This window comes from Streptomyces sp. NPDC025638, from assembly GCF_055558775.1.
This window is the reverse complement of the sequence record NZ_JBVHLX010000021.1, coordinates 1-57,671: the sequence shown is the minus strand read 5'-3', so window position 1 is coordinate 57,671 and position 57,671 is coordinate 1. Positions and strand designations below refer to the sequence as shown.

Sequence of the window (57,671 nt, the reverse complement as noted above, 5' to 3'; positions counted from 1 at the left end):
GGGTCCAGCGGTCCTCGGCGGGCTGGGTCAGCAGGACCGGGCAGGCGTCGAAGTCCTCGGGTTCGACCGCCGGGGCGTAGCTCAGGTAACTGCCCAGGAAGCGGAAGCTGACCCGGTTGCCGGCGGAGGTGCGGTCCTTCATGAAGACCTTCATGGCGGCCGGGTCGTTGGCCAGGGCCGACATCTTGCAGGCCAGGCTCATCGGGTACTTCAGGGAGGCGGCCGGGGTCCTGGCCAGCAGGCCCATGAGCGCCCCGCCCGTGCGGGCGGTGAGCCTGTCGTGGGCGGTCTCGTCGCGCACCTGCTGGCTGCGCTGGTCGATGAAGGTCATGCCGACGACGCGGCCAGGGTGGAGCGGGGGGCTTTCGCGGCGACGTGGTAGGCGAGCATGCCGCCCGCGCTGAGGCCGTAGAGCACGATCGGGCGGTCGTCGCGGGAGCGCTCGTGGGCGAGGAAGTCGACGACCAGATCGACCCAGTCGTCGTAGGACGGGGCGGTGCCGGCCTTGACCTGGGTGAGGCCGTAGCCGAGGTTGTCCAGGGCGACGGTCTCGAAGCCGCGCCGGGCCAGCGGGGCGCCCAGGATCAGGGACATCTGGCGGCCGTTGGTGCCCACGCCGTGGTGCAGGACGACCTTCGCCCTCGCCCCGGGATCGCGGTAGCGGTCGAGGTGGACGCGGTGTCCGCGCCAGTCCCAGAACTCCTCCTCCGGCGCGGTGGCGTCGGTCAGGCGCAGCCGGGAGGGCAGAAACTCCTGCAGGTCGCGCCAGGCCTGTTGGCCACGGTAGTACGCGGGGGCGGTGCTGCTCATCGTGGTCCTTTCGCCGGTGGCCTGCCGGTGGGTCGGGCCGGGGACGATGCGGGACGGGCGAGTGCCCCGCGAGTGATCATCTGCACGCCGGCCCGGAGTTCGCGGCGGACGGCGTCGGCGTCGCGCAGCTCGTCCTCCAGGCCCCGGGTGAAGGTGAGCAGGACGGCGGCGGCCTGTCGCGCGGCGTCCGGGACGACGTCCGCCAGGGCCGATGTCAGGAGCTCGGCCAGGCCGTCGGTGTAGTCGGTGACCAGGTCGGGCGCCTGGGCGGTGGCGGCCGACAGCAGTTCCTGGGCGTGTGCGGGGCTGTCGTGCCACAGCCGGATGGCGACCTCCAGCTTCACCGTGAGCACGGCGAGGACCTGCTCCTCGGGCGTGCCCGGGGCGGAGGCCGCCGCCCGCGCCGCAGCCAGGGCCTGCTCCAGCAGGGACTGGACGACCTTGGTGACTGCGTCTTCCTTGGTCCCGACGTACTTGTAGACGGTCGGGCGCGACAGCTGTGCCTCTTCGACGATGTCGGTGATCGTGGTGCGGCGGTACCCGTTGCGACAGAAGCAGCGGTAGGCGGCGTCGAGCACGAGCTGCGCGGTGGGAACCTTCGGCATGGCTACGAATTTAACACTTGCCAGAAAGTTTGTAAAAGCCTCGCAGTCGGGGCCGGCAGGCGACCGGCCGACTCTCCTCTTTTGATGTTCCTCCCGGGGCTACCGGGCAGTAATCGCGTTCCCCTACGCTGCCGCCAACTCGGCGACGACGAAGGGGAGTTGACACGTGCGCTCGGTTGGTGTGGTGAGACGGGTGGCGGCGCTGCTGGGTGCCGCCGCCCTGCTGCTGGCAGTTCCGGCGAACGCCCGCGCGGCGGCGCCGAAGTTCTCCGAGACGACGGCCATCGGCACGCACAACGCGTACGACAAGGCCAAGTACACCTACTTCGCACAGGCGTTGGACTCCGGCGCCTCACTGCTCGAACTCGACGTCTATGTCGACAGCCTCACGCACCGCTGGCGGGTCAGCCACAGCAACCCGCTGGGCAACGACAACAACTGCGAGGCCGCGAAGACCCCGGGCGAGCTGTACAGCAAGGCCCGCAACCAGGACTTCGGCTCCTGCCTGGACAACATCGCGGCCTGGAACCAGCTCCACCCGGACCACCCGCCCATCGTGTTCAAGGTCGAGATGAAGGTGGGCTTCAACGGCAGGGCGGGCATGGGCCCGGCCGCCTTCGACGCACTGGTGTCGCAGAAGCTGGGCAGCAGCGTCTACAAGCCGTCCGACCTGCTGGGCTCGGACTACTCCACGCTCGACGCGGCGTCGAGGGCCAACGCCTGGCCCGCTCGTGACGCGCTCAAGGGCAAATTCCTCTTCGAGCTGATCCCGGGCACGGTCGAGCAGGCCAACCCCTTCGACAGCTACTGGACGGACGAGGAGTACGGCGACCATCTCCGCGACCTGTACGCGGCCGGGAACATCTCGGCGGCCCAGGCCTTCCCGGCGGCGCTCGGCGCGGCGAACGGCGACCCGCGCACCAGCCGCTACGACGCCTCGATCCGCCCCTGGTTCGTGTTCTTCGACGGTGACGCGGCGACCTATGTGAACAACGCCTACGACACGTCCTTCTACGCCACGAACCACTACTTCCTGATCATGACGGGAGCGGACGGCGTACCCCCGGCGATCTCGTCGACCGCCCCCACGGACGCGGAGGTCGCCGCCCGGCTGTCGCTGCTGGCGGGGGACCACGCGAGCGTGATCACCTCCGACTGGTCGGCCAAGTCGGCCGCGGTACTGGGGTCGGTGACGACCCGAAGCTGACAATCCAGGCGCGCGAACGGATCACGCGTGCAAAGGTGGAACTGACAACACCTCAGCTCCTGTCACCCCACTGGCACTTCAGGGAGTTCCGCATGCTGCACGGCATCGACGTGAGCGCGTTCCAGTCCGCCTCGTACGACACGGACGGCCTCTCCTTCGCCTTCATCAAGGCGACGGAGGGGCGTTCGTACATCAACCCGAGACTCACCGCCCAGACCGAGACCGCCCGTGACGGCGGACTGGTCGTCGGCTTCTACCACTTCCTGTGGCCCGGCCATCTCACCGCGCAGGCCGAGTACTTCGTCAGGCACGCCCCCGAGCGGGCGGGCGACATCCTCGCCGTCGACTGGGAGACGACGAGCGACGGAACGCACGCGAGCAACGCGGAGAAGGACCTGTTCATCCGGAAGGTCAAGGAACTCCGGCCGCACAACAAGGTCGTGCTGTACGCCAACCGCAACTACTGGCTGGACGTCGACGTCACCTCGTACGCCGGTGACGGCCTCTGGATCGCCGACTACGTCACCGCGGGAAAGCCCCGCATCAAGGCCAAGTGGCTCTTCCACCAGTACACCAGCGATCCGCACGACAAGAACGTCGCCGCCTTCGAGAGCAGGGCCGCGCTCCGGGAGTGGGCGGGCGACGTCTGATCGGGTCACACTGGTGCGGTCCCGGTACGGTGGCCCGAGGACGGGAGGACGGGGCGTGACGAAGACGGGTTCGATACGGGTCGGGAGACGGCGGGTGCGGCGGTCGTCCGCACTCGGGTCCCTGGCCGTGCGGCCGCCTGGCTGACCGCCGTGGCTCTTCGCCCCGCCCCCTTCTGGGAGGCGCTCCACGCCGATGACCGGGCCGCGTTGCTCCGGGCGGCGACCCGGGTCGTGGTGGAGGCCGAGCGGCAGTTCCTGACCCAGGGCGAGGACTCGGACCATCTGGTCGTGCTGATGCGCGGCTGGGTCAAGGTGATCGCCCAGTCGCACGCCGGCTATCGGGCCCTGCTCGCGCTGCGCGGTCCCGGTGAACTCCTCGGCGAACAAGCCTCGATGGAGAGCGGGCGGCGCTCTGCCTCGCTCGTCACGGCGACCCCGGCCGAACTGCTGCAGCTGCCCGCCACCCGCTTCCACGTCCTCGCCCGCGCCCGGCCGGGCATTGCCGCCGCCCTGGAACAGACCCTGTCGCGGCGGCTGCGCGAGGCCGATCTCCAGCGCATCGGCATCACCGAGCCGGTGCCCGCCCGGCTCGCCGCGCTCCTGCTCGACCTCGTGGAGCGGTGCGGCATGCCGGAGCCGGACGGCACCGGCCGCCGTCTCGCCCTCGCCCTGTCCCAGGACGACCTGGCCGGCCTGCTGCTGACCTCCCGGCGCACGGTGAGCCGCGTGCTGGAGCAATGGCGGGCCCGGGGCTGGATCGTGACGGGGCGTCAGTATCTGTCGGTCCGGTCGGTGGATCAGCTGAAGGCGCAGGCCTTCGGCGGGTGAGGGTCAGCAGGAGGTGTAACTGACCCCGTCCCTCGGCGCCTTGTAGATCCGGTAGCCGTTCGAGTCGGTCAGCTGATAGGTGACCGTCCACTGGTCACAGGTGTCGGACGGGCTGGAGGCGGGGCCGTATCCGGCGTCCTGGTGGCTGGTGAAGTTCAGGGTGGCCAGCGTGTAGGTGCCGTCCGAGGACAGGTCGCTCAGGACGAAGTCGCTGTCCCGGGTGGTGGACATGACGTCCTTCCACTGGTTCCGGGCCGACTTGGAGCCGAGGTTCACCACCGAGGTGCCGGGGTCGTAGTGGTCCAGGGCCGTGTCGTAGTCGTGCTTGTTGATCGCGCCGAAGAAGCGGGCGAACATGGCGGCCACGTCCTCGGCCTCGGGGTCGTCCGCGACCTGGGAGTAGTCGACGGTGGCTCCGGGGGCCACGGCCCGGTCGGACGGGGTGTCCTCGCCGGAGTCCGGGGTGCTGACGCCGGCGCCCGAGTCACCACTGGTGTGGACGTCATCGGTGGCCGTCGCCGAGGGCCCGCCCGAGGACGGCGACGCCGAGGCGCCCGTGGAGTCCATATGGGTCGCCGCATAGCCGACGAGGCCGCCCACCAGGACCGCGCCCAGCAGCCAGCCGGCCACCCTGTTGCCCATCGAGCCGCTCTGGGCCGGGCGGCGCGGCTGAGGCTGGGCGGGGAAGGTGAACCCCTGGGGAGGGGACGCCGGCTGCGGCTGGGGCCGGTAGGGGCCCGCGGGCGTCGGGGTCGGGGCCGGCGGCTGAGTGGTGTGCGCCGTGGCGCGCCGGGTCCGCTTGACCCGGTTGTGCACCAGCTCCAGCCTGGTCAGCCAGTCGGACATCGGCGGCCGCCGCTGCGGGTCCCGGTTCTGGGCGAGGCTGGCGAGCTGGGCGAGCTCGGTGGACACGGCCCGCAGCGGGCCGAGGTCGGGACTGTCCTGGTCCCGGTTGAACACCCGCGCGGCGAGCAGACCGAACTTCCAGGAGTCCGAGGCGACCGTGGCCTTCTCCGGCTCCGGCACCTCCCAGCCGGTGGTCTCCACCTGCTTGAGCACGTCCTTGCCGGTGTAGCGCATCGAGTCGCAGTCGATGAACCGGCACCGGGCCTGCCCCCGCAGGGTGAACAGGACGTTCTTCGGCGAGAGGTCGCCCACCGTCACCCCGCGCCGGTGCAGCCAGTCGAGGGTGCGGGCCTGGTCGAGCAGCAGCTCCACGCGGTGCGCGTCGTCGACGTACAGGCCGACCCGGGTCATATAGCCGTCCGGGTTGAGCAGGAACTCCAGCGCCTGCAGCTTCACCTCGCCGCCCGGCATGCGCAGCTCGTAGTCCTGGGTCACACGCCGCATCAGAAAGCCGACCACCCTGGTGCGCGGGTTGCGCGACGGGCGGGGGTCCGTCGGGGTGTCGCCCAGGTAGACCAGGGCGAGCGGCCAGGTCAGCCGCTCATCCAGATAAGCGCGGTCGGCCGGGGACAGCATCTGGCGGAAGCAGACCATGTCGTACAGGACGTCGCTGTCGTACGCCTCCGTCGGCCGGTACTCCTTGTACGCCAGATATTCGCCCGCGAACTTGCCCGGCGGGTCGGGCACCCCGTACACGATGCCCTGCCCGCCGTCGCCCAGCTTGTGCGCGGTGTAGGTGCCCAGCTTGTCCGGCAGTACCCAGGGCACCGTGACCTCGCTCATCGCGGACCCCCCGCCGCGGCCACGCGCGGCCACAGGGCCACCAGCGTGCGGTCGTCGTCGAAGGTCTCCCGGTAGAAGTCGAGCAGATGGGCGAAGCCCAACGGCGGTACCGGGCGCTCCAGTTCACGGCAGAACAGCTGGGCCACCACGCCCCGTCCGTCGCCGACCGGGTCGCCGAATCCGTCCGTGCCGATCAGCAGCACACCGGTCGGCTCCAGGACGTACTCGAAGGGGACGACCTCGGCGGGCACGTACGGCATGGGCCGTACGGCGGAGGAGACCAGGCCGTCCGCGCCGACCGCCTTGCCGCCCTGGAGCGGATACAGAGCCCCGTTCTTGATCAGCCACACCCCGGAGTCACCGACCGACACCAGCGCCACCCGTACCCCCGCCGGGGTGGGCGTGGCCGCCCCGGCGACCAGGGTGGTGGCCAGCAGGTCGGCCGTCTCGTCGACCGTGGCGTCCTCCTGGTGCAGCAGCCGGCGGGCCTGCACCCGGAGCTGCCAGTGGACGGTGCTCAGCAGCTTGGGCCAGTCGGTGACCAACCCGCCGCTCGCGCGCACCTGGGCGAGCATCTCGTCGACCGCGCTGCGGCAGGCGAGCTGGGAGCCGATGTGCGGCTGGCGGGCGTCGGAGACACCGTCGGCGACGGCGAACACCACGGTGCGGGTGTGCTCGTCCCAGGCCGCGGCCGCGTCGTCCTCCCGCGGCCGGCCCTCGGCCCGGTGGGCGTAGCCGCGCACCGAGGCGAGCCGCAGGTCGAGCGCCTCGGTGGACCAGCCGTCGCAGACGGTGTCGGGGCGGTACGACAGGGCACCGATCGGCGGTCTCGGGTCGAACTCGGGAACGGCGCCGTCCACGCTGATCGTCTGCCATCCCTCGGCGAAGGCGTCGGACCGGGGAGGAGAAGCCGGCGCCGGGGCGGGGTGCGCGGGCGGCTGGGCGGGCCGGCCGACGGGCGGCCACGGTCGGCCCGGCTGCCAGTCGTGGGCGTAGGAGCCCGCCGGTTCCGGCCGGTCGTAGGACTCTGCCGGTTGCTGCGGGTACAGCTCGGGCGCGGGGCGGGGAGGCGGCGGCACCGGCCGCTGCCCCTCCCGGTCGTCGTCGGGGTGCCGGTTGGGGAACCAGGTCACGTCAGATCACATCGATCGCGACGGTGAAGCCTTCCGGCTTGTCGACCACCAGCTGCGGGGACGCCGAGCCCAGCGAACGGCCCGAGGAGATAACGCTCTTGGTGAGGGCGGTGCAGAACTTCGCGATGGCACCGCCCACATCGACGCCCTTGTTGGCGACGAACCCGAACTGAGGTTCCGTGGCCACCTGGTTGATGGTCTGCGCGTCGGCGTCCACGATGCCGCACGCGATGATGTTCGGCGCGCCGAGCGTGACCGAGCGGTCGGTGAGCCTGCGGTGCGCGTCCTGCCAGTCCTCGCCGTGGTTGGGCAGCCCGTCGCTGAGGAAGAACACCGCGGGCCGGTGCACCTGGTAGCCCTCGCTCTTGAGGGCGTTGACATCGCCCGGGATGCGGTTGATCAGGTCCTCGAAGGCGGCGAGGTAGCTGGTCATGCCGCGGGTGCGCAGCAGCGGGAACTCATTGGCGCTGCGCAGGTCGACCAGGTGGACCCGTTCGACCACGTCGTCCGAGAAGCCCAGGACCGAGAAGCGCACCTTGGCCGCGGCCATCGGCTCGCCGAGCAGCGCCTGGTGCAGTGAGCGCAGGCCGTCGTTGAGGTCGTCTATGTGCTCGGTCATCGAGCCCGACTCGTCGGCCAGGACGTAGATGGGGAGCAAGTGCCCCCGATTGCTTTCCATCATCGTCTTTCCGTTCTTGCGTGGTGGGACTGACTGCGTGGGAGGTGGTGCGGATCAGTAGGCGTCCTCGGCCCGCCGGAAGCCGTCGGGCGGGTTGACCGAGAACTGCGGGTCGCCGGAGGCGAGGCGCCGGGCGTAGCCGACGACGCTGTCGCGCAGGAACCCGGCACAGCTGTGGGCAGCCGACACGGCGTCCTGGTTCGGCGGTGCCATGAAGCCGAACTCGGGCCGGGTGGCGACGGCACGGACCGCGAAGGCGTCGGCCCGGCCCAGGCCGAGGGCGATCACGTTCGGCGCGGCCGGGTTGCCGCCGATGTCGGTCAGCCGCTGATGGGCCTCGCGCCAGCCGTTGCCCTCGTCGGGGACGCCGCCGGTGAGGAAGTACACGATCGGCCGCAGCACCTGGACGCCCTCGGCCTTGACGACGGCGACGTCCTGCCCGACGACGGTCTTCAGCAACTGGAAGGCGCTGCTGTACGACAGCCCCGGGCGGCCGGTGAGGATCGGCGTCCGGGTGCCGTGGGTGACGGCCTCCAGCTGGAGGCGCGGTTCCGCGGTGGCGGCCATGCCGAGGACGGACAGCCGCAGGGACCTGGCGACCTCCGGTGCGCCGGAGAGCGCGGAGTGCAGGTCGTTCAGGCCGCGGTTGAGCTCCTGCAGGCTGTCGCGGTCGAGGGACTCGTCGAGCACCAGGTAGATCAGGGCGGCGTAGGTGGGGACGGCGGGCCGTCCGGCGTACGGGGGGAGGGCATCGCCCACGACGGTGGACCCGGGGCCCTGGGCGGTGAACCCGGGGCCCTGGTCCGCGGGCCGGGGCGGCGGGGCCTGGGCCTGGGTCCGGGTCTGGGCGGATCCGGCGGTGGACGCCGAGGGGAGCTGGGCGGCCGGGGCGTCCCAGGGCCGGGCGCCGGGAAGCTGCGGGGTGGTGGCGGAGGGGAGCTGGGTGGCGCCGCCGGTGGCGCGGCCGACCACGTCCGTCAGCAGCTGCCGCATCACCTCCAGGTCGCCGGCCTGCACCAGGTTCTTGTCGGCCATCGCCTGGAACAGGGCCAGCGCGCGCTGGTTCTGCAGCTCGGCGGTGGCGAAGCGGGCCTCCTCCAGCTTGCGCAGCATGTCGAACGCGCCCGCGGCGTCCTCCGGGTGCGTGTTCATGTACTGCCGGATCAGGCCCTCGCTGTCCATGGCGACATGCCTGAGGGCCTCGGCCTGGCGGGCGGCGGCCTCCATCTCCTGTTCCTGCTTCTTGGCCGCGATCTGGCCCTCGCGCAGCACATCACCCATGTTGGGCACGTGTTCGGCCTGCCCCAGCGTCTCCCGGCGGCCCGCCTCGATCAGGGACTCCAGGTAGGCCTTGGACTTGGCGTCGGGCTGCACCGACACCTGGCAGCCGTAGACGACCAGCCCTTCGGCGAGGGTCACCTGCTGCCCGCACCGCTGGTTGAGGTAGTGCTGGAGGCCGAAGGAGTCCTCGATGGCGAAGCGCTGTCCGGCGGCGTGGAACAGGCTGGTGAGGTAGGTGTGCACCAGGGGCAGCGGGTTGTCGATGCCGGAGCGGACCAGGGCTTTGGCGCCGTCCCAGCCGTCCACGCGGAAGGCGAAGTCGACCTTCACCTCGAAGGCGTGCACGCCGTCCCGGGAGACCAGCGGGTTGCGGCCGAGGACGGCGCTGCGCCGGTAGCCGCGCAGATCGACCTCGTAGCGGGTGCGGTACTTGGAGAAGACCTGCTGCGAGGGGGTCATGGGGCGGCCCTCGAAGCACTCCACCTCGCCGGCGGCGGTGGCGTACACGACCGCCAGGTGCGGCTGGGTCGCCTTGGTGGGCCCCACCGCCATGCGGGGCACCGGACTCCGGTTGACGATCAATGAGACCGGCTCGGTCACCGGCCACCTCCTGGCTGAGTGGGTCGGACGGGTGGGGCGCTGTGCAGACGGGCGCCGAGGACCCGGGCGGAGCGGGGCAGCGGGCGGAAGCGGTCGCGGTCGGTCCAGTGCCGGGCGTAGCGCTCCAGGAGCATTCCGGCCCGGGGACTGCGCGCCGCCACGTCCTCCACGAGGACGCGGACCAGGTCGTCGAGGAGCTGGGGGTCGGCCTCGGCCTGGGCGGCCCAGGCCTCCAGCACGGTCCCGGCCTGGTCGGCGAAGAGTTCGCCGCTGATCGCCTCGGACCACAGATAGCCGAGCAGCCGGCGCAGTTCGTCGCCGGGCGGGGCATCCGCGGCCAGCCGGAGCAGGGTGGGCCGGCTGCGCGGAGGGGCGCCGCCCGCCGCCGGCTCGTCGGTGGCCAGGGCGTCGGCGAGGATGAGGAACGCGAGGTGGCCGGAGGGGCGGCTGGCGGGTTCGTGCGACATCTCGGCGATGGCGCGCAGCACCACGGGGGCGTGGGTGTCGACGTCCTCCTCCATCAGGTCGGCGAAGGCGTCGCCGATCTCGATGGCGACCTGGATGTGGTCGACGGTGCCGAGCCGGGTGAGGGTCTGCAGGGCCGTCGGGAGGTCGGCGCCGCCCAGGCACAGGCCGTATGCGCGGGCGGCCGCGGCCTGGAACTGCCAGGTGCCGCTCATGTACCAGCCGTCGACGAGGTTGCGTACGCCGGTGCGCAGCGCGGGGTCGCGGGCGCACACGCGCAGGGCGTAGGCGATGGCCTCGCGGCGCAGCGAGCCGGTGCCCTCGTCCATGACCCAGCCGGGGAAGATCTGGGTGGCGATGTGGTCGAAGGACTCGGTGGCGATCAGGCCGAGGGCGGTTCCGGCGAAGCTGCGCACCTGTTGGGAGGGCCGGTCGACCAACTCGCCGAGCCAGGCGACGAGTTCCTGCTGGATGCGGTACTCCGACCAGACGTGCCGGATGATCCGTGCCGGGTAGTCGAGGTTGCGGTACTCGGCGACGGTGCAGGGCAGCCAGCCGAAGTCGCCCCGGGTGACGGCGGAGTAGGTGCGCGCCCGCAGTTTCTCGGCGAACTGCCTGCGGGACTGGCTGAAGGGGTCCTGGCGCAGGGGTACGGGTCCTTGCTCGACGCTGGCGGTGAGGACACCGCGGTCGCTGCGGAACCGGTCGAGGAGGGAGCTCGCGGCGAGGGACACGTACTCCTGGGGGAGTCCGCCGAGGACGGCGAGGGCGATGGCCTGGGTGCGCAGTCCCATGTCGCCGAGTCCCTCGAACCACTCCTCGGGGCCCTCTCCGCCGGTCTGTTCCATGCGGGAGCGGATCCGCCGCGGGTCGACGGCGCCGTCGCGGTGTTCCTGTTCGAGGATCCAGGCCAGCTGGGCGGCGATCCGGCAGGCGGCACCCTGGTCCAGCAGTTCGGCGGTGAGTTCGGCAACGCCGTCCGTGGCGAGGACGAGTTCGGCCTCCGATTCGCCGATCCGGTGGGAGAGATGGGCGGCGAGCACGGTGTCCAGGGCCTCGGGGTGGGCGATGCGCTGCACGTACTCGCCGAGGTCGCGGTCGAGTTCGGCCTCCGGTCCCGCGGTCACGACGACATGGGCGTCGGCGTCCCGCAGCAGGCTCTCCAGGCCGGCCAGCTGGGGGCCGCGCAGCAGGCCGAGGTCGACGGGCCGGTCGAGCAGCAGGCCGGCGCCTGCGATCTGTCTGAGGTCGGTCAGCCGGGTCAGTTCGGCCACCGAGTCGATCAGGTAGAAGGCCGTGGCCCGGGCGGATATCAGCAGGCGCACGGCGGCCGCGGTCTTGCCCGCGCCGCCGGGGCCGCGCAGTACGACCGAGCGGCGCTGCCAGGCGTCGACGACGACGTCGTCCCAGCGGGGCGGGGCCCGGAAGGTGTGCTGGACGGCTGCCACGTCCGCGGCGGCCAGGGTGCGCAGCACGACTCGGTGTTCGCCCCCGGCATGGATGACGATCTTGTCGCCCTCGACCCGGTCGCCGCCGATGTGGGTCCAGGCGGTGCGCAGCAGCCCGGCGCGCAGACTGCCCTGTCCGGTACGGGCGGTGGCCTGGCTGGCGCTGTCGCTGCCGCCGACGGTGTTGTCGGGGGCCGCCGGTTGTGGTGTGCCGCCCTGCTGGGGCGTACCGCCATCCGCGCCGCCTGCGGTGCCGGGCTGGGGCGAGCCGCTGTTGCCGCCGCTGCCCCCGGCGCCGCCCTGCGCGGGTGTGCCGCCGCCGGGCGGCGGTGCGCCCTGCGGGGACGGCGCCCCTCCCCCGGTGGGCGCCGTCGTCGTGGGGGTGGGGGCAGGGGCGGGCGCGCCGCCGGCGGGCGGTGTGGTCATGATCCGTCCGCCGAGGTGCCGCGGCGGGGCACGTCGCGGGAGCCGTGGTGATGCTCGATCTTGTTGCCGTGCACATAGTCACCGCCCACGGCCATCGCCCCGTCCCCCACCGCGATCTGACCGTTCGTCACATCACCGACGTGGAGCGAGGGCGGCAGGACCGGGCTCCCCGGTTCGGTCCCACCGCCCGCTCCTCCCGCGGTACCGCCCGTGCCGGGGTCCTCCCCCGGTCTCGTTCTGCCACGTGGCGGCTCCCCCGAGTCCGCGGGAAGTCCGGGTGGCGCCGGGTAGCCGGGTACGGTGACCCAGCCCCGGCGCGGTTCGCCGTGCTTGGTGACGAAGTCGGCGGGCAGATACGCCGCCGGGTCGATGCCCGGGTAGCGGCCGAGCACCACCTTGCGGTGGATGTCCTCGGAGACGACCACCACCAGATGGGCCCGGCCGGCCCGGGCCAGCACCTGCTTGACGGGGCCGGCGTCGACCAGCCGGGAGAGGTCGTTGACGGCGTTGCTCGTCCACCGCTCGCCGCGCCTGCTGACCAGCCCCTGCTCGAACCCGACCCGCAGCCGCATCCGGTGGTCGTGGTTGTAGGTGTCCCGGTGGTGGACCAGCGCGTCCTCCAGGCCCCGCACCAACTCCCTCAGCAGCAGGGTGGGTTTGGTGTCCGGCGGGGCCAGCAGCAGCATGCCGTCCCCGCGGTCCTGCACCTCGCATCCGTCCAGGCCGAGCCCGGCCCGCCGTAACCCGAACTCGACCACGTGGTACAGGTCGTCGTGCAGCGTCGCCTGGGTGGTCTCCGCGCGCAGACTGAAGTCCTCGATGTCGAGGAGCACGATCCAGTGGCTGTGCGGATCTTCCGGAACCACCACCATGTGCGACCTCCCCCGTGCCTGTAGCAGGGGCCGCGTCCGCCCCACGCATCTCTGGATAGAACCTGCTGTCGGCAGTGTCTACGCCAACTGGCGCACAGTGCCCTCTTGTCGACGCCTTCGCCGCCGTTTCCGACGGAACGTCACACGGCTGCGCGACATGCCTCGACGACGTTCACGTATCCCCCCGAACGGAAACTGCCGTTCCGTCATAATCAATGCGACAGATGGTAGTTGACTGCCTACCGCCCGCGCAGACGGATGGTGGAGGGGGCTCAGGGTGCGCCAGTTCCGTGTCCCGCCGCAGCTGTTGGTCGGCTTCGTCCTCGGCCTGGTGGTCGTGGTGTTCGCCCGCTCCTGCGGGGACGGACCCGCCGGCCCGGACGGCGCCGCGGCGGCGGCCCCCTCGGCGGCCGACGGCAAGGCGCGGACCACCCGCGCCGGAAGCGCTCCGGCGCAGGTGCCCGCCCTGTGGCCCGCACCGCGCAGCGTGCGCCGGGACGCGGGTTCGGTGCGGATCGGGCGCAGCGTGGCCGTGCGCGCGGACGCGGGGACGGACGCGGCCACCCTGGACGCCGTCACCCGGGCGCTGCGCGCGGGCGGCGCGGACGAGATACGCCTGGGGGACGCGCCGAAGTCCGGCGAGCTGCTGGTCACGGTGGCGTCGGGCGGCACGTCGGCCGCCCTGGCTCCACTGCGTGCCGCCCCGCCCACCGGTCTCGCCGCGGGCGGGTACGTCCTCGCCGTCGGCATCGACCACGGACAGCCCCGGGCGGTCCTCGCCGGGGTCGATCCGGACGGTGCCTTCCACGCCGCGCAGACCCTCGCCCAGCTGGTGCGCCCCGTCGGTTCCCGGGCCGCGCGCACCGCGCTGCCCGCCGTCCGCATCCGGGACTGGCCGGCCACCGCCGCCCGCGGGATCGTCGAGGGCTTCTACGGCACACCCTGGTCCCAGCGGGAGCGCCTGGAGCAACTGGACTTCGCGGCGCGCTGGAAGCTCGACACATACATGTACAGCCCGAAGGACGACCCCTATCTGCGCGGCCGCTGGCGCGAGCCGTACCCCGAGCCCCGGCTCGCCGAACTGCGCACCCTGGCCGCGCGGGCCGCGACCGACCACATCTCCTTCGTGTACGCGCTCTCCCCCGGCCCTTCCATCTGCTACTCGTCGGCCTCGGACACCGCGGCGCTGGTGCGCAAGTTCCGGCAGCTGTGGGACGGCGCCGGGGTGCGGGCCTTCGCCGTGCCGCTCGACGACATCGAGATCGACCACTGGAACTGCGCACGCGACGCCGCCGTGTACGGCAGCGGGCGGGGCGCGGTCGGGCGGGCGCAGGCGGATCTGCTGAACAAGGTGCAGCACGAGTTCCTCGACGCCCGCGGCGGCGCCGCTCCGCTGATCACCGTGCCCACGGAGTACGACGGGGCGCGGGCGAGCGCGTACAAGACCGCGCTGGCCGGGCGGCTGGACCGGGACGTCCGCGTCATGTGGACCGGGCCGCTGGTCGTCTCCCCGGCGCTGCGCACCGAGCAGGCCCGTGCGGCCGGTCGGCTGTACGGGCACCCGCTGCTGGTGTGGGACAACTACCCGGTCAACGACTACACGGCGGACCATCTGCTGCTCGGCCCCTACATGGGCCGCGAGGACAGCCTGCCCGGCGCGGTCGCGGGTCTTCTGGCCAACCCGATGAACCAGGCGGCCGCCTCCGACCCGGCGCTGTTCTCGATGGCCGCGTACGCCTGGAACCCCACCGCGTACCGGCCGGCCGCGGCACTCGACGCGGGCCTGTCCGCACTGGCCGACGGCGACCGGCGCGCGCTCACCGCCCTGCGCGCCTTCGCCGACGTCAACCGCGCCTCCCGGCTGAACACCGCACAGGCACCGCAACTCGCGACCCTGACAGCGGCCTACTGGCGCAGCGGCGGGAAAGCCGAACCGGCCCTGCGGGAGCGGCTCACCGTCCTGGCCGGGGTGCCGGACACGGTCCCCGCGCCGCTGCGCGCCTCGGCCGCCCCCTGGCTGGCGTCCACCCGGGACTGGGCCCGCGCCGCCCTCGCCGCCCTCGACCTGCGGGACGGCAAGGGCACCCGGGCCCGGGTCCGGTCCCTGCGCACGGCGGCCCGCTCCCACACGATCACCGACTGGCAGGGGCGCACCCGCGCGGTCGAGGTGGGGGCGGGGGTCCTGGACACGTTCGTGGCGAGGGTGCTCGGCTGAGGACCGGACCGGTCCCCGCGCCTACCCCCTGAAGTCCGCCGGCCTGTCCTTCGGCGCCTTGGCCAGTGCCTCGGTCACGCCGTCGACGCCCGCGCGCAGGCCGTACACCGGGGTGCCGGGCTGCTGGTGCCAGGAGTCGTCGATACCGCCCGAGTCGACCGTGTCGAAGCCCAGCTCGTCGATCAGGTCGCGTACGACCCGCTTGGCGGCCTCGTCGTCGCCGGCCACCGGGAGGGCCAGCCGGTCGGGGTCGCCGGCCGGACGGGGGCCGTCCAGGATGTCCTGGGCGTAGGTGCCGTTGAAGGCCTTGATCACGGGGTGCCCGATGTGCCGCTCGGTCCAGCGGCTCTCGGTGAGGCCCTCGTCCTCGATCCCCGCGATCCTGCCGTCGCGCTGCTGGGGGTAGTAGTTGCCGGTGTCGATCACGGCGACTCCCTCGGCCGCGCCGTCCAGCAGCCCGGACGGAAGATTCGGGACCGCCTTCAGCGGGACCGTGACCACGACGACCTGCGCGCCGCGCGCCGCCTCCTCGACCGGTACGGGGGTCGCGCCCGTCTCCTGGGCGAGTTCGGTGAGCGTGTGCGGGCCACGGGAGTTGGCGACCGAGACGTCGTGACCGAGGGCGGTGAGCCGCCGGGTGAGATTGCCGCCGATGTTGCCGGCGCCGATGATGCCGATCTTCATGACAGGCCCTTCCGGGATCGATGCATGTGCATGCGTCTGCTGTGCGGCGTCAACCCCGGGGGCCGGCGGACTATTCCGAGGACCGACCACCCTTACGACGATCTCGTCGGGCATACGGAAGGGGACATGCGGAAGGGGGGCACCCGGGCCGGGTGCCCCCCTTCTCCGCGGGCGTCACTTCTTCAGGTAGGCCCAGAACTCGTCGAACGACAGGACCTTGTCGCCGTTCAGGTCGCGCGTCTTGATGATGGCCTCGGCCACCGCCTCGGTGACGTTCCAGTCACCCTCCTGGGCCATGGCGGACTTGAGCTCGGCGGCGGTGATGAAACCGTCACCGTCCGCATCGATCCGCTGGAACTGCTTGCGTGCTTCCTCGATGTCCGCCACCGATCCGCCCCTTTTTGTCGCGTTTTCTAGGTCATACAGGCGTACTGCCGCAGGTCAGACTAACGGCCCGCGCGAAACTCCAGTGCGGCGACCACCCAGGCGAAGTCCTCCTCGTGGACGGGCTGGGCCGTCCCCTTGAGGATGCCGAGCAGTTCCCGGTAGCGGGCGGCCCTGACGTTGTGGGTCGCCTTCATACGGGCGAGCACGTCGCCGCGGTCGGCCGTGCCGAGCAGGTCCCGCAGTACGGGCTCGGCCTGAGGCGACTCCGGGGCGATGCCACGCTCGCGGGCCCGCCCCACCAGCTCGACGAGCCGCTTGAAGAACCACATCGACGCCCCGGCACGCGCGTCGTGCCCCCGGTCGGCGGCGTTGAACTCGGCCGCGCCGCGCATCAGCGCCCGGAACTCGGGGTCCTGGATCAGCTCGGCCAGCTCCACCCAGGCGTCGACCTGCTCGGGCGTCGGATCGTCCGGCAGCGAGAGCGCGATGTTCCGCATCCGCTCGCGGATGTCCGGGTCCGCCGTGTCCAGTCCGCGGAACATCTCGTCCACGAACTCCTCCAGGATCCGCCTCCGCTCGGCCGCCGACAGCCGCGCCAGCTTGTTCATCAGGGTCATCTCCTCTGCGGTCGAACCGCGTCGCGCCACGGTCGACAGCACCGCACGGGTCAGCCTCAGCGAACCGATCTGCGCGTCCAGCGCGGCCACATGCGCGGCCGCCACCCGCGCCACCGTCGTCTCGCCCGCCAGCACCGCGCGCACGTCGTCCAGACCGAGGCCCAGCTCGCGCAGGGTGCGGATCAGCTCCAGGCGGGCGACGGACTCGGCGTCGTACAGGCGGTAGCCGCCCGCGGAGCGGGTCACGGGGGACAGCACGCCCTCGTCGGACCAGTACCGGATGGTACGGACCGTGAGTCCGGTGCTCCGGGCCAGCTCGCCGATGGTGAAAAGTCCGGTGCCGTCGTCGATCATGTCTGCGAGTCTGGGGCTTCCAGTCGGTGGAGACTCAAGGGGTGCGGTCGTGGCGGAGACCCTGCGGGACATTCTCGACGCCGCCGCGCGCGGTGTCTTCCCGCCGGACGACGGCGGTACGACGGTCGTGCCCCAGCACACGCACCGGGACGCCGGGGTCATCGCCTTCACGGCCCGCTCGGTCGTCTTCACGGACGAGGATCCGCGGTGGGTGCGCGAGACACTGCGGGCGGTGACGGTCGACTGCGACGCGCTCTCCGCGACCATGAACGCGCGGTTCCTCGCGGCCTTCATGGAGCGCACGGGCCGTACGACCGACACCATCGACGCCCTCGTGGTGGGTTCGCCCCTGCCGGGCCGGCCGCCGCTCGCGCTCACGGAGACCGCCGACCCCGGCCATCCGCGCGCCGTACGGGCCCGTGCGCGCCGGGACGACGTGCGGCTGTGGGAGGCGGACGGCGGTGTGGTCGTCCTGGGACGCGGGGTCGCGGGCCGGCTGGAGGTCGCGGTCGAGGTGGACGAGGGGGTACGACACCGGGGGCTGGGACGCCAACTGGTGACGGCCGCCCGGCACCTCGCCGGGGAGCCGGTGTGGGCCCAGGTCTCCCCGGGGAACGCCCGCAGCCTGCGGGCGTTCCAGGCGGCCGGATACCTGCCGGTGGGGGCGGAGGCGCTGCTCCTCGCACCCTGAGGGCAGGGTGCCGACACGGCCTAGCGGAAGATGCCGGTGTGGCCCAGCGAGTAGCGGCCCGGCTGCGGGTAGACGGCGAGACCGTGCGGGCCGCTGCCGACCTTGATGCGGGCCAGTTCGGCCCCGGTGCCGGTGTCGATGGCGTACACCTCGGAGTTGTAGCGGCCGGACAGCCACAGCACCTTGCCGTCGGCCGAGACCCCGCCCATGTCGGGGCTGCCGCCGCCCGGCAGGTGCCACTTCCTGGTGAGCCCGTTCTGGGCGAAGTCGAAGATGGAGATGGTGCCCTCGCCCCGGTTGGAGATGTACATCTCGCGGGAGTCGCGGCTGACGTACAGACCGTGGGCCCCCTTGCCGGTGGGCAGGAGGGAGGGTCTGGTGAACCGGTCGCCGTCCAGGATCCACACGCCGTCGGCCATCATGTCGGCGATGTAGAACCGCTTGCCGTCGGGCGACACCTTGACGTCCTGCGGCATCGCGCCCTGGAACGGCAGCTTCTCCTGGCCGACGACCTTCATCCGCGCGGTGTCGACCTTGAGCAGCTCGCCGCTGAACTCGCAGGAGACGATGAAGTAGCGCCCGTCGAGGGAGAAGTCGGCGTGGTTGACGCCGTAGCAGCTGACGGGCACGGTCTTCACGCGCTTCATGGTGTGCGCGTCGCGGAAGACGAGCTCGCGGTCGAGGGAGGCCATGACGACGGCGTACTTGCCGTCGGGCGTGAAGTAGAGGTTGTACGGGTCGTGGACGGAGACCGTCTTACCCGCCTTACCGGTCCTCGGGTCGATGGGGGTGAGGGTGTTGCCCTTGTCGTTGTTGACCCACAGTGTCTGCAGGTCCCAGGAGGGCACGACGTGCTGGGGCTGCCAGCCGACCGGGATCGTCTCGACGACCCGGTACGTCTTCGGGTCGATCACGGAGACCGTGTTGGAGTTGGTGTTGGGCACGTAGACCCGGGACGGGAAGTCCTTCACCGCCGGGGAGAACAGGTTGGGGCGGTCGGCGGCGTAGACGTCGTGGGGGTCGAGCACGGGCGGCATCCCGGGTAGTCCGTCGACCAGTTGCTTCTTCTGGGGCGGTGCGGGCGCCTTGCTGCCGAGGGCCTCGTTCTCGCGGTGCTCGGACCCGCTGCTGCACGCGGGCAGCAGCGTCAGGGCGGCGAGGGCGGCGCCGGCGGCCAGGACGCGGACGGCTTTGGTGGGACGCATCAGCTCAGCAGCTCCGTGGTGGTGACCGCGTGCAGTCCGCGGCTGTCGAGTTCTTGGAGTACGGCGGGAAGGGCGGCGACCGTGTCCGGGTATCCGAAGTGCATGCTCACCACGGACCCGCCCCGGACCTCGGCCAGGACCTTCCGGGTGACGGCGGGGGCGCCCGGCCGGGTGTAGTCGAGCGAGTCGACGTCGTACGACAGCACATGGGGGTAGCCCGCGGCGCGGGCCAGCCGGACAACGAGCGGGGAGGCCGTCGGGGCACGGGAGGGCCGGAACCAGGTGCCGATCGAACCGGTGAGCCGTCTCAGCCGGTCCGCGCACTCGGTGATCTCGGCGCGGGCACCGGCCTCTGACATGGTGTTGACGGCCACGTGCCGCTGGGTGTGGTTGCCCAGGTCGTGGCCGCCGTCGAGGATCCGGCGGGCGATGTCCGGCTGTTCGTCCAGCCAGCTGCCCACGGCGAGCACGGTGATCCGGGCACCGTGCCGCTCGGCCTCGGTGAGCAGGGCGTGGGCCAGCGCGGGGTCGCCCTGGCCGTGGAAGGTGAGTGCGACGCGGGGGTGGTCACGGGGTCCGTGGGTGATCTGCGCGGGCTGCCGGGGGAAGGCGCGCGGGGCGGGGGCGGCGAGGGGGGCGGGCTTCGCGGGGGTGCGCGAGGGCGTGGCTCGCGCGGGGGTGGGCTGCGCGTCGGAGCCGGTGGCGGACGAGCATCCGCCGGCGAGGGCGCCCCCGGCGACGAGCCCGGCCCCCGCCCGCAACGCCCCGCGGCGGTCGGTCGTGGTCACCCGCACCATTTAAGGGTGATTGGGTAAGAAAACGGCCGATTGACCCGATGGGTGGATCCGTACGGGTCGTCACCTCCGCGAACGTTCGCTCAGCGGTCGGCGACCCTCATCTCGAACCATGTCGTCTTGCCTCGGGGCAGCAGATCGACGCCCCATCGGTCGGCCAGCTTGTCCACCAGGAACAGCCCCCGGCCGCTGATGTCCAGTTCCTGAACCGGCATCAGACAGGGCAGCCCGCGGGAGGGGTCACGGATCTCGACACGGATCCAGCCACGGCGGCGGCGCATGCGGAGTCCGAAGACGCGGGCGCCGGTGTGCCGTACGGCGTTGCCGACGAGTTCGGAGACGAGCAGGACCGCGTCCTCCGTCATCTTCGGGGTGAGTCCCCACTGGCGCAGAACGACGACCTGGGCGAGCCGGCGCGCGGTGGCCGCGGACTCGGGGCGGGACGACAGCGGGACTTCGGCCTCCGTCGGATTGCCGAACAGTTCCAGTGCCTTGAGTGCCCGTTCGTCCTCGACCGCGGGCGACCAGCGTGCCGCGGCCGCACGGCTGTGTCCCCGCGGCTGTTCGATGCCCTCCAGCCCCGCCATGCACCCCATCATGGCCGCCCGGAGCGCCCTCCGTGGGCGTTCCTGAGGAATACGCCCCCCGGAAGCCCCTATTCCGGGCCATCCGTTCGGCATATGCCGACGGCATTTCGGTGCCCGCGGCGGCCCACCCCACCTGCACGGACGGCCCGAATCCGGGCATGGGACGGGTCGCCTCGACAAGGCAGACTTAAGGTTGCCTTAAGGTTTCTATAAACCGCCCCATCGAGGGACCCGGGTGAGACACCGTGTCAATTGCAAGGGGTTCCGCGGAAAACCTGGCGAAGTACGGGAACCCGGGGGAACTCAGAGGAACTTGGCCTTGCCGGGCCCTTCCTCCACAAAGCTCTTCATGCCCCGCTCGCGGTCCTCGGTGGCGAACAGGCCCGCGAACCAGTTCCGTTCGACGGCGAGGCCGGTGTCGAGGTCCGTCTCCACTCCGGTGTCGATCGACTCCTTCGCCGCGCGCAGCGCGATCGCCGGGCCCTGCGCCAGCCGGGCCGCCCAGGCATGGGCCTCGGTGTACACGTCGGCGGCCGGGACGACCCGGTCCACCAGGCCGATCGCCAGGGCCTCGCCGGCCTTCACCATCCGGCCCGTGAAGATCAGGTCCTTGGCCTTGGAGGGGCCGACGAGCCGGGGCAGCCGCTGGGTGCCGCCCGCGCCCGGGATGAGGCCCAGCAGGATCTCCGGCTGGCCCAGCTTGGCGTTGTCGCCGGCGATGCGGTAGTCGGCGCACAGGGCCAGTTCGCAGCCCCCGCCCAGCGCGTAGCCGGTGACGGCGGCGACGACCGGCTTGGGGATGCGGGCCACGGCGGTGAAGGAGTCCTGGAGGGCGCGGGCGCGCAGGACCATCGCGGTGTGGTCCATGGCCTGCATCTCCTTGATGTCCGCGCCTGCCGCGAACACCTTCTCGCCGCCGTAGATCACCACGGCGCGCACGTCGTCGCGCCGCGTGGCCTCCTCGGCGAGTTCCTTGAGCCGGTCCTGGGTGGCGACGTCCAACGCGTTCATGGGCGGCCGGTCCAGCCGCAGCGTACCGACGCCTTCGGCGACTTCGAGAGAGACGGTCATGCAGAGCAGGTTAACGGGGACTAACGGCAATGGGCCCAATGCCGTCGATCACACCCGGCCGGGGGTCCGGGGGTTGTCCCCCAGGCAGACACAGCACGGGGACCGACGGCAAACGGCCCGGTGCCGTCCGTCACAGCACCGGGCACTACGTCCGTCGGACAGTCCTACGACTTCCACTTCTCCCAGGACATGTTCCAGCCGTTGAGGCCGTTGTCCGGGGCCACGGTGGCGTCGTGGGCGTTCTTGACGACCAGTACGTCGCCGATCATCGAGTGGTTGAAGAACCAGGCCGCCGGGACGCTCTTGCTCCAGCCGCCGCGCACGTCCCGCAGGCCCACGCAGCCGTGGCTGGCGTTGTAGTTGCCGAAGGCGCCGCCGCCCCAGTAGTTGCCGTGCACGAAGGTGCCGGAATCGGTCAGCCGGATGGCGTGCGGGACGTCCTTGATGTCGTACTCGCCGCCGTAGCCCACGGTGTCGCCGTTCATCCGGGTCACCGTGAGCTTCTCGCTCATGACCATCTGGCCGTTCCAGGTCTCGTAGCCGGGCTTGCCGGTGGTGACCGGGATGGTCTTGATGACCTTGCCGTCCTGGGTGACCTTCATCGTGTGCTTCTTGGCGTCCACGACGGAGACCTGGTTGCGGCCGATGGTGAACTTCACCGTCTTGGCCTGCTTGCCGTAGACCCCGGGGCGGCCCTCGACGCCGTCGAGGTTGAGGTCGACGGTGACCTTCGTGGCCGCCGCCCAGTACTTCTCGGGGCGGAAGTCCAGGCGGTCGTTGCCGAACCAGTGGCCCTCGACGTCGACGGCCGGCTCGGTCTTGACGGTGATGGCCTTCTCGACGTCCTCGGGGTGCGTGATGCCCCGGGTGAAGCGGATGGAGAACGGCATACCGACGCCGACGGTGGAGCCGTCCTCGGGAGTGAAGTAACCGGCGAAGGTGTTCTGCGGCGTCAGGGTGGTGAAGCTGGAGTCCTCGGCCGCCTCGCGGCCCGCGGAGTCCTTGGCGACCGCGTGCACCGTGTACTTGGTGGAGGCGGCCAGGTGGGACGAGGGCGTCCAGGTGGCGCCCCCGTCGGTTATCTTCCCGTCTATCTTGCCGCCCTTGGCGTCCTTGACCTCGACCGCGGTCAACTTGCCCTTGCCGGCGGTCACCTTGAGCGCCCCGCTGGTCCGCACCGACTTCGCGCCGTCCTTGGGCGCGATGCTGACGACGGCTTCGGACTGCTTGCCCTGCTGCGTCGAGTCCTTGCCCTTCCCGGCACCGGAGCCGGAACCCGAGTCCGCCCCTCCCCCGCCGCACGCGGTCACGGCCATGAGCAGGACGCCGGCTATCAGCACCGGCATCCCCTTCCGGCCCCGCCCTCGCGCGTCAACCGACGCCCCCGATATCGGCCGCACGTTCACGTTCTCTCCCCTCGCGGGGCCTGGTCAGGCCCGCTCCCCGGCGCGTCCCGCGCCCCCACTGGCGCATATTAACCGCAGGGTTTTGAGCTTCGTGTCAGGCAAAGGTCACCGTTCCGTCGCAACTTCGGCCGTCCGTCGGCGCCCCGAATCCAGTCCTCCTCCTGGTTACTTGACCGCGCTGCCCGCCTTCCACTCGTTCCACCCCATGTTCCACCCTCCGAACCCATTGTCGGGAGAGACCTTTTTGTCATTGCTGTTGACGACTTCGACGACGTCCCCGATCAGGGTCCGGTCGAAGAACCAGCCCGCGGGCGTGTCCGAACTGCCCCCCTTGATGTCCATCAGGCCCACGCAGCCGTGGCTGACGTTGCTGTTCCCGAAGGCGTCCCCCGCCCAGTAGTTGCCGTGCAGGAAGGTCCCGGAGTCGGTGAGCTTGATGGCGTGCGGGACGTCGGGGATGTCGTACTCGCCGCCGAAGCCGACGGTCTGGCTGTTCATCCGGGTGACCTCCAGCATCTCCATCACCACCATCTTGCCGTTGTAGGTGGTGGTCTTCGGGGCGCCCGCGGTGATGGGCACGGTGGTGAGCAGCCGGCCGTCGCGCTTGACCTCCATGGTGTGCGCGGCAGCGTCCACCACGGAGACCTGACTGCGGCCGACGGTGAAGGTCACCGTCTTGTACTGGAGTCCGTAGACGCCGCGCGCCCCCTCGACGTCGCGCAGCCGCAGCTCGACGGTGACCCGGGTGCCGGGCTTCCAGTACTGCTGGGGGCGGAAGTCGAGGCGGTCCTCGCCGAACCAGTGCGGGCTGATCTCGACGGGGGGTTTCGCCGTGACGCGGACGGCGCGTTCGACGGCGGCCCGGTTCTGGATCGGCCGGTTGAAGGCCAGCGAGACGATCATTCCGGTGCCGACGGTGGAGCGGTTCTCGGGGGTGACGTACCCGATGAACCGCTCGTCGGGGACGTACGTCGTGAAGGTGGCGTGCCGGGCCGAGCGGCGCCCGTGCCCGTCCAGCGCCACCGCGTCGACGGTGTACTTGGCGGCGAGCGCCAGCTTCCGCTCGTCCGGTTGCCAGGTCCTCCCGTCGTCGGTGATGTGCCCGGCCACCGGGGTGTCCTGGGCGTCCTGGACCCGGACCACGCTCACCGATTCGAGTCGCCCGTCGGACACCCGTACCCGCAGCGGTTCGCCGGAGCGGACTGCCTTGCTGCCGTCGTCCGGGGAGATGCGGATGATGTCCCCGGCTGCCGGGGGTTTGCCGAAGATCCGGTCGAGGGCGTCGCCGCCCGAGCCGTCCCCGGTACAGCCGGCGGCTCCCGCCAGCAGTCCTGCCCATGTCAGTACGGCGGCCAGCGCGGCCCCCGTGCGCCGTGCGCGCCCTTGTGCATACCTCACGAGCGGCTCAACGACCGGGCCCGCCCTGGGGAAACGTGAGTGCGACGCAAGCGCTGGGCAGAACAGTGGGAGGACGACGCGATGGGGAGCCGCGCCCGTGAGCCGCGGGGACGCCGGTGCCGGGAGGTCGTGCGCGCAGCGGGCCCCGCCGGGGGCCGGGCGCGGCGGCCGCCCCGGCGCTGGCTGAGAGCGCTCCGAAGGCGAACGAGCCGACACAAAGGGGCCGCAAGGTGACGAGCGCAGCCGAGCAGCAGACAGTGGCCCAGGAGCGGGCCCTCGACGGCGGCCGCCCGGCCTCCGCGGTGAACGGCGCGGAGCGCGCCACCGCGCCGACTCCACCCGTTTGGCCGGGCGCACCCATGCCGCTGGGCGCCCGTTTCCGGTCGGGTCCGGAGGGGGTGGCGGGCACCAACTTCGCGTTGTGGGCGGCCGGGGCGGAGGCGGTCCAGCTGTGTCTGTTCGACGAGCGGGACCGGGAGACGCGGGTGCGGCTGACCGAGCTGACGCACGAGATCTGGCACGGCTTCGTGCCGGGCGTGATGCCCGGCCAGCGCTACGGCTATCGGGTGGACGGCCGCTGGGACCCGTGGATCGGCGCCCGCTGGAACCCGGCGAAGCTGCTCCTCGACCCGTACGCGCGGGCGGTGGACGGCGAGTTCAGCCTGCCGCCGGAGGTGTACGGGCATGTCCGCGACTGGCCGGAGCAGCATGTCGCGGACACGGTGCGCGACGACCGGGACTCGGCGCCGCACGTCCCGAAGGGCGTGGTGGTCCACGATGACGACGACTGGGCGGACGACCGCCGGCCCAAGACGCCGTGGGCCGACTCGGTCATCTACGAGCTGCATGTGCGCGGCTTCACGCAGCTGCACCCGGACATCCCGCCCGAGCTGCGCGGCACGTACGCCGGCCTGGCGCACCCGGCGGCGATCGAGCACCTGGTGAAGCTGGGCGTGACCGCGGTCGAGCTGCTCCCGGTGCACCAGTTCGCCCACGAGGACCATCTGCTGCGCCGCGGCCTGAAGAACTACTGGGGCTACAACTCGATCGGGTACTTCGCCCCGCACGCGGCCTACGCGGCCTCCGGTACGACGGGACAGCAGGTCGGCGAGTTCAAGCGGATGGTCCGCGCCCTGCACGCGGCGGGCATCGAGGTCATCCTGGACGTGGTCTACAACCACACCGCGGAGGCGGGCGAACTGGGCCCGACGCTCTCCCTCAAGGGCATCGACAACCGCGGCTACTACCGCCTCCAGGACGACGCCCGCCGCTACGCCGACTACACCGGCTGCGGCAACACGCTGCACGTGGTCCAGCCGCAGGTCCTACGCCTCATCACCGACTCGCTGCGCTACTGGGTGACGGAGATGGGCGTGGACGGCTTCCGCTTCGACCTGGCGGCGGCGCTGGCGCGCTCCATGCACGACGTCGACATGCTCTCCCCCTTCCTCGCGGTGATCGCCCAGGACCCGGTGCTGCGCCGGGTGAAGCTGATCGCCGAGCCCTGGGACATCGGCTCCGGCGGCTATCAGGTGGGGGCCTTCCCCCCGCTGTGGACGGAGTGGAACGACCGCTACCGCAACGCGGTCCGCGACTTCTGGCGCGGCGCGCTCCCCGATGTGCGCGACCTCGGCTACCGCATCTCCGGTTCCAGCGACCTGTACGCCTGGGGCGGCCGCCGCCCCTACGCCTCGGTCAACTTCATCACCGCGCACGACGGTTTCACCCTGCGCGACCTGGTCTCCTACGAGGGCAAGCACAACGAGGCGAACGGCGAGAACAACCGGGACGGCTCCCACGACAACCGCTCCTGGAACTGCGGCGCGGAGGGCGAGACGAGCGAGGAGCCAGTACGCGCGCTGCGCCGCCGCCAGCTGCGCAACCTGCTGACGACGCTCCTGCTCTCGACCGGTGTGCCGATGCTGGTGGCGGGCGACGAGCTGGGCCGCACGCAGCGCGGCAACAACAACGCGTACTGCCAGGACAACGAGATCAGCTGGCTGGACTGGACCCTGCTGGACGACCCCGCCTGGCGCCCCCTGTTCGACCTGACCTCCCGTCTCATCGCCCTGCGCCACCGCCACCCGGTCCTGCGCCGCCGCGCCTTCTTCTCCGGCCGCGCCCACTCGGCGGACGGCCTGCGGGACCTGGCCTGGTTCACGGCACACGGCGAGGAGATGACCGAGGGCGACTGGTACGCCCCCGCGGCCACGCTCGGCATGTACCTCTCCGGCCGGGACATACCGGGCCGCGACGACAAGGGCGCCCCGATCACCGACGACAGCTTCCTCGCGATCCTCCACGCCGGCGACGCCCCGACGGCCTTCACCCTGCCGGGCCCGCCGTGGGCGGAGCGCTACGAGGTCGTGGTCGACACCTCGCGGGAGGCGCAGGGGAAGGCACCGGGCGTGGTGCATCGGGCGGGGGCGGGGATGATGGTGGAGGGGCGGTCGGTGGTGTTGTTGCGGGTGACGGGGTGAGGGGGTCACGACCTGGAGTCTTCACCCGCTCTTGAAGATTGCAATAGCTTTCGCATACGTCTGGCATACCTGCGTCATAAGCACACCGACTAAGATCATCTGCTTGACATGCACGCGAAATGGCCATGGTATTCGGGGGCAACACCACATGTCGGTGCGGGACGTCGATGAGTGATCTGAGCGCGGACACCAAGCGCATACGCGAGTGCTCGCGTGCACTGCAAAGGATTTACGACTCCTTCACCGAGCGGGCGAATCCGGCCGAGGACCTGTCGGCGGCCGAGTTGGGTGACAGCCTGATCGTCGACGCCTTCGACGACTTCGCCGACAACTGGAAGATCCACCGCAAGGATCTCGCGGCGCAGATCAGGAAGCTCGGGGTCATCACCCTGGAAGCCGCGAAGAGTTACGACGCCGTCGACGCGAAGCTCGCGCAGGCCCTGCGTGAGCAGGACAAGCGGGCGAAGCGAGACGGAGGGGCGAAGTGAGGCGTCCCCCCGTCCACGAGTGGGCCGTTCTCGACGAGGACGGCGACCCCGTGCCCGGCGATCCCGACATCATCGCCCTGCTCGGCCAGTCGCTGCGCGAGGTCGCGAACGACATCAAGCGTGAAGCGGGCGACGTGGAGGCGCTCTGCGGAGTCGAGTCGTGGAAGTCGAAAGCGGCCGACGCGTTCCGCGAGACAGCGCACGACACTCTCGATCCCCTCCGCAAGGCGTATCACCGGTACGACAAGGCCGCGAGCGCCATGGGCACACGTGTCCGGCAGGACAGCGTCGCGGACTGGGCCAGCGCTCTCGAACACGCGCAGCAAATGGCCGCCAAGGCCCTGAAGGCGGGACAGGCCGCGCAGGACGACCACAGGGCGGCGACGAAGGGCATCAAGGGGCTGCCCGAGCACACCCCGGAAGACGACCCCGACCGCGTACGGCTGAAGAAGCAGCAGGACGCGGCCTCGACCGACCTCGACAGCGCGAAGTCGATCCTCCGGCAGGCGAAGGAGATCCGGGACACGGCCGCCAAGAAGGCCGCCGGGATCATCCACCGCGCCATCACGCACGACGGCATGCACGACTCCGGATGGGACAAGTTCGAGGACACGGTCGGCTCGGTGGTGTCCGGAGCCGGAGACTTCCTGAAGGACGTCGGCCTGACCGTGGTGTCGGACCTCGCCTCCATCGGCAACGCCATGGTGGACGATCTCGGATCGACGCTGACCGTGCTGGGAGGTCTCGCCCTGATAGCGGGCGGCGCGGGTGAGGAGGTCCTCGGCGGTCTGCTGGACTGCACCGTCATCGGTGCCGCGCTCGGCATCCCGATCAACGTCGCCGCGGCCGCCCAGATAGCGGTGGGGGTCGGCATGGTGGGCGCCGGAGCGGCCAACATCGCCCGTGATGCCGCGGGGCCCGACCGGGTCGACATGACATCCGACGGATCGGGTGGCGGGGGTGGCGGCGGGGACTGGGACGCTTCCGCCGAGGCCGGACGGACCGGACCGTCAGGGGATCCCGACCCCACCGCGAAACCCCGGGGAAATCCGGAATCCCTCAGCAAGAACGACGACGCGACAACCATTCGGGCGAAAGGGCGCGAGGTCCACTCCGCGGAGACTCTGGCCAGAAATGGGTACGACGTCGAACAGTCGCCGGGCGTGCAGCCGAACGGGACGAAACCGGACTTTCGAATCGAAGGTAAGATCTTCGACAACTACGCACCTACGGCCAAGAACCCACGCTCCGTCTGGGACGCGATCGGCAAAAAGGTGGAGAAAGGCCAGACGGAACGAGCCGTATTGAACCTCGGAGACAGCGACGCCGATCTCGGTGCGCTGCGTTCACAGTTCCACGACTGGCCGATAGACGGACTGAAAGAGGTCATAGTGATCGACCGCGAGGGTAATGTGGTTCACCTCTATCCTTAGCGTCCGCGACACACAGTCACTCCCATTGAAGCGAGTTAGCACATGGCAATCGAATACGACCTCGAATTTGCGACGCGGTACTCCGCCGACGAGGTCGCGACCCAATTGGCAGACATCGGCTGGAGGACCGGAATCCTCGACCCATCGGTCACGGGCGCCCGACTCGTGACGGAGGGAGCCGTGACCCGGCTGGGCACGTGGATTCGTGTGATCAAGCCAAAGCCCCCGCAGCCATGGAACGCCATCGTCAACGACTTCGGAATCGTCCCGACGGTCGACGTGGGATTCCGGCTCGGAAAAGAGAACGAGTCCTCGGACCAGCAGGACGACATGATCCGGATCGTCGCTCCGCTGCTGGACCGTGTCGACGGCGATGTCGTACTGCACTTCCAGTTCGAGGAAGTCTGGCTCCTGCGCCGCGGCGGAGAGCTGACGCTCCACGAGGACGACGACCTGTGGCGGCCCGCGCGGCTGGCCATCGTGTCGCAGCCCTACAGCCGGGAGACCCACACCATGGATCTGGACTGAGATGGCAGCAAGGATCAGGTTCCAGGACAAGGACATGCCCGGCCGTGGCATCTGGTGCCCACCAGCCGATGTCGCCCGCGCGTTCACGGGCAGTGCACGCATGTGCGCCGACGTCCACGGCGTCGACTCCGGCGTCGGGGAGGTCGTCGAAGGCGCATGCTTCATCGATTTCGCGGAGTTCACGCAGTTGTCCGCCTTGGCGGTGCACCGGTTCAGCACGTCGGGCCAGGGCGTCCTGCGGTCCCTCACCCTGGGGTTCATAGCGACTTCCCTCGTGCTGATCGACCGATCGGGCCACCCCGCCCCCGCGATGCCCGGTCCGGATCAGGAACGGGCCTGGACGGCGCTCCGGGATCAGCACGCGCGGGTGATGCCCGTTTGACAGACCGGAAGCGCGACCAAGGCGTGGAGAACGTCGTGGCTTTTTCTTACACCCTGGACATTGCGACATCAGACTCCCCTCTGTGCGTGGCGGAGAAACTCGTCCACGTGACGAGCGCTGCGCAACTTCTGCAATCACCTCCACCGCCCGCAGCGGATCTCCTGACCGAGGGGATTTCCACGGCACACGGAATCCGGCTTCGCGTTTTGGCGGAGGATGATGAGCCGGATCCCGAAGATCCGCTCGTCGAAAATTTGGGATTCACGCCCACGACGACGGTGATCTTCAGATACAAGAAGGGCGCTTACGAAGAGCAGGATGAAGACGTCGTACTTCTTTCGTCGAGACTGCTTGAAGAGGTTCCGGGGGATGCCGTATTGCATGTTGACTACGAGAGCGCAAAACTCGTGCGTCGGGCTGGGAAGACGAGTTTGAGCGACGATGCAGAGTTGTGGACGCCATACCGTCTTTCCTTGATCTCACAGGAATATGATCGCGCCACTCTCAAGATCGACTGAGCTGATGCCTGCCTGACGGAGAGCGACCCGTGGCGGCCCGCGCGGCCGGCCGCCATGCCGGGTCCGGGTCAGGCGAAAACTCTGTGGGCGTTGTCAGTGGCGGTCCGTAGGCTCGCGGGTGATGCCCACGACACGTGCAACCACCAGCGATCGTTCAACTGTACGCATCCTGTTGCGGCTGTGGCCGTACGTCCGGCCGGTGCGGGTGCGGCTGTTCACCGCCGCGTTCGTCGCGGTCGTCGCCTCCTGTCTGGGGCTGGTGATCCCGCTCGTCCTGAAGTGGATGGTGGACGGGCCGGTGGCCGACCGGGATCCGGGCGGGGTGTGGCTCGGCGCGCTGTATCTGCTGCTGCTCGGGGTCGCGGAGGCGGGGCTGTTCGGGCTGCGGCGGTGGCTGGTCGCGCGGCCGCTGTCGAACGTCGAGGCGGAGATGCGGGCGGGCCTGTACCGGCATCTGCAACGGCTGCCGGTGGCCTTCCACGACCGGTGGGCCTCCGGCCAGTTGCTCTCGCGGGCCACGACCGATCTGATGCTGCTGCGCATGTTCCTCGCCTTTCCGCTGACGTTCCTGCTGGTCAACGGGGTGACTATTCTCGTCGGCCTGGTCATCATGCTGCAGCAGGACTGGACCCTGGGACTGGTCGTCCTGGGTCCCGCCGTGCCCGTGATGTGGACCTGCGTCGTCTTCGAGCGGCGGTACGCCGAGGTGGCCCGGCTCGCCCAGGACCAGGTCGGCGACCTGACGACGCTCGTCGAGGAGAGCGTGCTCGGGATCCGCATCATCAAGGGGTTCGGCCGGCACCGCAGCCAGGCGCGGGTGTTCCGCACGCTGTCGTGGACGCTGCGCGGCACCGAGCTGCGCAAGGCCCGGCTGCTGGCGACCATCTGGGGCGTCATCGTGACGCTGCCGGAGCTGGCGATCGGCGCGGCGCTGGTGCTGGGGGCGGTGCAGGTGGCGGACGGGGACCTGTCGACGGGGACCCTGGTCGCCTTTCTGAGTACGGCACTTGCGCTGCGCTGGCCCGTGGACTCCATCGGGTTCCTGCTGGCGATGACCCAGGAGGCGGCGACCGCGACGGAGCGGTACTTCGAGGTGATGGACGCCCGGCCGGAGGACCCGCACGTCACCGAGCGGACCGGGAGACCGGCGGCCGCACGGACCGGTCTGCGGTTCGACGGCGTCACGTTCCGCTACCCCGACGCCCCGCCCGGCTCCCCGCCCGTCCTCGACCGCATCGACCTCCACATCCGCCCCGGCGAGTCCATGGCCCTGGTCGGGGCCACGGGCAGCGGCAAGACCACGCTCACCGCGCTCGTCCCCCGGCTGCACGAGGTGACCTCCGGGCGGATCACGCTGGACGGCGAGGACATCACCGCGATGTCCCGTGAGGAACTGCGCTCCAAGGTGGCGGTCGCCTTCGAGGAGCCCACCCTGTTCTCGGCGAGCGTCGGGGAGAACGTGCTCATGGGGGCGGGCGACGGCGCCGGTGCGCCGGAGCTGGAGCGGGCGCTCGCCGTCGCGCAGGCCGAGTTCGCGCACGGGCTGCCGCAGGGCACGGGGACACAGGTCGGCGAGCAGGGGCTGAGTCTGTCCGGCGGGCAGCGGCAGCGGCTGGCCCTCGCCCGGGCCGTGGTCGGCCGGCCCGGGTTCCTGGTCCTCGACGACCCGCTGTCCGCGCTGGACGTGCACACCGAGGCCGCCGTGGAGGCGGCGCTGCGGCAGGTCCTCGCGGACACCACCGCGCTCATCGTGGCCCACCGGCCCTCCACGGTGCTGCTCGCCGACCGCGTCGCCCTGCTCTGTGAGGGCCGCATCACCGCGGTCGGCACCCACCACGAACTGCTGCGCACGAACGCCGAGTACGCCCACCTGATGTCTGGCGAACCGACGAGGGAGCCGACCGGGGATCCGGCCGGGGAACGGGCCGGGGAACCGGGCGGACAGCCGACCGAGGAAGCGGGCGGACAGCCGACCGAGGAAGCTGAGGACGACCGATGACTGCCCCCACCACCTCCACCTCCGCCTCCACCACCCCCGCGACCGGCGACGAGGGCGAACTCCCCCGCCCGCCCGACGGCACCGACCCCTTCGACCGCGACGTCCTGCCCACCCGGCCCGGTGCCACGGCCGCCCTGCTGCGCTCGCTGCTCGCCCCGATGAAGGCCCGCGTCGCCGTCACCACCCTTCTGCTGCTGCTCCAGCAGGCGGCCGTCCAGGCGGGCCCGCTGCTGGTGGCGTACGCCATCGACCGCGCCGTACCGGCGTTCCGGGACCACGACCACGGTCCGCTGATCGTGGTGGCCGTCGCCTACGGGCTGTGCGCGCTGATCTCCGGCGTGCTCCAGTTCGCGTTCATCGAGGCCTCCGCGCGCGTCAACCAGGACGTGCTGCTCGATCTGCGCGGCCGGATCTTCCGACACGCCCAGGCGCTGAGCGTCGACTTCCACGAGCGGTACACGAGCGGCCGCCTGATCTCCCGCTCCACCACGGACGTTGAGTCGCTGCGGGAGCTGCTCAGCGAGGGGCTCCAGGAACTGGTCACGGTCGTCCTGTCGTTCGTCTACATCTCGGCGATGCTGCTCTGGCTCGACCTCGGCCTGGGCGCGGTCGCGGTGGTCTCGTTCGTGCCGCTCTACCTCCTCGTCCGGCTGTACCAGCGGCGCGCGGGACGGGTGTTCACGGCGCGGTCCACGGCGATCGCGGCCGTGATCGTGAAGTTCGTGGAGACGATGAACGGCATCCGGCCGGTGCGCACCTTCCGCCGGGAGGCCGCGAACGACGCCGACTTCCGCGTTCTGAACCGGCGCCACGAACGCACCAACGGCGACGCCCTGTTGGAGATGGCCCGCTATGTGGTCGGCTCCCGGCTGGTCGCCAACACGGCGGTCGCGGTGATCGTGCTGTGGGGCGCCCACCGGGTGGCGTCCGGCTCGCTGGAACTCGGTGTGCTCGCGGCCGCGGTGCTGTATCTGCGGCGGCTGTACGACCCGATCGACCGGCTGGGCATGTTCCTCAACTCGTACCAGTCGGCGGCCGCCTCCCTGGAGAAGATCGCCGGGCTGCTGGCCCAGACCCCGTCCGTGCCGGAACCCTCGGCGCCCAAAGAGCTCCCGGCGCTCGAATCGCCGGACCACCCCGGCCGCGAGGTCGTCTTCGACGGCGTGCGGTTCGCCTACCGCACCGGCGGCGAGGTGCTCCCCCGCTTCGACCTCACCCTCCCGGCCGGGCAGACGGTCGCGGTCGTCGGCTCGACCGGCGCGGGCAAGTCGACGCTGGCCAAGCTGCTCGCCCGCTTCTACGACCCGTCCGACGGCCGGGTCCTGCTGGACGGAGTCGACCTGCGCGAGCTGGCCGTGCGCGAACTGCGGCGCGGGGTGGTCATGGTGACCCAGGAGGCGTTCCTGTTCTCCGGCACGGTCGCCGAGAACATCGCGATCGGGCGGCCGGACGCGAGCCGTGCGGAGATCGAGCGGGCGGCGAAGGCGATCGGCGCGCACGAGTTCATCGGCGCGCTGCCCGACGGGTACGACACGGACGTACGCAAGCGCGGCGGCCGCATCTCCGCGGGGCAGCGCCAACTGGTCGCCTTCGCAAGGGCCTTGCTCGCCGACCCGGCGGTGCTGATCCTCGACGAGGCGACCAGCTCGCTGGACGTCCCCGGCGAGCGGGCGGTACAGCGCGCGATGTCGACGGTGCTGCGGGGCCGTACGGCCGTGGTGATCGCACACCGGCTGTCGACCGTGGAGATCGCCGACCGGGTACTGGTGATGGAGCACGGGCGGATCGTCGAGGACGGCCGGCCGGACGAACTGATCGCCGGCACGGGCCGGTTCGCCGATCTGCACCGGGCCTGGCGGGACAGTCTGGCGTAGCGGGCGGAAACGGGGGCTGAGAATGATCGACGCGTACGAGGATCCGGGGACGCCCGACTGCCGTGGCGGCTGGCGCTTCCTGTGGTGGCTGGTGCTGCGGCAGCCGGGCCGGTCGCTGTGCGGGGCGCTGCTGGCCAGCGTCTGGATGGTGCTGATGGCGACGGCGCCCTATCTGATGTCCCGGGCGGTCGACGACGGGCTGGTGCCGGGGCACTTGGGCCGGCTGGCCGGGTGGACTCTGGTGCTGTTCCTGGTCGGGGCCGTCAACTCATGGGTGAGCATCATGCGCCACCGCACCATGACGAGGGTGCGGATGGACGCCAACTTCCGCACGGTCAAGGTGGTCGTCGGGCAAGCCGTGCGGCTGGGTGCCGCGCTGCCTCGCCGGGCCGGGGCCGGGGAGGTCGTCACGATCGGCGTCGGCGACGTGCAGACGATCGCCCAGTCCCTGACCGTCGTCGGGCCCGGGGTGGGCGCCGTGGTCGTCTACGCGGTGGTGGCCGGGGTGCTGCTGTCGATCTCGGCGCCGCTGGCCGCGGTGGTCCTGCTCGGGGTGCCGGTGATCGTGCTCGTCGCCGGGCCGCTGACGGTGCGGTTGCAGGGTGAGGAGACCGAGTACCGGGAGCGGCAGGGCGTGCTGACCGCGCGCATCGGCGACCTCGCGGGCGGCCTTCGCGTCCTCAACGGCCTGGGCGGGAAGGGGCTGTTCGCGGACGCCTTCCGGCGGGACTCGCAGCGGCTGCGGGCGCAGGGCTACCGGGTCGGCGCGGTGGCCAGCTGGGTGCAGGCACTCGGGGTCGGGCTGCCGACGCTGTTCCTTGCGGTGGTGACCTGGCTGGCGGCCCGGCTGGCCGCCCAGGGACAGCTCACCATCGGTGAGTTGGTGTCGGTGTACGGCTATGTGGCCGTGCTGGTGGGGCCGGTCGCGTTCTTCCTGGAGATGGGCTACCAGCTCAGCCGTGGCGTGGTGGCCGCGCGCCGGGTCGTACGGCTGCTGCGGCTGGAGCCGGAGCCGGACGACGGCTCGCTGCCCGCGCCCGCGGAACCGGCCGCGCTGCACGACCCCGAGTCGGGGGTGCGGGTCCTGCCGGGACGGCTCACCGCCCTGGTCGGCGCCCGCCCCGCCGACACCGCCGCGGTGGTCGACCGCCTCGGCCGGTACACGCCGTCGGCCGCCACCTGGGGCGAGGTACGGCTCGACGCGATCCCGCTGGTGGAGGTGCGGTCGCGGATCCTGGTCGCCGACAACGAGGCCGATCTGTTCGCGGGCCCGTTGCGGGAGGTGGTGAGCGGGCACCGGGACCGCGACGACGCCGCCGTCGGACGGGCGGTGCACGCGGCGGCCGCCGACGACATCGTGCAGGGCCTGCCGGACGGCCTGGACTCGGCGGTGGCCGCCCAGGGCCGCAGCCTCTCCGGGGGCCAGCAACAGCGGGTGCGGCTGGTGCGGGCGCTGCTGGCCGACCCGGAGGTGCTGCTCGCCGTGGAACCCACCTCGGCCCTGGACGCCCACACGGAATCCACGGTCGCCCATCGGCTGCGCGCCGCCCGCATGGGCCGTACGACGGTGGTGACCACCACCTCCCCGCTGGTCCTGGATCGCGCGGACACCGTCCACTACCTGGTCGACGGCAAGGTCGCGGCGAGCGGCACGCACCGCGGGCTGCTGGAGTACGAGCCCGGCTACCGGGCGCTGGTCGCACGGGACACGGAGGAGGTCGTACGGTGACGCAGCCTGCCGCGGGTCAACTGCCCGTCGCCGAACGGGCCGACGTACGCCGGGCGGCCGTCCGTCTGGTGAAGGCCGACCGAGGGTCCTTCGCCGCCGTACTGGCCCTGAACGCGCTGGCCGCCGGGTCCGGTCTGGCCGGGCCGTGGCTGCTCGGGCGGATCGTGGACGAGGTGCGGGCCGGGCACGGGACCGGCGTCGTGGACCGGCTGGCGCTGTGGATCCTGGCGTGTGCGCTGGCCCAGTTGCTGCTGGCCCGCTGGGCCCGGTACGTGGGTCACCGCTTCGGGGAGCGGACCCTGGCCCGGGTCCGTGAGGAGTTCGTCGACCGGGCGCTGGCGCTGCCGGCGTCGGTGGTGGAGCGGGCCGGCGCCGGTGATCTGACCGCGCGCGGCACCGCCGACGTGGGCGCGGTGGGCACCACGCTGCGGGACATCGGGCCCGAGCTGCTGGTCTGCTCGGTGCAGGCGCTGCTCGTGCTGGGCGCGGTGTTCGCGCTCGACCCGCTGCTCGGGCTCTTCGGGGTGCTCGGGCTGACGCCGATCTGGTTCGCCCTGCGCTGGTATCTGCGCCGGGCCCGGGACGGGTATCTGGCCGAGGGCGCGGCCACCTCGCAGGTCGCGGAGATCCTCGCGGCGACCGCGTCCGGGGCCCGTACGGTGGAGGCGTTCCGGCTCGGGGAGCGGCGGACCGCGGCGAGCCGGGACGCGCTGGAGACGTCCCGCAGGACCCGGCTGTACACGCTGTATCTGCGGAGCGTGTTCTTCCCCGCGGTCGAGGTGTCGTACACGGTGCCGGTGGCCGGGGTGCTGCTGATCGGCGGGGTGCTGCACGCGCACGGGCGGGTGGGCCTGGGTGCGGTGGTGGCGGCCGCGCTGTATCTGCGGCAGTTCACCGAGCCGCTGGACCAGATCCTGATGCGGGTGGAGCAACTCCAGAGCAGCGGGGCCTCGTTCGCCCGGGTGGAGGGGCTGGTGCGGGCCCCGCGGGCGCGGGAGGACGGCGGCTCCCCGGCTCCCTCGGACGACCGGATCGACGTGTGCGGGGTGCGGTACGCCTACGAGCGCGGCGGCGAGGTGCTGCGCGGGGTCGATCTGACGGTGCGGCCCGGGGAACGGCTGGCCGTGGTGGGCCCCTCCGGCGCGGGCAAGACGACCCTGAGCCGGCTGCTCGCGGGCGTCGACGCGCCGGGCACGGGCACGGTGACGGTGGGCGGGGTGCCGATCGCCTCGCTGGAGCCGGAACGGCTGCGCCGCCAGGTGGTGCTGGTCACCCAGGAGCACCATGTCTTCCTCGGCACGGTCCGCGACAACCTGCTGATCGCCGAACCATCGGCCACGGACGAGGAGTTGTGGACGGCGCTGGCGGCGGTGGGCGCCGAGGACTGGGTACGTGACCTGCCTGAGGACCTCAACACCCCGCTCGGTACGGGTGGTTGCCCCACGAACGGTTCACAGGCCCAGCAACTGGCCCTCGCCCGGGTGGTGCTGGCCGACCCGCACACCCTGATCCTGGACGAGGCCACGGCCCTGCTGGACCCGACGACCGCCCGGCACACCGAGCGCGCCCTGGCCGCCGTACTGGAGGGCCGCACGGTCATCGCCATCGCCCACCGCCTGCACACCGCCCACGACGCCGACCGGGTGGCGGTGATGGAGAACGGCCGCCTCACCGAACTGGGCACCCACGAAGCCCTGGTGGCAGCGGAGGGCGCCTACGCGGCCCTGTGGCGAACGTGGCACGGGGACGCGCCTGGTCCCAGGGCGCACAGTTGATGTGTGCGTACACCGTGTCGGGCACCTGGAGCGTGGGCTCCGCCCGGACGAGGCCGGGGGCGTACAGCTCGAAGGGCGGGTCCCGGAGAAGGGTCTCGTACGGTCGGCGGCCGTCGGTAACGACTGCGCCTGCGGGTGGGCGACGGCGGCAGATGTACACGAAGGCGTTTCGCGACAGCCGATCCTCGAACTCCCGCCGGTCCAGCGGGTACAGCGCCCACGGCAGCTGTTCGGCGATTCCGTCGATCGACGGAATCGGACCGGTGGACAGACGGGCCGTGAGGGCCTCCGCCGCCCCTTCCGCACCGGCTCGCGCCCCGACCGGTCGTATCCCGGGCCAACGGTCCGCATAGCGAACATGAACATCCGGTCAACGGACCATTTCCGGCCAAATTTCTGACGCGGTCCTGACAGATGGCTTGATCCCCTGTCACTCTTCCCACGGCCGACTCACAGCAACCCCACAGCTACATCTGCTCTGCACGAGCCGGCCCCGCACAGGCACATGGTTCCGCGTTACGCCCTGTTCTGCCCGGACGCCCCAACCCACCGTCCGGATCTCCCCTGGCCGCGCGACCCGCGGCCATGCAGAAGGAGTCAGTGTTGAGAAGCAGTTCCTCTCGCGGACGCACCTCCCACACCATGCACCGCCGCACCGCAGCCGTCGCCCTCGCGGGCGTCACCGCGCTGATCGCCGCCGCCGTCCAGTCCGGCGCGGCCAGCGCCGCCCCGGCGTCCCAGGCCCCGTCGGCCAAGGGCAACCCGGCCCACTCGGCGATCCGGCTCACCCCCTCGCAGCGCGCCGAACTGATCCGCGACGCCGGTGCCGCCAAGGCGGACACCGCCAAGGCGATAGGCCTCGGGTCGCAGGAGCGGCTCGTCGCCCGTGACGTCGTCAAGGACACCGACGGCACCCTCCACACCCGCTACGAGCGCACCTACGCCGGCCTCCCGGTCCTCGGCGGCGACCTGATCGTCGACACCGCGAAGTCGGGTGCGACCCAGCGCGTCATCAAGGCCACGAACGCCACCATCAAGGTCGCCGGCCTCACCCCGGGCGTCACGAAGGCGGCCGCCGAGCGGCAGGCCGTCAAGCGCGCCCAGGCCCTCGGCGGTACCCGGTCCGCCGCCGACAGCTCCCGCAAGGTGATCTGGGCGGCCACCGGCAAGCCCGTCCTCGCCTACGAGACCGTCGTCGGCGGCCTCCAGGACGACGGCACCCCGAACCAGCTGCACGTCATCACCGACGCCGCCACCGGCAAGAAGCTCTACGAGTACCAGGGCATCGAGACCGGCGTCGGCAACACGCAGTACAGCGGCCAGGTCACGCTCACCACCACCCAGTCCGGGTCGAACTACACCCTCACCGACGGGGCGCGCGGCGGCCACAAGACGTACAACCTGAACCACGGCACGTCCGGCACCGGCACGTTGTTCTCGCAGACCAACGACACATGGGGCAACGGCACCACGTCGAACGCCGCCACCGCGGGCGCGGACGCGCACTACGGCGCCGCCCTCACCTGGGACTACTACAAGTCCGTCTTCGGCCGCACCGGCATCAAGAACGACGGCGTGGGCGCGTACTCCCGGGTGCACTACGGCAACTCGTACGTCAACGCGTTCTGGGACGACAGCTGCTTCTGCATGACCTACGGCGACGGGTCCGGCAACAACGACCCGCTGACCTCCATCGACGTGGCCGGACACGAGATGAGCCACGGTGTCACCTCCAACACCGCCCGCCTCAACTACAGCGGCGAGTCCGGCGGTCTCAACGAGGCGACCTCCGACATCATGGCCGCCGGCGTGGAGTTCTACGCCAACAACTCCTCCGACGTCGGCGACTACCTCGTCGGCGAGAAGATCGACATCAACGGCGACGGCACCCCGCTGCGCTACATGGACAAGCCCAGCAAGGACGGCGCGTCCAAGGACAGCTGGTACTCCGGGCTCGGCGGCATCGACGTGCACTACTCGTCGGGCCCCGCGAACCACTTCTTCTACCTGCTGAGCGAGGGCAGCGGCGCCAAGGTCATCAACGGCGTCAGCTACAACTCGCCCACGGCGGACGGGCTTCCGGTCACCGGCATCGGCCGGGACAAGGCGCTGCAGATCTGGTACCGGGCGCTGACCACCAAGTGGACGTCCACCACCAACTACGCGGGCGCCCGCACCGGCACCCTCGCGGCGGCGGGTGAGCTGTACGGCACCACGAGCACCGAGTACAAGGCGGTGCAGGACGCCTGGGCGGGCGTGGCGGTCGGCTCGCGGTCCGGCGGCGGGGGCGGCGGTGGTACGTCGTACGAGAACACCACGCCCGTGTCGATCCCGGACAACGGGCCCGCGGTCACCTCGAACATCACCGTCTCCGGCCGGAGCGGCAACGCCCCGAACAACCTCCAGGTGACGGTCGACATCTCGCACACCTGGCGCGGTGACCTGGTGATCGACCTGGTCGGCCCGTCGGGCGCCGCGTACCGCCTGAAGAACTTCAGCTCGTCCGACTCCGCGGACAACGTGAACGCGACCTACACGGTCAACGCCTCCTCCGAATCGGCCAATGGCACCTGGAAGTTGAAGGTCCAGGACCAGGCGGCGCAGGACGTCGGAACAATCAACAGCTGGAAGCTGACGTTCCCGTAAACCGCATGTCACGGGCTCGTCGGCAGGGCGCCGTCCGGGAGGTTCGACTCCCCCGGGCGGCGCCCGTTTTACATGGCCGCAACATTTACCGGACAGCTGGTTTTCGGCCAACATCACTTGAGGGTCCTGACATGTACGCGCCCCTGATGTCACTCTTCCCTCACCCGCCGCACAGCAGCACTTCCCACTCCGGTCAGTAACCCCACGCTGCCCGGACTCCCCCACGAGAAGGAGCTTGAGTGAGCCCCCTCTACGCGCGTCACAAGCGCACCACTCTGGCCATCGCCACCGCTGTCGCAGCCGGAGCCCTGCTCTCCACCGGGCTGACCACCAGCGCCTCCGCGCAGACCCCGATCGGGTCCGCCTCCGCAAAGCCCCTGGCCGCCGCCCCGACCACGCTGTCGGCCGCGGCCCGCACCTCCCTGGTCCAGCAGGCGCAGGCCGGCGCCACCGAGACCGCCCGGAGCATAGGCCTCGGCGCCAAGGAGAAGCTGGTCGTCAAGGACGTCGTCAAGGACGTCGACGGCACCGTCCACACCCGCTACGAGCGCACCTACGCGGGCCTTCCGGTGCTCGGTGGCGACCTGGTCGTGCACACGTCCAAGGCGGGCAAGGCCGAGGGCGTCACCAGAGCCACGAAGAGCGCCATCAAGGTGGCGTCGCTCAAGCCGCAGATCGCCGCCGCCAAGGCCGAGAAGCAGGCGCTGACCGCCGCCAAGTCCCTGGGCTCCGCCAAGACCTCGGCCGACGGCGCGCGCAAGGTCATCTGGGCCGGCTCCGGCAAGCCCGTCCTCGCCTACGAGACGATCGTCGGCGGCCTCCAGGACGACGGCACCCCGAACCGGCTGCACGTCATCACCGACGCGGCCACGGGCCAGAAGCTCTTCGAGTACCAGGGCATCGAGAACGCCACCGGCACCGGCAAGACGCTGTACTCGGGCACCGTCAGCCTCAGCACCAACCTGTCGGGCTCGACGTACCAGCTGTACGACACCACGCGCGGCGGGCACAAGACGTACAACCTGAAGCACACCACCAGCACCGGCACCGGCACGCTGTTCACCGACTCGGACAACGTCTGGGGCACCGGCAGCGCCTCCAGCTCCACCACCGACCAGACCGCGGCCGCCGACGCCGCCTACGGCGCGCAGGAGACCTGGGACTTCTACAAGAGCACCTTCGGCCGCAGCGGCATCAAGAACGACGGTGTCGGCGCCTACTCGCGCGTCCACTACGGCAGCTCGTACGTCAACGCCTTCTGGGACGACGACTGCTTCTGCATGACCTACGGCGACGGCGAGACCAACACGCACCCGCTGACCTCGCTGGACGTGGCCGGCCACGAGATGAGCCACGGCGTCACCGCGAACACCGCGGGCCTGAACTACTCGGGCGAGTCCGGCGGCCTGAACGAGGCCACCTCGGACATCTTCGGCACCGGTGTGGAGTTCTACGCCAACAACTCCTCCGACGTGGGCGACTACCTCATCGGCGAGAAGATCGACATCAACGGCGACGGCTCGCCGCTGCGCTACATGGACAAGCCCAGCAAGGACGGCGGCTCGGCGGACTACTGGTCCTCCTCGGTCGGCAACAAGGACGTGCACTACTCGTCCGGCGTCGCGAACCACTTCTTCTACCTCCTCTCGGAGGGCAGCGGTTCGAAGACGATCAACGGCGTCACCTACAACTCGCCGACCTACAACGGCTCCACCGTCACCGGCATCGGCCGCGCCAAGGCGCTGCAGATCTGGTACAAGGCACTGACGACGTACTTCACGTCGACGACCAACTACAAGTCGGCCCGCACCGGCACCCTGTCGGCGGCGTCCGCCCTGTACGGCTCCAGCAGCACCGAGTACAAGGCGGTGGCCGCGGCCTGGTCGGCGGTCAACGTCAGCTGACAGCCGACAGCTGTCGGACAATCGGCTCAAGGGCGGTACCCGGAACGAAAGCGTTCCGGGTACCGCCCTACGCTTGTGACCCATGCCCTCGGCGCCCTTCACCTACGAGCCGGTCGGCGCGACCCGCGACGACCTGAACTTCTGCCCGCCCGGATTCCGTCCGATGCACGTCCGAACCCGGATCGGTGAGGGTCCGGAGGTCTTCCGCCGGGCCGCGGAGGCGGTCCTCACCTGGGAGATGCACCGTGCGATGGGCGTCGGCATCGACGCCACCGCCGACCGCGCCGCACCGGACGTGGACGTCACGGTCACCCTCGCCGGCCTGATCAAGGCCCCCTGCCGCATCGTCTGGACGGTCGAGGAACCCCGCCGCGCCGGCTGGGCCTACGGCACCCTGACCGGCCATCCCGAATGCGGCGAGGAGGCCTTCGTGGTGGACCGCACGGGAGACGGCACGGTGTGGCTGACGGTCGCCGCGTTCAGCCGCGCCGAAAAGTGGTACGCCCGCGCGGGCGGGGCGGCGACGCGGGGGTTGCAGCACGCGTACGCGCGGCGGTGCGGGGTGGTACTCAGGCGGCTGTGCGCCGAATTCAGCACGGACTGACCGAATTCCTCGGCCGGACGCCGGCAGAAATGCCGGAGGCTCCGCCGAATACTTGTTCGGCGGAGCCCCGGACGGACCCTCACGGATCAGATCGAGCTCTCGGGAAACCCGTAGTGCCGGCCACCCCGCACGAAGACCCTCCACGCTTCCATGGAGCCCGAACAGTCGGGAAAGACCTCGATCCGGAATGCGGGTTCCCACCCTGCGACAAGATGCCCGCCGTCGCCGACCGTCACCCGCGTCACGGTCGGCCGAAGCTGCTCCAGGATCCCGTTCAGCGTCGCGGCCCGGGAGTCGTAGACGGTCTTGAACCGGTCGAACGCGTCCGTCCCCGCCCCCTGCTGGGGGTACCTCATGTCGCGGGACCCCAGAATCAGCTTCCCTTCCTGAAGGATCCGGAAGGGACACTGGACATGCGCGCTGACCGCCTCGCCGTGCGGGCCGGCGAACTCGATCACACCCAGGTCGGCGGCCCTGCCGACGGACCGCACGGTCGTGCCGTGCAGTAGCCGTCGGATCTCGGAGGTCTGGCCGTCAGCAATCACCGAACAGTCCCTTCGCCTCTTCCACGATGCGGTGATAGCCGTACCCCTGGCCGGTGATCCTGTCGTGCAGGGCCCGACGCTCGGCAGGTGTTATCTGCCGGCCCAGACCTCGTTCGACCTCACGCAGCGCGTCCTTGAACTCCTTGTTCTCCGCCTGGTTTCCCCGCGGTGCATGGTAGCCGTCGTCGTCGAGATCTCCCGAGTCCCAGTCGTTCTTGAGATCCTGGAGTCCCTTCTCCCAGTCGAAGCCGCCGTCGTCGTTGTGGACGAGTACGGCCGTGGGCCCCGCCAGCACGTAGTACGTGTGCACACCGTCGACCGTGAGGTCGTACGTGCGGTGGCGCTGCGTCCAATGGGCCACCGCCGTGATCTGGACGCGGGTGCCGGCGCTGGTCCGCAGCCACTGCCCCGGCTTCAGCTCGCCGGCCTGGGCCCAGCCGTGGAGTTCCGGAACCCAGAAGGGGTGCGTGTCCGTGGCGGTGAGCATGGACGTGGTCATGCCGTGCTTGCCGGTCGCGACCGTCAGGGTCGTGAAGTCCTTGTCGTCCTCCGTGGTGATGGTGGCGACGACCTTCTTCGTCGACGTCTTGCCGGTCTCCGGATCGGTGACCACGACCTCTTCACCGGTTCTGACGTCCTCGATGTTCTTGGCGGAGCCGTCGCCCATGAGGACCTCGGTGCCCGGCAGGAAGCTGTGCTTGACGGGGCAGACCTTGCCGACGTCCTCGGCGGCCTCCTCCGCCTCCTGCATGATCTTGCGGGCCCACTTCTGCTCCTTGCGGAACTTCATGGCGGCCTTGGAGAGCTTCCAGGCGCCCTTGATCAGTTCGGCGCCCTTCTTGAACATCGTGCCCCACGGGATGGCGTCGATGAGCAGGCTCACGCAGCTGGAGACACCGCCGTTGAGACAGCCCGTGAAGTCGTCCCAGCCGATGAAGGACTTGAAGACGTCCCAGCCGACGTTCTTGGCCACGTCCATCAGGCTGGTCTTCTGGATCTTCTTGGCCTTGGCGACGTCCTGGTTGTTCACGTGGCCGCCGACGGAGCCACCGCCACCACCGCCGTTGCCGCTTCCACCACCGCCCTGGTACTCGGGGCACTTCGGGTTGGTCAGGCTCGGGCAGTAACCGCCGGTCGGCTTCTGGGGGTGGCACATCTCCGGGACGACGTCGCAGTGCGTCGTGCCGTTGGGGTCGCTCAGGGTGACCGGGTTGTTGTCGCTGTAGGCGTAGCCGTTGAACGACTGCGGGTCGTCCATGTTCATGAGCGGGTCGACGCTGATGAACCGGCCGAGCGACTCGTCGTACTCGCGGGCCCCGAGATGGGTCAGCCCGGTCGCGGTGTCCTGCGTGCCGCCGACGAAGCCCTCCGTGCCCGGCCAGGCGGCCGGCTTGGTGCCGCGCAGTGCGCCGAAGGGGGTCGTGCGGCGCTGCTGGAGCACCTGGGTCGCGGCGTCCACGGACAGCTGGCCCGTGCCCTGGTGGTCCGCGACGCTGAAGGAGACCTTGTTGTCGTCGCCGCGGATCGCCTCGACGCCGTTGCCGAGGTCGTAGTACCGCGTGCACTTGGCCTTCGTGGCGCCCTTGGCGAGCGTGATCTCGCTGCTGCCGAGGTAGAGCGTGGTCTCGGTCGGCGTGCGCCGGACGAGCCGGTTGCCGTCCACGTCGTACAGGTACGTCCTGGTCTTCGTGCCCCCGTTGCCGTCGGGCTCGGAGACCTTGGCCAGGCGTCCCTCGGCGTCCCAGTCCAGGGTCTGGGTGTTGCCGCCGATGGTGCGGGTGTGGGTGTTGCCGATCTCGTCGTAGCTGTAGGAGTCCCGCGAGGTGTTGCCGCCGGGGCCGGTGGTGTCCACCTGGGTCAGCGTGTGCGCCTGCGTGGTGCCGGCGGGCGGGTAGCTGTAGGCGTGCTTGACGTCCTTGGCGGTGTCACCGCTCGGGTCGTGCACCACCTCGGTGGCCCGGTTGCCCTCCGAGGCGCCGCTCGCCGTCCTGTCGTAGGTGTACGAGCGCCAGTACGGAGCCGGTCCGCCGAGCAACGAGGTCGAGGGGGCCGCGGCGCAGTCGGTGGTGCCCTGCGCCCAGGCCTCGGTCAGGCGCTGGAGATAGTCGTACTGGAAGCACTGGTTGTCGGTGCCGTCGCGGGAGACGTCCGAGATGGAGAGGATGTCGCCGGATTCGTCGTACCCGTAGGTGGTGGAGCGGTCGACGCCGGAGACGCCCTCGCGGTCCACCCGGGACGTCTTCAGGCGCTGGGTGCCCCATTCGTAGGTGCTCGACAGCCAGGTCTTCTTGCCGCCGGTGGTGGCGGTCTCGACCTGCTCAGGCTTGCCGGTGAAGCTGTAGTTGACGTTGGTCAGGTAGGTGCTGGTGCCGGTCGCCGTGATCCGGCGGTGGGTGTCGTCGTAGCCGTAGGTGAAGGACTCACCGGGCAGCGAGCCGGCCGCCGGATAGCTGAGGCCCTTGACCGTGCCGTCCAGGTTGTAGCTGGTGTCCTGCTGGTACGAGCCCTGCAGCGCGCCCTCGGATGCGGGGATCGTGGTCGTAGTGCGGGTCGGCCGGTACAGGCCGTCGTAGGCGTTGACCGTGGTCGTGTACTCGTTGGTGCCGTCGTAGCGGGTCCAGGAGCCCAGTTGGCCCTTGGCGTTGGTGACGGTGTCATAGCTCCACTTGGCCAGCAGCGGACCGCTCGCGCCGCCGGAACGCTCCTCGGTCTTGCGGCCGAGGTCGTCGTAGGCGTAGGCGAGGGTGACCTTGCCGGCGTCCTTGGTGCGGTCGTCCTTGACGGTGAGCAGGTTGCCCCGGTCGTCGTACGTGGAGACCGTGGTGCCCTTGTCGGGGTCGGTCGCCCGGATCGTGCGGCCGAGCAGGTCGTACTCGTTGGTCCACTTGTTGCCGGCCGGGTCGGTGACCTTGGACAGCTTTCCGGCGGGCGTGTACTCGTAGGCGGTCACGTCGTGGTCGCCGGTGGGCGTGTTGCCGTGGTACTGCCACAGCTCACTGGTCCGGCCACGGGCGTCGCTGATCGTCGTGGTGGCCGGCTGACCCTTGGGCGGGGTGACCGTCACCCGGTCGCCGCCGTACGCGGTCGTCGTGGTCGACAGCACCGTGCCGCCGTCGCCGTTGCCGGCGACCTCCTTGCGCTGCGTCTCACGGCCCAGCCCGTCGTAGGAGAACCAGGTCTGGGTCTCCACGGCGAGCGCGTTGTCCAGGACCAGCGGGGTCGTGGACGGCGGCGAGGTGTTGTAGTGGCTCGCGAAGGTCTTCGTGGTCAGGCCGCGGGCGTCGTAGAAGGTGTCGGTGAGCAACCGGCCGCCGGCCGGGCCCGGGTCCTGCGTCTGGGTGGGCCGCAGGAAGCCGTCGTACAGGTCGTACGAGGTCTCCTGGGTGCCGTCGTTCTTCAGGGTCCTGGTGCCGACGGCGGGTGCCTTGGCGTCGGCGATCGTGTAGCTGAACTCGTAGTTGGGGGTCTGGCTGCCGGCCTTGGAGCGGTTGGGCAGCCAGACCTTCAGGGAGCGGCCGAGGCCGTCGTAGGTGTAGTCGATGCGCTTGCCGTTGGTGTCCACCACCGCCGTCGTCTCGCCGCGCAGCGGGTCCACCGAGGTGGTGACGGACTGTGCGGTGGTGCTGTCCCCGGTCCTGGCCGGCGGGCCCGTGACCTTGTAGCTGGTCGGGATGCCGGTGGTGGGGGTGTAGACGGTCGTCGTGGTGTGGCCGTCGCTGCGCGCGGTGCGGGTCAGCTTGCCGGCCGAGTCGACCTTCACGTCCGCGGTGATGTCGGTCGTGCTGACCGCGCGGCCGTAGGTGTCGTAGCCGGTGCCCTTCTCCAGGTAGGTCGCGGTGGTGCCGTCGTGCTTGGTCAGCGTCGCGGTGTAGCGGGCCTCGCCCTTGGTGGGCGCCGCGCCGTAGTCGGTGCCGTCGTAGGCGGTACGGACGTCGGAGATGACCTGCTTGTCCCGCTGCGGGGTGGTCTCGCACTTGACGGAGACCGTCTCCACCCGGGAGACCAGCGAGTAGATGTTGGCCGAGGGGTTGTCCGCGTAGGTGGTGCGGGTGCACTGGTCGTCGGTGCTGTCACCGCTCTGCCCGAGGTCGTTCACCTGCGTGGCGCGGCCGGTGGCGTCGTCGAAGGTGGTGTAGCTGGTGGTCTCCCGCCACTTGGCGCCCGCGCCGTCGTCCAGCGAGGTGTAGGTGTGCGTCCAGTCCGTGCCGGAGTGGTTGGCGGTCGAGGTCCCCCAGGAGCGGGTGCGCTTGGCGGTCTCGTGGAACCAGCCGTGGTTGACCGCCTTGTTCAGCAGCCGGCCGCCCGGACCCGAGTAGTTCTCCGTCCGGTACTCGAATCCGGCCAGGGCCTCCCAGTCGGCGATGGTGGCGCCCTCCCCGTCGTCCAGGGTGACGTCCTTGGTGCCGCCGTCCTTGTTCAGCCGGTCGCCGTTCATGCCGCGCAGGAAGTAGTGGTCGGCCTGTGTGGTCATGCCGGAGGTGCCGCCGGACTCGACGCGCACATGCCGGTAGCCGCGCCACTGCGACCAGGTCTTGTACTTCTCCTTGGTCAGGCCCTCGTCGTCGTCGTAGTGCCAGGCCGCGCCGTCCAGGTAGGAGTACTCGGTGACCGAGTCGGGCGACTGGCCGGTGCGGTCGGTCTGGGTCACCGACGTCACCACGTACTTGTTGAACCACTGCAGGCTCGGGTCGACGTCGCCGGAGGCCGTGTAGTACTGCGGATAGCAGCGGGTGGTGTTGGTCTCCGGAGTCGGCAGGCTGTCCCAGGAGCAGGCGGCCGCCGAGTAGTTGACGGATATCTGGCCGCCGGACTCGTCCGAGATGTTCGACACCCGCGCCTTGATGAAGGGCGCGGTGCCGTCGCCGGTCCTGTCGAGGCGGTTGGCGTCCTGGTGGTAGGTGAAGGTGACCTTCGGCAGGGTGACGGCGGGGGTGGCCGACTTGCCCGTGTGCTGGATGGAGTCCAGCAGCAGCTGGTAGTCGATGTCGGCCTGGCCCCAGCGCTGGGTCAGGTCCCAGGAGTCGACGTCACCGTACGTGCCGTCGGACTTGAGGAGCTGCGTGGTGACGTTGGCCAGCCGCTTGCGGGTCCAGAACGTGGGCGCGTACTGGCCCGTGCAGTCCGTGCCCGCCTTGCAGTTCTGGTCCCAGGGCGTGTCGTACCAGTAGAAGGACTTGTCGTCGATCGTGTCCGCCGCGCAGGTCACCCCGGTCTCGGGGATGCACCGCTCGGTGGAGGTGAACTCGACCTTGCCGAGCGCCTTGGCGGAGTAGACGGTGTCGCTGCGCAGGCCGTACTCGATGCGGTCGAGGCTGCCGCCACGGACGTACGGCGTGTCGTCGGCGGCCTTGAGGGCGCGGCCGTAGCTGTTGGTCTCCTGGTCGTAGTAGTACGCCATGGCGTTGCCGTTGGTGTCCACGACGTAGTCGAGGTTCCAGCGCCAGGCCTGCTGGCACCAGGAGTCGGCGAAGGTGCTCGCGTGGCAGGGCTCGCCCGCGTCGTCGCCGTAGACCGGCACCGTCCAGGCGGAGTCCGTGGTCTCCTTGCCCGAGGCCCAGCCGGGCAGCTTGTTGTAGCCGAAGAAGTACTGGGTGCCGTCGGTCGTGGTGACCTTCCAGTACTCCTGGTTGTTGTCACCGTTGTCACGCGCGTCCGACGAGCTGCCGGTCAGCCGCTCGACGCGGGTGCCGTCGTCGTTCTTCAGGTGCCACTTGCCGTCGGAGTCCTGGATCAGCTCGCCGCCGTGGCCGTTGAAGCTGAGCGTGGCGTTGTCGTAGCCCCAGCACAGGTCGCCGGGCTTGTTGCCGTCGACCTTGACGCCGTCGTCGTCGCAGGACTTGTACGAGCGCTCGATCGAGCCCGGCCACAGGTCGAAGCCGTCACCGACCCAGGAGGACTGGTTGTTGCTGGTGGTGGTGCGGCCGTCGATGGAGCCCGACGAATAGGTCAGGCCCACGTTCGGGACGAGGCTGCCGGGCACGTCCGGCACGTCCATGTCGTACGACCAGGAGAAGTCGCCGGTGTTGAGCGAGGTCTGCCAGGTCGCGGACGGGGACAGGGCGGTCGCCTTGTAGTCGCCCTGGCTGCCGGAGGCGGCCGCGGTGACCGCGAGGACGGTCGCCGCGGACGCCGTCGCGAGCGCGGTCTTCCCGGCCGGCCTGGCGGGCACGGTCACCGTGTCCGCCGTCAGGGTGCGGTGCTCGGTGTCGTTGACGGCGGCGAGCGGAGTCGCCCTACGGCAGGACGCCCTGTCCGGGGTGGTCAGGGCACAGGCGGGCAGCCGCACCAGGTGCAGCCGGGAGCCGTAGCCGCCGCCGTACGCCTCGGCGAAGCGGGCGTAGTCGACCTGGAGGCCGACCTTGCCCGCCCGGGTTCCGGCGTCGGCCCGGTCGACGGCGAGCAGCAGGCCGTCGCCGACTCCGGCGCGCCCGGCCGCCTTGCGGTCCAGGACGCGCACGCCGGCCTTGGTGACACGGTCGGCGGCCTTCACCGCGCCCTTCGGCGCGCGCACGGACAGGGGCAGCCCGCCGAACCGGTTCCCGGCGGCAAGGCCCTTGGTCGTGGCGCGCGCGGCGGGCACCGCGGCGGTCGCCGTCCCGGAGGCCGGCCAGGCCGCCGCCGGGTCACCCTTCGGCGTGAGCGGCGACGTGTCCTGCTTGCGCGGCTTCACCTTGCGGCCGTGCCCGGTGACGGGCTTGTCCGCCTGGTGCACGGTGGGCCGTCCCGCGCTGGGGTCCGCGGCGGCGGACTGGCCGGTCACCACCTGGATCAGGGCGCCGACCAGCGTGGCCGACACCGTCAGCGCCGTCCGTCTGCGGACGCGCTGCCACGGCTTCCCGTTCACTTCCCCACCCCTCGTCGACTTCGCTCTGCCGCCGTGCACACGCTCGCCGCCGTCATCCCGCGGTCCCGCTGCCGGGCACCGCGGTCGGCAGGTCGGCCGTGCCGAGCGACAGTTGCTGGATCTGGTCCTGGTCGAGCGCGCCCTGGAACGCCCACACGTCGTCGATGGCACCGGACCAGTTGTCGCCCCAGGTGCCGGCGGTCTTCGCGCGGCCCAGCTGGAACGTCTTCGCGGCGTTGAAGCCGACCGTGTCGTCGGACCAGGAGACATGGTCGGTGCAGGCCGGGTCGTCCCTGGTGCCGTCCGCGTCGTCGTCGGCGCAGACGAACTGCTCCAGCTGGCCGTTGACGTAGAGCTTCATCGTGTCGGCGAACGCGTCGTAGACCAGGGCGAGATGGTTCCAGCCGTTGGCGCTGTAGTCGTCGAAGAGCGTGCTCTGCGCCGTCGACTCCTTCGCCGAGGTGGTGTCCGCGTCCGGCATGGTGATCCGCCAGCGGCCGGTGGTGATCGGCGTCGACGGGTCACCGTCGTCCGGACCCGGCTCGTAGCCGAGGACGAAGGCGCTGTTGACCGAGCCCTCCTGGCTGAGCACCGCGCCAGGCTGCTGCGGGCGTCCGGCCGACGCCTGGGCCCAGGCCGTGACGGTGAAGCTCTGGCTGGTGTCGATCGGGACCGAGCCGGTGGCCGCGTAGTCGTTGGTGCCGTCCAGGACGAGCGCCCCGGAGTCCACCCAGCCGCTGCCGGCGGCCGCCCCGTTGTAGAGGGTGACCGGGCGGTTGCCGGTGGAGGCGTCCGGCGAGGTGACCGGGGTGCCGGTGGCGGCGTCCAGCTTCCAGCGGCCCTTGACCACCGGGTGCTGCTTGAACAGGTTCTTCACCTCGTCGCCCGAGATCACCCGGTCGTACATGCGGACGTCGTCCATGTCGCCGCGGAAGAAGCCGCTCGGAGCCGCGGCGCCGTTGCCCGCCGCGCCGAGGGTCACATGGCCGGTGGCCAGCCAGGGCGTGGTGAACGCGGTGGTCGCCTTGAGCACGCCGTTGACGTACAGCCGCAGCACCTGCGCGTCGGAGTCGTAGACGCCGACCACATGGCTCCACTCGCCGAGGTTCGCGGCGGCGCAGTTGGTGTTCGCCGGGCAGGCGTTCTCCTGGGCCCGGACCACGGTGGCGTCGGCCGTGTCGGCGGTCTCCCGCATGAAGACCCAGCCGCCCAGCGCCGTGGAGTGGTACAGCTCGAACCCGCGGGCGTTGGTGCTGCTCTGGGTGATCGTCGTCATGGCGCGGGCTTCCTTGTCCTTCGGCAGCCTGGCCCACATCGACACCGAGAAGCTGTTGCTGGTGTTCAGCAGCGGCTGGCCGGTCTCGGCGTAGTCGTCGGTGCCGTCGAAGGTGAGCGCCGTGCCGTCCGCGCCCGTGCCGCCGAGGGCGGCTCCGCCGTGCAGGTCGGCCGCGAGCGGCTGGGCCCGGCCGGTCAGCACCGCCTGGTCCGCCGACTCGTCCAGCGGGAAGACCGCCTTCGCGGGCCGGCCACCGCTCTGTACGGGCTTCTTGGCGGCGAGTGTGGAGACCTGGCTGTCGGACAGCTGGTAGTCGAACATCTCGATGTCGTCCAGGTCACCGGGGAAGAACCCGTGCAGCTGCCCGTAGTTGCGGGCGACACCGATCAGCACCGGTCCCCGCGCGTCCCACGGACTGGTGTAGTCACTGGTGGCGACGAGCGAGCCGTTGACGTACAGCTTGAGCTTGCCGCTCGGGCCGTTGTAGGCGCCGACCAGGTGGGTCCAGGTGCCCAGACGGCCGGCCACGCAGGCGGTGTCGCCGGCCGCGCAGGCGGGCTGCGACGCGCGGACCACGCCGGTGCCGGAGGCGTCGACGGTGTCGCGCAGGAAGACCCAGCCGTGCGAGGCGCTGGAGTAGTACAGCTCGAAGCCGCTGTTGTTGGTGCCGGCCTGGGAGAGCACGGTGACGGCGCCGCCGGGTTCGGTAGCGGGCAGCTTCGCCCACGCCGACACGGTGAAGCTGTTGGCCGTGTTGAGCACCGGGGACTGGGTGGCGGCGTAGTCGTCGGTGCCGTCCAGGTGCAGGCCGGTGCCTGTGACGCCCTCACCGCCCGCCTTGGCGCCGCCGGCCAGCGTGGCCTCGATGGCGCCGCCCTGACCGCTGACCGCGCCGCTGCCGGACGGCTCGTCCAGCTGCCAGGACATGCGCTCGGGCTGTCCGGCGCGCACCCGGAAGTAGTAGGTGCCGATGCTGCTGCCGTTGCCGGCGGCGTCGAAGGCCTGCGCCGTGATGTAGTTGACGCCGGACTTCGTCGGCATGAACTTCATCGTCTTGGCGCCGCCGCCCGAGGTGGTCAGCGTGTTGGCGCTGCTGGGCGGGCCGTTGACACCGAACCAGTACTTGGTGACGTCGGTCGCGGTGGAGTCGATGGTGAAGGTGCCGTACCGGCCCACGCCGTCCAGCCAGGGGTCGTCGGGGTTCTCCGGGTCCGACTCCGTGTACTGCGCCGAGGCGATCGACGGCTCGGCGGGCACGCTGGTGTCGTAGAGCACCGCGCAGTCCGTGGCGGAACCCTCGTAGGACCACGGCGACCACTGGGCGCCGTCGTACGAGCGCGCGTGCCAGCCGATCTTGGTGTTCTTGGGGATGCTCGACGGCAGGGTCACCGAGAAGGACGAGCCGGAGCTCTTGTACTTCGACAGGGACGAGGTCCAGCGGGGGGACCAGCCCTTGCTGTCCCCGTTGTCCCAGGAGGCCTGGAACTGCACCGCGATGTCGTCCTTGTCAGGGTCGCTCACCCCATCGGCGCGCAGCGTCGGCAGGATCCGCGCCCGCTTGACGGTGGACGAGCAGTCACCCCCGGGCTTCTGGCTGAGCTGGGACATCCTGATCTGGCCGGGCGGCCGGTTGTACTGCACCCGCAGCCAGGCGTCGTCGGCGAACCGCTTCCAGGCGTACGGGTCGGTCTCGCTCCTGGCCCGCAGTCCGAACGTGGTCGTCGCCCAGCCGTTGGCGGCCGCCTGCTGGACCGCGCGCAGCGCCCAGAACTCCACGTTGCCGCCGGGGCAGTCGCCGCTCCAGCCCTTGGCCTCGCTGCGCGTCTGCAGCAGATCGGTCCAGAAGGCATCGTTGTCCTGGGAGTTCCAGGTCGTCGACTTCGAGATGCCCTTGGTGCGGTAGAGCTGTACGTCCGTCTTGTCGCAGCTGTAGGAGTGGGTCTCCTTCACCACGAACTCGGCCGACAGGACGGACTTGCCGATGAACCTCGACGTGGGCACGGCGTAGAAGAGCCGCTTGACGTCCTGGGGCGCGCAGCGCGCGTCGCCCGCGCAGTAGCCCATGCCGGCGTCGGAGTCGCCGTTGAAGCGCCACTGCGGGGAGGACGCCCAGTACTTCGACACCATCGTCCAGTTGCCCGCGCCGGGCGAGTACCACTGGGGGTCGATGTAGACGGGGTAGGTGGCGTTCTTCAGCAGCTTCTGGTCCGGGGTCAGGACGAGGTGGCCGCCGTGGGACGGCACGTCCACGCCGAGGGGGGCGACCTTGGCGGACTCGCCGGGACCGGGGAGCTCGCCGGGGGCGGGGAGCCCGCCGGTGGCGGAGCGGGAGCCGGTCAGGGCGCCGCGGGCGGCCGCCTTGGCGCGGCCGCCCTTGCTGGAGTCCCACATCAGGGGCTTGGGGGCCTCGAACACCGTGCCTCCGGCGGCGGAGTCGAGCGCGGCCAGGCTGCCGTCGGCGCCCTCGCGCACGGTCATGCCGTCCGCGTTCATGGCCAGCTTCAGCCGGGCGAGCTTCGGGTTGGCAGCCGCCTTGGCCGACTTGACGACCAGCACCTGCGAGATGCCGTCGACGTCCGCGCGTACCCGCAGGTCGACGTCCGGCAGGACCGAGCGGTAGGTGGCGGTGGAGCCGTCGAGCACGGGCTCGGGCAGTGCGGTGGGCCAGGACAGGGCGAGCGTGCGGCCGGCCTGGTCCAGTTTGATCAGCGGCTGGTCACCGCCACCGGAGAACGCGATCGCGACGGCCGTGGCCCCCGGGGTCACCGTGCCGTCGGACCGGCGGTGCAGCGTGGTGTCGATGTCCTTCCAGGCGCCGTCCACCCGCGTCCGCACGGGACGCATGTGCTCGTCCGCCTCCAGCGTGCCGTCGGGCCGTGCGAAGACCTCGCTGGTCTCGCTGCGCAGCGCGGTGACCTCGACCCGCTTGCCGGAACGCTTCGCCCGAGCCAGCGCCGCGTCCTCCGCGCCGCCCGCGCCCGCGCCCCCGTTGCCGTCCCCGTTCCCGTTCCCGTCTCCGGCGGAACTGCCGGTCGTCTTCGTGGCGGCGCCGGACGCCGCGTGCGCGGCCGCCGCCACGGGTGACGCAGTGAGCAGTCCGGCGACCAGAAGCACTCCGAGCGATGCCCCAAGGCCGCGCACCGACCGGCGTCCGGACAGACGTCTCCCCTTCACGATCCCTCCCCCGTTACCTCGCGTGTCACTCACGACACGGACGGCTCGGGAATCTATGGGGAGCGTGTAGCGGCGTCCAGAGCGGCCAAACCGGTCAAACGATCATGGGCTTCCCATGGGGCCGCAAAGCCAAGAGGGTGATTAACGACACAGTTGAACGTTCGATGTTGACTCGGCGGACTCCAGGAATCCGCCGAGCCACATCACTAGCGCATCAGGACTCCCGCGCCCTCCACGACCTCCTCCGACGGCACCGCGACCAGACCCAACTCAGCACCGGACGCAAGCAGTTGGTGAGCGGGAAGAATGCGGACCGTGTAGCCGTAGGGGCCCGTGCGGTCGAGGGACAGCGGGCCCTCGTAGACCCAGCGGCCCTCCAGGTCGGCGCCTCCCGCCGGCTTCAGCGGGACCGTCTCCGCATCGGTGATGCGGTCCTCCGGGTCGACGCGGCCGGAGACCACCTGCACCTCGACGTCGTCCGGGCCGAGTTCGCCGAGGCCGACACGGACCCGCAGCCCCAGCGTCGTGCCCAGCTCCGCCGTGGCCATGGCCGCCGTCGTCTCCACGTGGTCGACCGTCACCCCGTGCCACGCGGCGCGCACCCGGGACTTCCAGCGGGCCAGTTCGCCCGCCGAGTCCGGGGTCAGCGCCCGATTGGCCTGGGCGGCGGGGGTGTAGAGCCGCTCGACGTACTCCCGGACCATGCGGCCCGCCAGCACCTTCGGGCCGAGCAGTGTCAGCGTCTGGCGGACCATCTCGATCCAGCGGTCGGGCAGGCCCGCCTGGCCGCTCTCGTAGAAGCGGGGGGTCACCCGCTGTTCGAGGAGGTCGTACAGAGCGGCGGCCTCGATGTCGTCGCGGTGGTCGGGGTCCGTGCCCGCGCCGTCCGCCGTCGGGATCGCCCAGCCGAAGTCCGGCTGGAACCACTCGTCCCACCAGCCGTCCAGGACGGAGAGATTGAGACAGCCGTTGAGCGCCGCCTTCATACCGGAGGTCCCGCAGGCCTCCAGCGGACGCAGAGGGTTGTTCAGCCAGATGTCGCAGCCGGGGTACAGCTTCTGCGCCATCGCCATGCCGTAGTCCGGCAGGAAGACGATGCGGTGGCGGACCCGCGGGTCGTCGGCGAAGCGGACCAGCTCCTGGACGAGCCGCTTGCCGCCGTCGTCCGCGGGGTGCGCCTTGCCCGCGACGACGATCTGGATCGGGCGTTCGGGGTGCAGCAGCAGGTCCATCAGCCGGTCGCGGTCGCGCAGCATGAGCGTCAGGCGCTTGTACGACGGGACCCGGCGGGCGAACCCGATGGTCAGCACGTCGGGGTCCAGGACGCCGTCGATCCAGCCCAACTCGGCCGTCCCCGCGCCGCGTTGCCGCCAGGATGCGCGCAGCCGCTCCCGTACCTCCACGACCAGCTGCTCGCGCAGATTGCGCCGTAGCTCCCAGATCTCCTGGTCCGGGATGCCCGCGACCACGTCCCAGCGCTCCGCGCCACCGGCCGACAGCTCGTCCTCGGCGCGCTCGGCACCGAGCTGGCGCGCGCCGAGGCTGAACACCTCCGGGGCGACCCAGGTGGGGGCGTGCACACCGTTGGTGACGGAGGTGATCGGGACTTCGTCGGGGTCGAATCCCGGCCACAGTCCCGAGAACATCTCGCGGCTGACGTTCCCGTGCAGCAGGGAGACGCCGTTGGCGCGCTGGGCCAGCCTGAGGCCCATCACGGCCATGTTGAAGAGGTTGGGCTCGCCGCCCGGGTAGGTCTCCATGCCGAGCCGCAGGATGTGCTCGACGTCGATGCGCGGCAGTTCGGCGTCGGGGCCGAAGTGGCGGGCGACCAGCTCCCGGTCGAAGCGGTCGATGCCGGCCGGGACGGGGGTGTGCGTGGTGAACACCGTTCCGGCGCGGACGGCTTCCAGTCCCGCGTCGAAGTCCAGTCCCTGATCGCAGAGTTCGGCGATGCGCTCCAGGCCGAGGAAGCCGGCGTGGCCCTCGTTGGTGTGGAAGACCTCGGGCTCCGGGTGGCCGGTGAGCCGGCAGTACGTCCGTACGGCCCGCACTCCTCCTATGCCGAGCAGCATCTCCTGCAGCAGCCGGTGCTCGCTGCCGCCGCCGTAGAGCCGGTCGGTGACGCCGCGTTCGCCGAGGTCGTTCTCCTCGACGTCCGAGTCCAGCATCAGCAGCGGCACGCGGCCGACCTGGGCGAGCCAGATCCGGGCGTGCAGCTGCCGGCCGCCGGGCAGCGCGAGGGAGACCTGGGCGGGGGTGCCGTCGGCCTCCTTCAGGAGCGCCACCGGCAGCTCGTTGGGGTCGAGCACCGGGTAGTGCTCCTGCTGCCAGCCGTCCCGGGACAGGGTCTGCCGGAAGTAGCCGTGCCGGTAGAGGAGACCGACCCCGATCAGCGGTACGCCGAGGTCGCTGGCGGCCTTCAGATGGTCACCGGCGAGGATGCCGAGGCCGCCGGAGTACTGGGGCGGGGATTGCTCACCCGAATAGGGTGGGAAGGCTCCTCCGGTACACCCCGCAGAGGCACCACGGACACACCTGCAGGACCCACCTCCCCACATCCATCCGCCCACACCCACGTTGACGCGGACAGGAGCGGTCATGCCCGCCAAGCACCACTCGTCAGTACCCCCGACAAGCAGCAGAAACAGCTCGAAGGGCACTGCCGGCGCGGCCGCCGGCACAGCGGATGCCCTGCCCCCGCCCGTACGCGCGTCCGTACGCCCGGCCGACTCCGGCCCCCCGTTGCGGGAGCAGTCCTTTGCGGGCGGGACCACCGTGACCGGCCGCATACCCGTCCTCGACGTCCGCCCGGTCGTCCAGCGCGGATCCAGGCCCGCCAAGGCGGTCACTGGAGAGACGTTCGAGGTTTCGGCCACGGTGTTCCGAGAGGGACACGACGCCGTGGCCGCCAATGTCGTGCTGCGGGACCCCGAGGGCCGTCCCGGCCCATGGACGCCGATGCGTGAACTCGCCCCGGGCACCGACCGCTGGGGCGCGGACGTCACCGCGGGCGAGCCCGGTCGCTGGACGTACACGGTGGAGGCGTGGGGAGATCCGGTCACCACCTGGCGCCACCACGCGCAGATCAAGATCCCGGCGGGGATGGACACCGAGCTGGTGCTGGAGGAGGGTGCCCGGCTGTACGAGCGGGCGGCCGCCGCGGTGCCGAAGCGCGACGGGCAACGGGACGTCCTGCTCACCGCGGTGGACGCCCTGCGGGACGAGGGCCGGCCGGCCGCCTGGCGCCTTGCGGCGGCGTTGGCGCCGGAGGTGGACGGGGTGCTGGCGCGGTATCCGCTGCGGGAGCTGGTGACCGCGTCCGAGCCGATGCCGCTGCTGGTGGAGCGTGAACGCGCGCTGTACGGCTCGT

At 70.9% G+C, this 57,671-nt stretch carries 40 protein-coding genes and 1 pseudogene (1 of these 41 running past the window's edge); 19 read left to right on the top strand and 22 right to left on the bottom strand.

All coding sequences use genetic code 11. The features are described from left to right. The 3 genes in view from ACZ4EG_RS38990 to ACZ4EG_RS38980 are tightly spaced (each overlapping or abutting the next) and all read right to left on the bottom strand, a layout consistent with a single transcriptional unit that may run on beyond the window. Nucleotides 1-331, bottom strand: partial view of a lysophospholipase gene (locus tag ACZ4EG_RS38990; protein ID WP_467794004.1) — the 5' portion only. The gene continues 155 nt to the left of window position 1, outside the view; the window shows 331 of its 486 coding nt (coding positions 1-331); its start codon is at nt 329-331; its stop codon lies off the left edge, out of view. Then, a complete protein-coding gene (locus ACZ4EG_RS38985) occupies nt 328-810 on the bottom strand; it encodes an alpha/beta hydrolase (protein WP_467794003.1) in 483 nt (160 codons plus the stop codon). Before ACZ4EG_RS38985 ends, ACZ4EG_RS38990 begins: the two co-directional genes overlap by 4 nt. Continuing rightward, a complete protein-coding gene (locus ACZ4EG_RS38980; RefSeq protein ID WP_467794002.1) occupies nt 807-1,415 on the bottom strand; it encodes a TetR/AcrR family transcriptional regulator in 609 nt (202 codons plus the stop codon). Before ACZ4EG_RS38980 ends, ACZ4EG_RS38985 begins: the two co-directional genes overlap by 4 nt. Nucleotides 1,416-1,581: 166 nt before the next feature. On the opposite strand from ACZ4EG_RS38980, the gene ACZ4EG_RS38975 reads away from it, so the two are divergent. The 3 genes from ACZ4EG_RS38975 to ACZ4EG_RS38965 all read left to right on the top strand — a co-directional run bounded on the left by ACZ4EG_RS38975 (nt 1,582) and on the right by ACZ4EG_RS38965 (nt 4,100). Continuing rightward, entirely contained in the window at nt 1,582-2,622 is a 1,041-nt protein-coding gene (locus ACZ4EG_RS38975; protein WP_467794001.1) for a phosphatidylinositol-specific phospholipase C domain-containing protein, read from the top strand. 92 nt (nt 2,623-2,714) lie between these two features. After that, nucleotides 2,715-3,272, top strand: coding sequence for a GH25 family lysozyme (locus tag ACZ4EG_RS38970; protein WP_467794000.1), 558 nt, complete (start codon nt 2,715-2,717; stop codon nt 3,270-3,272). 150 nt (nt 3,273-3,422) lie between these two features. After that, entirely contained in the window at nt 3,423-4,100 is a 678-nt protein-coding gene (locus ACZ4EG_RS38965; RefSeq protein ID WP_467793999.1) for a Crp/Fnr family transcriptional regulator, read from the top strand. 3 nt (nt 4,101-4,103) lie between these two features. On the opposite strand, the gene ACZ4EG_RS38960 is transcribed toward ACZ4EG_RS38965, so the two are convergent. From ACZ4EG_RS38960 to ACZ4EG_RS38935, 6 genes are read right to left on the bottom strand one after another with little or no spacing between them, the layout of a single operon-like run. Beyond that, nucleotides 4,104-5,789 carry a hypothetical protein gene (locus ACZ4EG_RS38960; protein ID WP_467793998.1) on the bottom strand — a complete coding sequence of 562 codons (1,686 nt, stop codon included), beginning with the start codon at nt 5,787-5,789 and terminating at the stop codon, nt 4,104-4,106. Then, the gene (locus ACZ4EG_RS38955) at nt 5,786-6,922 is read right to left on the bottom strand and encodes a protein phosphatase 2C domain-containing protein (RefSeq protein ID WP_467793997.1); all 1,137 of its coding nucleotides are present in this window, start codon (nt 6,920-6,922) and stop codon (nt 5,786-5,788) included. The genes ACZ4EG_RS38960 and ACZ4EG_RS38955 overlap by 4 nt, the downstream gene beginning before the upstream one ends. A gap of 1 nt (nt 6,923) precedes the next feature. Then, the gene (locus ACZ4EG_RS38950; RefSeq protein ID WP_363301581.1) at nt 6,924-7,604 is read right to left on the bottom strand and encodes a vWA domain-containing protein; all 681 of its coding nucleotides are present in this window, start codon (nt 7,602-7,604) and stop codon (nt 6,924-6,926) included. A gap of 51 nt (nt 7,605-7,655) precedes the next feature. Further along, nucleotides 7,656-9,482 (bottom strand): vWA domain-containing protein, encoded by a 1,827-nt coding sequence (locus tag ACZ4EG_RS38945; RefSeq protein ID WP_467793996.1) that lies wholly within the window; start codon nt 9,480-9,482, stop codon nt 7,656-7,658. Then, entirely contained in the window at nt 9,479-11,821 is a 2,343-nt protein-coding gene (locus ACZ4EG_RS38940) for a hypothetical protein (RefSeq protein WP_467793995.1), read from the bottom strand. Before ACZ4EG_RS38940 ends, ACZ4EG_RS38945 begins: the two co-directional genes overlap by 4 nt. Continuing rightward, entirely contained in the window at nt 11,818-12,693 is an 876-nt protein-coding gene (locus ACZ4EG_RS38935; protein ID WP_467793994.1) for a hypothetical protein, read from the bottom strand. Before ACZ4EG_RS38935 ends, ACZ4EG_RS38940 begins: the two co-directional genes overlap by 4 nt. A gap of 277 nt (nt 12,694-12,970) precedes the next feature. On the opposite strand from ACZ4EG_RS38935, the gene ACZ4EG_RS38930 reads away from it, so the two are divergent. Further along, complete coding sequence (locus ACZ4EG_RS38930) at nt 12,971-14,908, top strand: beta-N-acetylglucosaminidase domain-containing protein (protein ID WP_467793993.1); 1,938 nt, start codon at nt 12,971-12,973, stop codon at nt 14,906-14,908. A gap of 21 nt (nt 14,909-14,929) precedes the next feature. Here the strand turns inward: ACZ4EG_RS38930 and ACZ4EG_RS38925 are convergent, their stop codons facing one another. The 3 genes from ACZ4EG_RS38925 to ACZ4EG_RS38915 form a co-directional block, all read right to left on the bottom strand. Continuing rightward, nucleotides 14,930-15,592: an NADPH-dependent F420 reductase gene (locus ACZ4EG_RS38925; RefSeq protein ID WP_467793992.1), complete on the bottom strand. Its 663-nt coding sequence runs from the start codon at nt 15,590-15,592 to the stop codon at nt 14,930-14,932. A 174-nt stretch (nt 15,593-15,766) separates the two neighbouring features. Further along, nucleotides 15,767-15,979 carry an EF-hand domain-containing protein gene (locus ACZ4EG_RS38920; RefSeq protein WP_453558118.1) on the bottom strand — a complete coding sequence of 71 codons (213 nt, stop codon included), beginning with the start codon at nt 15,977-15,979 and terminating at the stop codon, nt 15,767-15,769. Between the two features lie 59 nt (nt 15,980-16,038). Next, nucleotides 16,039-16,950 carry a MerR family transcriptional regulator gene (locus tag ACZ4EG_RS38915; protein WP_467793991.1) on the bottom strand — a complete coding sequence of 304 codons (912 nt, stop codon included), beginning with the start codon at nt 16,948-16,950 and terminating at the stop codon, nt 16,039-16,041. A 49-nt stretch (nt 16,951-16,999) separates the two neighbouring features. Here ACZ4EG_RS38915 and ACZ4EG_RS38910 point away from each other — a divergent pair, with 49 nt between their 5' ends. Beyond that, on the top strand, nt 17,000-17,641 hold the full coding sequence (locus tag ACZ4EG_RS38910) for a GNAT family N-acetyltransferase (RefSeq protein ID WP_467793990.1): 642 nt from the start codon (nt 17,000-17,002) through the stop codon (nt 17,639-17,641). A 20-nt stretch (nt 17,642-17,661) separates the two neighbouring features. On the opposite strand, the gene ACZ4EG_RS38905 is transcribed toward ACZ4EG_RS38910, so the two are convergent. From ACZ4EG_RS38905 to ACZ4EG_RS38880, 6 genes are all read right to left on the bottom strand, one after another. Further along, on the bottom strand, nt 17,662-18,846 hold the full coding sequence (locus tag ACZ4EG_RS38905) for a YncE family protein (protein ID WP_453558109.1): 1,185 nt from the start codon (nt 18,844-18,846) through the stop codon (nt 17,662-17,664). After that, complete coding sequence (locus ACZ4EG_RS38900) at nt 18,846-19,643, bottom strand: polysaccharide deacetylase family protein (protein ID WP_467793989.1); 798 nt, start codon at nt 19,641-19,643, stop codon at nt 18,846-18,848. Before ACZ4EG_RS38900 ends, ACZ4EG_RS38905 begins: the two co-directional genes overlap by 1 nt. Nucleotides 19,644-19,723: 80 nt before the next feature. Then, entirely contained in the window at nt 19,724-20,227 is a 504-nt protein-coding gene (locus tag ACZ4EG_RS38895) for an ATP-binding protein (protein ID WP_453558103.1), read from the bottom strand. Nucleotides 20,228-20,530: 303 nt separating this feature from the next. Then, nucleotides 20,531-21,298 (bottom strand): enoyl-CoA hydratase/isomerase family protein, encoded by a 768-nt coding sequence (locus ACZ4EG_RS38890; RefSeq protein ID WP_467793988.1) that lies wholly within the window; start codon nt 21,296-21,298, stop codon nt 20,531-20,533. 164 nt (nt 21,299-21,462) lie between these two features. Then, on the bottom strand, nt 21,463-22,704 hold the full coding sequence (locus ACZ4EG_RS38885) for a L,D-transpeptidase (protein WP_467793987.1): 1,242 nt from the start codon (nt 22,702-22,704) through the stop codon (nt 21,463-21,465). 165 nt (nt 22,705-22,869) lie between these two features. Continuing rightward, nucleotides 22,870-24,102 (bottom strand): L,D-transpeptidase, encoded by a 1,233-nt coding sequence (locus ACZ4EG_RS38880; RefSeq protein ID WP_467793986.1) that lies wholly within the window; start codon nt 24,100-24,102, stop codon nt 22,870-22,872. A 230-nt stretch (nt 24,103-24,332) separates the two neighbouring features. Here ACZ4EG_RS38880 and glgX point away from each other — a divergent pair, with 230 nt between their 5' ends. The 13 genes from glgX to ACZ4EG_RS38815 all read left to right on the top strand — a co-directional run bounded on the left by glgX (nt 24,333) and on the right by ACZ4EG_RS38815 (nt 42,462). Next, nucleotides 24,333-26,582 carry a glycogen debranching protein GlgX gene (gene glgX, locus ACZ4EG_RS38875; protein WP_467793985.1) on the top strand — a complete coding sequence of 750 codons (2,250 nt, stop codon included), beginning with the start codon at nt 24,333-24,335 and terminating at the stop codon, nt 26,580-26,582. Nucleotides 26,583-26,749: 167 nt separating this feature from the next. After that, a complete protein-coding gene (locus ACZ4EG_RS38870; protein WP_453558090.1) occupies nt 26,750-27,070 on the top strand; it encodes a hypothetical protein in 321 nt (106 codons plus the stop codon). Continuing rightward, a complete protein-coding gene (locus ACZ4EG_RS38865) occupies nt 27,067-28,503 on the top strand; it encodes a CdiA C-terminal domain-containing protein (protein WP_467793984.1) in 1,437 nt (478 codons plus the stop codon). The genes ACZ4EG_RS38870 and ACZ4EG_RS38865 overlap by 4 nt, the downstream gene beginning before the upstream one ends. A 42-nt stretch (nt 28,504-28,545) precedes the next feature. Beyond that, nucleotides 28,546-29,031, top strand: a complete 486-nt coding sequence (locus ACZ4EG_RS38860; protein ID WP_467793983.1) for a SitI3 family protein — start codon at nt 28,546-28,548, stop codon at nt 29,029-29,031. 1 nt (nt 29,032) lies between these two features. Then, nucleotides 29,033-29,413, top strand: coding sequence for a DUF6086 family protein (locus tag ACZ4EG_RS38855; protein ID WP_467793982.1), 381 nt, complete (start codon nt 29,033-29,035; stop codon nt 29,411-29,413). Nucleotides 29,414-29,436: 23 nt separating this feature from the next. Beyond that, nucleotides 29,437-29,931 (top strand): SitI3 family protein, encoded by a 495-nt coding sequence (locus ACZ4EG_RS38850; RefSeq protein ID WP_467793981.1) that lies wholly within the window; start codon nt 29,437-29,439, stop codon nt 29,929-29,931. 121 nt (nt 29,932-30,052) lie between these two features. Continuing rightward, nucleotides 30,053-31,930: an ABC transporter transmembrane domain-containing protein gene (locus ACZ4EG_RS38845; protein WP_467793980.1), complete on the top strand. Its 1,878-nt coding sequence runs from the start codon at nt 30,053-30,055 to the stop codon at nt 31,928-31,930. Continuing rightward, a complete protein-coding gene (locus tag ACZ4EG_RS38840) occupies nt 31,927-33,804 on the top strand; it encodes an ABC transporter ATP-binding protein (protein WP_453558073.1) in 1,878 nt (625 codons plus the stop codon). The genes ACZ4EG_RS38845 and ACZ4EG_RS38840 overlap by 4 nt, the downstream gene beginning before the upstream one ends. A gap of 22 nt (nt 33,805-33,826) precedes the next feature. Then, nucleotides 33,827-35,533, top strand: a complete 1,707-nt coding sequence (locus ACZ4EG_RS38835) for an ABC transporter ATP-binding protein (protein ID WP_453558071.1) — start codon at nt 33,827-33,829, stop codon at nt 35,531-35,533. Then, complete coding sequence (locus ACZ4EG_RS38830) at nt 35,530-37,308, top strand: ABC transporter ATP-binding protein (protein WP_467793979.1); 1,779 nt, start codon at nt 35,530-35,532, stop codon at nt 37,306-37,308. The genes ACZ4EG_RS38835 and ACZ4EG_RS38830 overlap by 4 nt, the downstream gene beginning before the upstream one ends. A gap of 603 nt (nt 37,309-37,911) precedes the next feature. Then, the gene (locus tag ACZ4EG_RS38825) at nt 37,912-39,954 is read left to right on the top strand and encodes a M4 family metallopeptidase (RefSeq protein ID WP_467793978.1); all 2,043 of its coding nucleotides are present in this window, start codon (nt 37,912-37,914) and stop codon (nt 39,952-39,954) included. 239 nt (nt 39,955-40,193) lie between these two features. Beyond that, nucleotides 40,194-41,858: a M4 family metallopeptidase gene (locus tag ACZ4EG_RS38820; protein WP_467793977.1), complete on the top strand. Its 1,665-nt coding sequence runs from the start codon at nt 40,194-40,196 to the stop codon at nt 41,856-41,858. An 82-nt stretch (nt 41,859-41,940) separates the two neighbouring features. Then, a complete protein-coding gene (locus ACZ4EG_RS38815; RefSeq protein WP_453558063.1) occupies nt 41,941-42,462 on the top strand; it encodes a DUF1990 domain-containing protein in 522 nt (173 codons plus the stop codon). An 86-nt stretch (nt 42,463-42,548) separates the two neighbouring features. On the opposite strand, the gene ACZ4EG_RS38810 is transcribed toward ACZ4EG_RS38815, so the two are convergent. From ACZ4EG_RS38810 to glgP, 4 genes and pseudogenes are all read right to left on the bottom strand, one after another. Next, nucleotides 42,549-43,007 carry a hypothetical protein gene (locus ACZ4EG_RS38810; protein WP_467793976.1) on the bottom strand — a complete coding sequence of 153 codons (459 nt, stop codon included), beginning with the start codon at nt 43,005-43,007 and terminating at the stop codon, nt 42,549-42,551. Next, nucleotides 42,997-49,851, bottom strand: a complete 6,855-nt coding sequence (locus ACZ4EG_RS38805; protein WP_467793975.1) for a polymorphic toxin-type HINT domain-containing protein — start codon at nt 49,849-49,851, stop codon at nt 42,997-42,999. The genes ACZ4EG_RS38810 and ACZ4EG_RS38805 overlap by 11 nt, the downstream gene beginning before the upstream one ends. 52 nt (nt 49,852-49,903) lie before the next feature. Beyond that, the gene (locus ACZ4EG_RS38800; RefSeq protein ID WP_467793974.1) at nt 49,904-54,301 is read right to left on the bottom strand and encodes a LamG domain-containing protein; all 4,398 of its coding nucleotides are present in this window, start codon (nt 54,299-54,301) and stop codon (nt 49,904-49,906) included. 206 nt (nt 54,302-54,507) lie between these two features. Continuing rightward, a pseudogene (gene glgP / locus ACZ4EG_RS38795) lies at nt 54,508-56,769 on the bottom strand (alpha-glucan family phosphorylase); the annotation flags it as partial. 130 nt (nt 56,770-56,899) lie between these two features. Between glgP and ACZ4EG_RS38790 the strand changes: the two are divergent. Beyond that, the coding region (locus ACZ4EG_RS38790; protein ID WP_467793973.1) for a maltotransferase domain-containing protein at nt 56,900-57,671 on the top strand (772 nt) is incomplete at its 3' end.

Bases quoted from the DNA above. Each gene is read 5' to 3' on its own strand.
- ACZ4EG_RS38985 (WP_467794003.1), bottom strand. From the start codon at position 810: ATGAGCAGCACCGCCCCCGCGTACTACCGTGGCCAACAGGCCTGGCGC.
- ACZ4EG_RS38980 (WP_467794002.1), bottom strand. From the start codon at position 1,415: ATGCCGAAGGTTCCCACCGCGCAGCTCGTGCTCGACGCCGCCTACCGC.
- ACZ4EG_RS38970 (WP_467794000.1), top strand. From the start codon at position 2,715: ATGCTGCACGGCATCGACGTGAGCGCGTTCCAGTCCGCCTCGTACGAC.
- ACZ4EG_RS38960 (WP_467793998.1), bottom strand. From the start codon at position 5,789: ATGAGCGAGGTCACGGTGCCCTGGGTACTGCCGGACAAGCTGGGCACC.
- ACZ4EG_RS38950 (WP_363301581.1), bottom strand. From the start codon at position 7,604: ATGATGGAAAGCAATCGGGGGCACTTGCTCCCCATCTACGTCCTGGCC.
- ACZ4EG_RS38940 (WP_467793995.1), bottom strand. From the start codon at position 11,821: ATGACCACACCGCCCGCCGGCGGCGCGCCCGCCCCTGCCCCCACCCCC.
- ACZ4EG_RS38935 (WP_467793994.1), bottom strand. From the start codon at position 12,693: ATGGTGGTGGTTCCGGAAGATCCGCACAGCCACTGGATCGTGCTCCTC.
- ACZ4EG_RS38925 (WP_467793992.1), bottom strand. From the start codon at position 15,592: ATGAAGATCGGCATCATCGGCGCCGGCAACATCGGCGGCAATCTCACC.
- ACZ4EG_RS38915 (WP_467793991.1), bottom strand. From the start codon at position 16,950: ATGATCGACGACGGCACCGGACTTTTCACCATCGGCGAGCTGGCCCGG.
- ACZ4EG_RS38905 (WP_453558109.1), bottom strand. From the start codon at position 18,846: ATGCGTCCCACCAAAGCCGTCCGCGTCCTGGCCGCCGGCGCCGCCCTC.
- ACZ4EG_RS38900 (WP_467793989.1), bottom strand. From the start codon at position 19,643: ATGGTGCGGGTGACCACGACCGACCGCCGCGGGGCGTTGCGGGCGGGG.
- ACZ4EG_RS38895 (WP_453558103.1), bottom strand. From the start codon at position 20,227: ATGGCGGGGCTGGAGGGCATCGAACAGCCGCGGGGACACAGCCGTGCG.
- ACZ4EG_RS38890 (WP_467793988.1), bottom strand. From the start codon at position 21,298: ATGACCGTCTCTCTCGAAGTCGCCGAAGGCGTCGGTACGCTGCGGCTG.
- ACZ4EG_RS38870 (WP_453558090.1), top strand. From the start codon at position 26,750: ATGAGTGATCTGAGCGCGGACACCAAGCGCATACGCGAGTGCTCGCGT.
- ACZ4EG_RS38860 (WP_467793983.1), top strand. From the start codon at position 28,546: ATGGCAATCGAATACGACCTCGAATTTGCGACGCGGTACTCCGCCGAC.
- ACZ4EG_RS38855 (WP_467793982.1), top strand. From the start codon at position 29,033: ATGGCAGCAAGGATCAGGTTCCAGGACAAGGACATGCCCGGCCGTGGC.
- ACZ4EG_RS38845 (WP_467793980.1), top strand. From the start codon at position 30,053: ATGCCCACGACACGTGCAACCACCAGCGATCGTTCAACTGTACGCATC.
- ACZ4EG_RS38840 (WP_453558073.1), top strand. From the start codon at position 31,927: ATGACTGCCCCCACCACCTCCACCTCCGCCTCCACCACCCCCGCGACC.
- ACZ4EG_RS38835 (WP_453558071.1), top strand. From the start codon at position 33,827: ATGATCGACGCGTACGAGGATCCGGGGACGCCCGACTGCCGTGGCGGC.
- ACZ4EG_RS38815 (WP_453558063.1), top strand. From the start codon at position 41,941: ATGCCCTCGGCGCCCTTCACCTACGAGCCGGTCGGCGCGACCCGCGAC.